The 57367-nt window shown below is 68.8% G+C and carries 49 protein-coding genes (1 of these 49 cut by a window edge); 17 read left to right on the forward strand and 32 right to left on the reverse strand.

Annotated elements, in window-relative coordinates; translation table 11 throughout:
• Positions 1-635 precede the first annotated feature (635 nt).
• The 4 genes from ACPL7H_RS17120 to ACPL7H_RS17135 all read left to right on the forward strand — a co-directional run bounded on the left by ACPL7H_RS17120 (position 636) and on the right by ACPL7H_RS17135 (position 5654).
• A complete protein-coding gene (locus tag ACPL7H_RS17120) occupies positions 636-1388 on the forward strand; it encodes a DUF6270 domain-containing protein (RefSeq protein WP_424797995.1) in 753 nt (250 codons plus the stop codon).
• Between the two features lie 329 nt (positions 1389-1717).
• On the forward strand, positions 1718-3415 hold the full coding sequence (locus tag ACPL7H_RS17125) for a polysaccharide biosynthesis protein (RefSeq protein ID WP_424797996.1): 1698 nt from the start codon (positions 1718-1720) through the stop codon (positions 3413-3415).
• Positions 3385-4425, forward strand: coding sequence for a UDP-phosphate glycosyltransferase (locus ACPL7H_RS17130; protein ID WP_424797997.1), 1041 nt, complete (start codon positions 3385-3387; stop codon positions 4423-4425). The genes ACPL7H_RS17125 and ACPL7H_RS17130 overlap by 31 nt, the downstream gene beginning before the upstream one ends.
• Complete coding sequence (locus ACPL7H_RS17135) at positions 4425-5654, forward strand: glycosyltransferase family 4 protein (protein WP_424797998.1); 1230 nt, start codon at positions 4425-4427, stop codon at positions 5652-5654. Before ACPL7H_RS17130 ends, ACPL7H_RS17135 begins: the two co-directional genes overlap by 1 nt.
• Before the next feature lie 588 nt (positions 5655-6242).
• On the opposite strand, the gene ACPL7H_RS17140 is transcribed toward ACPL7H_RS17135, so the two are convergent.
• Both ACPL7H_RS17140 and ACPL7H_RS17145 read right to left on the reverse strand, forming a co-directional pair.
• Positions 6243-7613: an aspartate aminotransferase family protein gene (locus ACPL7H_RS17140; protein WP_424797999.1), complete on the reverse strand. Its 1371-nt coding sequence runs from the start codon at positions 7611-7613 to the stop codon at positions 6243-6245.
• 14 nt (positions 7614-7627) lie between these two features.
• On the reverse strand, positions 7628-9160 hold the full coding sequence (locus ACPL7H_RS17145; protein ID WP_424798000.1) for a CoA-acylating methylmalonate-semialdehyde dehydrogenase: 1533 nt from the start codon (positions 9158-9160) through the stop codon (positions 7628-7630).
• A gap of 80 nt (positions 9161-9240) precedes the next feature.
• On the opposite strand from ACPL7H_RS17145, the gene ACPL7H_RS17150 reads away from it, so the two are divergent.
• Entirely contained in the window at positions 9241-11070 is a 1830-nt protein-coding gene (locus ACPL7H_RS17150) for a PucR family transcriptional regulator (RefSeq protein ID WP_424798001.1), read from the forward strand.
• A 167-nt stretch (positions 11071-11237) separates the two neighbouring features.
• Entirely contained in the window at positions 11238-12755 is a 1518-nt protein-coding gene (locus tag ACPL7H_RS17155) for an HNH endonuclease signature motif containing protein (protein WP_424798002.1), read from the forward strand.
• Between the two features lie 158 nt (positions 12756-12913).
• Here ACPL7H_RS17155 and ACPL7H_RS17160 read toward each other — a convergent pair whose 3' ends face one another.
• Together ACPL7H_RS17160 and ACPL7H_RS17165 are read right to left on the reverse strand one after the other, a co-directional pair.
• Complete coding sequence (locus ACPL7H_RS17160) at positions 12914-14005, reverse strand: DUF3027 domain-containing protein (protein WP_424798003.1); 1092 nt, start codon at positions 14003-14005, stop codon at positions 12914-12916.
• Entirely contained in the window at positions 13989-14372 is a 384-nt protein-coding gene (locus tag ACPL7H_RS17165) for a cold-shock protein (protein WP_424798004.1), read from the reverse strand. Before ACPL7H_RS17165 ends, ACPL7H_RS17160 begins: the two co-directional genes overlap by 17 nt.
• A 328-nt stretch (positions 14373-14700) precedes the next feature.
• Between ACPL7H_RS17165 and ACPL7H_RS17170 the strand changes: the two genes are divergently transcribed.
• The gene (locus ACPL7H_RS17170; RefSeq protein ID WP_424798005.1) at positions 14701-17154 is read left to right on the forward strand and encodes a helicase-associated domain-containing protein; all 2454 of its coding nucleotides are present in this window, start codon (positions 14701-14703) and stop codon (positions 17152-17154) included.
• 449 nt (positions 17155-17603) lie between these two features.
• Here the strand turns inward: ACPL7H_RS17170 and ACPL7H_RS17175 are convergent, their stop codons facing one another.
• From ACPL7H_RS17175 to ACPL7H_RS17185, 3 genes are read right to left on the reverse strand one after another with little or no spacing between them, the layout of a single operon-like run.
• The gene (locus ACPL7H_RS17175; protein WP_424798006.1) at positions 17604-18362 is read right to left on the reverse strand and encodes a DNA alkylation repair protein; all 759 of its coding nucleotides are present in this window, start codon (positions 18360-18362) and stop codon (positions 17604-17606) included.
• Complete coding sequence (locus ACPL7H_RS17180) at positions 18359-19339, reverse strand: SRPBCC family protein (protein WP_424798007.1); 981 nt, start codon at positions 19337-19339, stop codon at positions 18359-18361. Before ACPL7H_RS17180 ends, ACPL7H_RS17175 begins: the two co-directional genes overlap by 4 nt.
• Positions 19340-19379: 40 nt before the next feature.
• The gene (locus ACPL7H_RS17185; protein WP_424798008.1) at positions 19380-19727 is read right to left on the reverse strand and encodes an ArsR/SmtB family transcription factor; all 348 of its coding nucleotides are present in this window, start codon (positions 19725-19727) and stop codon (positions 19380-19382) included.
• 308 nt (positions 19728-20035) lie between these two features.
• On the opposite strand from ACPL7H_RS17185, the gene ACPL7H_RS17190 reads away from it, so the two are divergent.
• Entirely contained in the window at positions 20036-21028 is a 993-nt protein-coding gene (locus ACPL7H_RS17190) for a hypothetical protein (RefSeq protein WP_424798009.1), read from the forward strand.
• Positions 21029-21079: 51 nt separating this feature from the next.
• Here the strand turns inward: ACPL7H_RS17190 and ACPL7H_RS17195 are convergent, their stop codons facing one another.
• The gene (locus ACPL7H_RS17195) at positions 21080-21316 is read right to left on the reverse strand and encodes a hypothetical protein (RefSeq protein ID WP_424798010.1); all 237 of its coding nucleotides are present in this window, start codon (positions 21314-21316) and stop codon (positions 21080-21082) included.
• Between the two features lie 42 nt (positions 21317-21358).
• Between ACPL7H_RS17195 and wecB the strand changes: the two genes are divergently transcribed.
• A complete protein-coding gene (gene wecB, locus ACPL7H_RS17200; RefSeq protein WP_424798011.1) occupies positions 21359-22441 on the forward strand; it encodes a non-hydrolyzing UDP-N-acetylglucosamine 2-epimerase in 1083 nt (360 codons plus the stop codon).
• Positions 22442-22587: 146 nt separating this feature from the next.
• Here wecB and ACPL7H_RS17205 read toward each other — a convergent pair whose 3' ends face one another.
• The 11 genes from ACPL7H_RS17205 to ACPL7H_RS17255 all read right to left on the reverse strand — a co-directional run bounded on the left by ACPL7H_RS17205 (position 22588) and on the right by ACPL7H_RS17255 (position 37077).
• A complete protein-coding gene (locus ACPL7H_RS17205; RefSeq protein ID WP_424798012.1) occupies positions 22588-23850 on the reverse strand; it encodes a nucleotide sugar dehydrogenase in 1263 nt (420 codons plus the stop codon).
• Between the two features lie 130 nt (positions 23851-23980).
• Positions 23981-25969 carry an ABC transporter substrate-binding protein gene (locus tag ACPL7H_RS17210; RefSeq protein WP_424798013.1) on the reverse strand — a complete coding sequence of 663 codons (1989 nt, stop codon included), beginning with the start codon at positions 25967-25969 and terminating at the stop codon, positions 23981-23983.
• Positions 25970-26131: 162 nt separating this feature from the next.
• A complete protein-coding gene (locus ACPL7H_RS17215) occupies positions 26132-27757 on the reverse strand; it encodes a DUF885 family protein (protein WP_424798014.1) in 1626 nt (541 codons plus the stop codon).
• Positions 27750-29399 carry a DUF885 domain-containing protein gene (locus ACPL7H_RS17220; protein WP_424798015.1) on the reverse strand — a complete coding sequence of 550 codons (1650 nt, stop codon included), beginning with the start codon at positions 29397-29399 and terminating at the stop codon, positions 27750-27752. The genes ACPL7H_RS17215 and ACPL7H_RS17220 overlap by 8 nt, the downstream gene beginning before the upstream one ends.
• A 76-nt stretch (positions 29400-29475) precedes the next feature.
• Positions 29476-30486: an LLM class flavin-dependent oxidoreductase gene (locus tag ACPL7H_RS17225; protein ID WP_424798016.1), complete on the reverse strand. Its 1011-nt coding sequence runs from the start codon at positions 30484-30486 to the stop codon at positions 29476-29478.
• Positions 30483-30887, reverse strand: coding sequence for a TIGR04076 family protein (locus ACPL7H_RS17230; protein WP_424798017.1), 405 nt, complete (start codon positions 30885-30887; stop codon positions 30483-30485). Before ACPL7H_RS17230 ends, ACPL7H_RS17225 begins: the two co-directional genes overlap by 4 nt.
• A complete protein-coding gene (locus tag ACPL7H_RS17235; RefSeq protein WP_424798018.1) occupies positions 30884-32143 on the reverse strand; it encodes an amidohydrolase family protein in 1260 nt (419 codons plus the stop codon). The genes ACPL7H_RS17230 and ACPL7H_RS17235 overlap by 4 nt, the downstream gene beginning before the upstream one ends.
• A 202-nt stretch (positions 32144-32345) precedes the next feature.
• Positions 32346-33137: an inositol monophosphatase family protein gene (locus tag ACPL7H_RS17240; protein ID WP_424798019.1), complete on the reverse strand. Its 792-nt coding sequence runs from the start codon at positions 33135-33137 to the stop codon at positions 32346-32348.
• Positions 33138-33211: 74 nt separating this feature from the next.
• On the reverse strand, positions 33212-34873 hold the full coding sequence (locus ACPL7H_RS17245) for an ABC transporter permease (protein ID WP_424798020.1): 1662 nt from the start codon (positions 34871-34873) through the stop codon (positions 33212-33214).
• Entirely contained in the window at positions 34870-35967 is a 1098-nt protein-coding gene (locus ACPL7H_RS17250; protein WP_424798021.1) for an ABC transporter ATP-binding protein, read from the reverse strand. Before ACPL7H_RS17250 ends, ACPL7H_RS17245 begins: the two co-directional genes overlap by 4 nt.
• 87 nt (positions 35968-36054) lie before the next feature.
• Positions 36055-37077 (reverse strand): extracellular solute-binding protein, encoded by a 1023-nt coding sequence (locus ACPL7H_RS17255; RefSeq protein WP_424798022.1) that lies wholly within the window; start codon positions 37075-37077, stop codon positions 36055-36057.
• Between the two features lie 209 nt (positions 37078-37286).
• On the opposite strand from ACPL7H_RS17255, the gene ACPL7H_RS17260 reads away from it, so the two are divergent.
• The 3 genes from ACPL7H_RS17260 (at position 37287) to ACPL7H_RS17270 (ending at position 41361) form a co-directional block, all read left to right on the forward strand.
• Positions 37287-38027 carry a GntR family transcriptional regulator gene (locus tag ACPL7H_RS17260; protein ID WP_424798023.1) on the forward strand — a complete coding sequence of 247 codons (741 nt, stop codon included), beginning with the start codon at positions 37287-37289 and terminating at the stop codon, positions 38025-38027.
• A gap of 196 nt (positions 38028-38223) precedes the next feature.
• A complete protein-coding gene (locus ACPL7H_RS17265) occupies positions 38224-39867 on the forward strand; it encodes a DNA repair helicase XPB (protein WP_424798024.1) in 1644 nt (547 codons plus the stop codon).
• Positions 39868-39951: 84 nt separating this feature from the next.
• On the forward strand, positions 39952-41361 hold the full coding sequence (locus ACPL7H_RS17270; protein WP_424789068.1) for a sugar porter family MFS transporter: 1410 nt from the start codon (positions 39952-39954) through the stop codon (positions 41359-41361).
• A 9-nt stretch (positions 41362-41370) separates the two neighbouring features.
• Here ACPL7H_RS17270 and ACPL7H_RS17275 read toward each other — a convergent pair whose 3' ends face one another.
• From ACPL7H_RS17275 to ACPL7H_RS17300, 6 genes are all read right to left on the reverse strand, one after another.
• Positions 41371-42444, reverse strand: a complete 1074-nt coding sequence (locus ACPL7H_RS17275) for a LacI family DNA-binding transcriptional regulator (RefSeq protein ID WP_424798025.1) — start codon at positions 42442-42444, stop codon at positions 41371-41373.
• Positions 42445-42491: 47 nt separating this feature from the next.
• Positions 42492-43436 (reverse strand): ribokinase, encoded by a 945-nt coding sequence (locus ACPL7H_RS17280; RefSeq protein WP_424798026.1) that lies wholly within the window; start codon positions 43434-43436, stop codon positions 42492-42494.
• The gene (locus ACPL7H_RS17285) at positions 43433-44290 is read right to left on the reverse strand and encodes a carbohydrate ABC transporter permease (RefSeq protein ID WP_424798027.1); all 858 of its coding nucleotides are present in this window, start codon (positions 44288-44290) and stop codon (positions 43433-43435) included. Before ACPL7H_RS17285 ends, ACPL7H_RS17280 begins: the two co-directional genes overlap by 4 nt.
• A complete protein-coding gene (locus ACPL7H_RS17290) occupies positions 44287-45261 on the reverse strand; it encodes a carbohydrate ABC transporter permease (RefSeq protein ID WP_424789064.1) in 975 nt (324 codons plus the stop codon). Before ACPL7H_RS17290 ends, ACPL7H_RS17285 begins: the two co-directional genes overlap by 4 nt.
• Positions 45262-45281: 20 nt before the next feature.
• On the reverse strand, positions 45282-46598 hold the full coding sequence (locus ACPL7H_RS17295; RefSeq protein ID WP_424798028.1) for an ABC transporter substrate-binding protein: 1317 nt from the start codon (positions 46596-46598) through the stop codon (positions 45282-45284).
• Positions 46599-46684: 86 nt separating this feature from the next.
• Complete coding sequence (locus tag ACPL7H_RS17300) at positions 46685-47635, reverse strand: nucleoside hydrolase (protein ID WP_424798029.1); 951 nt, start codon at positions 47633-47635, stop codon at positions 46685-46687.
• 258 nt (positions 47636-47893) lie between these two features.
• Between ACPL7H_RS17300 and ACPL7H_RS17305 the strand changes: the two genes are divergently transcribed.
• Positions 47894-48763: an amidohydrolase family protein gene (locus tag ACPL7H_RS17305; RefSeq protein WP_424798030.1), complete on the forward strand. Its 870-nt coding sequence runs from the start codon at positions 47894-47896 to the stop codon at positions 48761-48763.
• 67 nt (positions 48764-48830) lie between these two features.
• Positions 48831-49829 (forward strand): aldo/keto reductase, encoded by a 999-nt coding sequence (locus ACPL7H_RS17310; protein ID WP_424798031.1) that lies wholly within the window; start codon positions 48831-48833, stop codon positions 49827-49829.
• A 58-nt stretch (positions 49830-49887) separates the two neighbouring features.
• On the opposite strand, the gene ACPL7H_RS17315 is transcribed toward ACPL7H_RS17310, so the two are convergent.
• The 4 genes from ACPL7H_RS17315 to trxA all read right to left on the reverse strand — a co-directional run bounded on the left by ACPL7H_RS17315 (position 49888) and on the right by trxA (position 52292).
• Positions 49888-50445 carry a hemerythrin domain-containing protein gene (locus ACPL7H_RS17315; RefSeq protein ID WP_424798032.1) on the reverse strand — a complete coding sequence of 186 codons (558 nt, stop codon included), beginning with the start codon at positions 50443-50445 and terminating at the stop codon, positions 49888-49890.
• Positions 50446-50648: 203 nt separating this feature from the next.
• Positions 50649-51299: a hypothetical protein gene (locus ACPL7H_RS17320; protein ID WP_424798033.1), complete on the reverse strand. Its 651-nt coding sequence runs from the start codon at positions 51297-51299 to the stop codon at positions 50649-50651.
• Positions 51300-51484: 185 nt separating this feature from the next.
• Positions 51485-51877 carry a DUF302 domain-containing protein gene (locus ACPL7H_RS17325; protein ID WP_424798034.1) on the reverse strand — a complete coding sequence of 131 codons (393 nt, stop codon included), beginning with the start codon at positions 51875-51877 and terminating at the stop codon, positions 51485-51487.
• A gap of 46 nt (positions 51878-51923) precedes the next feature.
• On the reverse strand, positions 51924-52292 hold the full coding sequence (gene trxA, locus ACPL7H_RS17330) for a thioredoxin (RefSeq protein ID WP_424789056.1): 369 nt from the start codon (positions 52290-52292) through the stop codon (positions 51924-51926).
• A 216-nt stretch (positions 52293-52508) separates the two neighbouring features.
• Here trxA and ACPL7H_RS17335 point away from each other — a divergent pair, with 216 nt between their 5' ends.
• Positions 52509-54218 (forward strand): formate--tetrahydrofolate ligase, encoded by a 1710-nt coding sequence (locus ACPL7H_RS17335; protein WP_424789055.1) that lies wholly within the window; start codon positions 52509-52511, stop codon positions 54216-54218.
• 138 nt (positions 54219-54356) lie between these two features.
• On the opposite strand, the gene arsM is transcribed toward ACPL7H_RS17335, so the two are convergent.
• On the reverse strand, positions 54357-55169 hold the full coding sequence (gene arsM, locus ACPL7H_RS17340) for an arsenite methyltransferase (RefSeq protein WP_424789054.1): 813 nt from the start codon (positions 55167-55169) through the stop codon (positions 54357-54359).
• A gap of 84 nt (positions 55170-55253) precedes the next feature.
• Here arsM and ACPL7H_RS17345 point away from each other — a divergent pair, with 84 nt between their 5' ends.
• Entirely contained in the window at positions 55254-55637 is a 384-nt protein-coding gene (locus ACPL7H_RS17345; RefSeq protein ID WP_424789053.1) for an ArsR/SmtB family transcription factor, read from the forward strand.
• Between the two features lie 163 nt (positions 55638-55800).
• Positions 55801-56079: a metal-sensitive transcriptional regulator gene (locus ACPL7H_RS17350; protein ID WP_424789052.1), complete on the forward strand. Its 279-nt coding sequence runs from the start codon at positions 55801-55803 to the stop codon at positions 56077-56079.
• A 134-nt stretch (positions 56080-56213) separates the two neighbouring features.
• On the opposite strand, the gene ACPL7H_RS17355 is transcribed toward ACPL7H_RS17350, so the two are convergent.
• Complete coding sequence (locus ACPL7H_RS17355) at positions 56214-57014, reverse strand: SDR family NAD(P)-dependent oxidoreductase (RefSeq protein WP_424789051.1); 801 nt, start codon at positions 57012-57014, stop codon at positions 56214-56216.
• 101 nt (positions 57015-57115) lie between these two features.
• Positions 57116-57367, reverse strand: the 3' portion of a protein-coding gene (locus ACPL7H_RS17360) for a type 1 glutamine amidotransferase (protein WP_424798035.1). The gene runs 561 nt beyond the window's last position; the window shows 252 of its 813 coding nt (coding positions 562-813); the start codon falls outside the window, past its right edge — the gene reads right to left on this strand; its stop codon occupies positions 57116-57118.

Here is a 57367-nt window from a genome sequence, read left to right on the forward strand (position 1 = left end):
TCATCACATGACCCACCACCGTCTCGTGGAATAGGCTTCCTCCGGAACGGTGCCTGTTCAACTGCCTTCGCTCCTTTTGGATCATCGTGCCATCCAGCCAGCAACGCTCCGTGCCAGTAACGCAAAACTCTGCGCCTCGCACACTCCAGGTATCGCTTGACCACACCGGGAGCAAACTTCCGTCTGCTCCGAGTTTAACGGCGATAAGTCGATACCTACTCTAGTCATCGGTCCCGCTCGGAGGCCTCGACGCGCTGCCAGAAAGGCTCATGCCAATCCCCGCAAGAACCGCCTCGTGTAAGCCCTGAGCACGGCGTATGTTTCGCACCAGCCCTGAGGCACGTGTCTGCGAACGGAACGCCTGTGAAGGCGAAATGCCGTGCTCGGTGGCTGCTTTCCAAGTTGAGAGTTGCGCGCGACCCTGCACCCGGCCGTGAGACCCCAGCGGCAAGGTGGTCCAAGTCACCGGCTCTGTCCGAAACGGGGAGCGCGGCGTCCAGCGCTTCCTTTGCACCGAACCATCTCCTCGTCGCTTAGCCGTGTTGCAAGACCGGTGGTCCCGACATCATATCTCTGCAAGCATAAACAGGTTAGCGTTCTCTTGCGCTTCACCGGTGTAGAAGGAGGGAGACGACTTGCCTACAACCTCGCATCGCACACTCCTATACGGTAGTTGCGTCTCCCGCGATATGTACGAGTACCTGAGGTCCGATTACATGCTCAAGGAGTATACCGCGCGGCAATCGCTAATCAGCGCTGCGGCGCCCTCGTTGGATCTAACCGAGGTCCCAGGACTCGAGTCCGCCTTCCAGCGCCGAATGGTGGTGAGCGACTTCGCAAGTTCGATGCGGACGACGTTGCCGCAGCAAGCCACGGATATCGACCTTTTGGTGCTGGACTTGGTTGACGAGCGGCTGGGAGTTGTCCGGTTGGGAGGCGGCGTCTATGTCACCCGCTCCCAAGAATTGCTAGACTCCAAGTTGCTCCAGCACTTTCCGGATGCATCGCCCATGATCCCGTTTGGGTCCAACGAGCACTTCGCGCTCTGGCTGCCCGCTGCGTCGGCCTTCATCGGGCTGCTGCGCCAGACCGGGCTAATCGAGCGCACGCTGCTCATCGAAGCCACCTTCGCCAGTCGAACCGACGTGGGCACTCCGGCCAACAAGTGGTGGAACAAGCCGGCGCGGCACTGGAACAAGGCATTCGCTCGCTACTACCAGGTGTTCAAGGATGCCGGTGTGCGCACGCACGTGATCGGCAAGGACGCCATCTCGGACTCCGCGCACAAGTGGGGCCCTGCCGCCTACCATTACGTCGACCAGGCCTACCTGGGCATCACCCGCACGATCGAGCAGATGGTCGCTAGCTCCAACTCCAACTCCAACTAGCGACACTGCTCAGGTAGCGCCGGGGGTGCCAAACAGCGGGGGTTCTACCTGATGGCAAGTTCCCTCGGTACGCTGAGGAGGTTAGTTGCCCGGTTGCAAGGGGGTCTTTGGGGAGTGACTGTGTGAGTAGGCCGCCCGTACCACCATCCCCAGTCGACGCTGGGCGCGCTGACGCTGGCCGAGGGATCACTCCCCGCCACCAGCGCTCCAGCCGCGCCGACTGGGTGCTCCGCGCATCTTTGGATGTGCTGTGCTGGGTGGTGATTCTTACCGCGTTCACGCTCGCGCGGTTCGACCTGGCGGATGTGCCCGTGCGTGCGGGAGGCCTCATGTGGGCCGTCCTCATTGCCGTGGTGATCCAGACATCGCTGGGTGCAGTACTGGTTTACCGCGGCCAGTACCGGTACGGCTCTCGCGACGAGATCGTCACGTTGGCGATGATCGGTGGCTTCATCGCGATCGCGCTGACGATCTACACAGTCCTACTCCCGTCTCGGCCTATCCCGCTCTCGGTGGCGCTGTTCTCCTTCACCGGTGCAGTCGGTCTCATGGCTGCGGTGCGCTTCTTCGCCCTTCGCCAAGGCAGCAACCAGACCCGCAAACCCAACGGCCCGCGCACCTTGATCCTCGGAGCCGGAGAGGGTGGGGCGCTGGCCATCGAGATGATGCAGACCGACCGGAACAACCACTACGTCCCGGTTGCGCTGCTCGATGATGACCCGCACAAGCGGTTCCTGCGGATCGGTGGAGTGCGCGTGATGGGCACACTGGACGACCTGGCCAAGGTCGCCGAGCGCACCAACGCCGATACCGCGCTGCTGGCCATCCCGAGCGCGAGCAGCGAGGTGGTGCTGCGCACCTCGCGGGCCGCCCGTGAGGCCGGTTTGCAGTTCCGTACCATGCCCTCCACCTCGGCCCTGATGACGGTGGCTCCGGAAGAAGCGCGACGGGAACACCACCTCACCACACAGGCGATGTTCCGCAAGGTGAGCCTCGAGGACCTCATCGGTCGCAACCCGGTCGACACCGACCTCCATGCGATCTCGGCGTACCTGGACGGCAAGGTGGTGCTGGTCACCGGCGCAGGGGGTTCGATCGGATCCCAGTTGGCGCGGGAAATCTCCCAGTTCGCCCCCGGGCGGTTGGTGTTGACCGACCGCGATGAGTCCGGCCTGCACACCACGCAACTGTCCATCGAGGGCACGGCGCTCCTGGATTCGGAGGACGTGGTCCTGTGCGACCTGCGCGTACCGGGCATCGTCGATGAGTTGATCGCCACCATCCAGCCCGATGTGGTGTTCCACGCTGCCGCGCTCAAGCACCTGCCTCTCCTTGAGCGGTTCCCCTACGAGGCACTGTCCGCGAATGTGCACGTCACCTACGACCTCGCCCGCGCGTGCCTCCGGCACGACGTCGCCCGGTTCGTGCACATCTCCACCGACAAGGCCGCCGACCCGATCAGCGTGCTCGGCTACTCCAAACGTGCCGCCGAACGCTTGGTGTCCGGGGTAGCCAACGGGTCGGGCAAGCACTACATCTCCGTGCGCTTCGGCAACGTGCTGGGGTCCCGCGGCTCCGCGCTGCGCACCTGGAGCGCCCAGGTCGCCACCAACCGGCCCCTGACCATCACCGATCCACGCATGTACCGGTACTTCATGTCCATCAACGAGGCTTGCCAGTTGGTGCTGCAGGCAGCCACGATCGGCGGCCCAGGCCAGGCCCTGGTGCTGGACATGGGCGATGCTGTGCACGTGGAGACTATCGCGCGCCGGTACGCCGAACTCAACGGTGCAGTCAACGTCGATGTGGTCTACACCGGGGTGCGCCCCGGCGAGAAACTCCGGGAGAGCCGCCTGGGCTCCGTCGAATCCGATGAACGCCCCCACCACGAACTGATCACGCACGTGCAGGTTCCTCCCCTGCAGCCGCGGCAGTTGACCGATCTGGCCGAGTTGCGCAGCCGGACAGGGCTGCTGCCGGCCGAGGACGTGCTCGCGTGGTTGAAGCGGGTGGGGACCGAAACTTGATAGGCGTGCTGGCCGGTGGCGCCGGCGCAGCGCTCGCCGGTGCCGGCCTGACCTGGGTGCTGATCCGGGTTCTGCACCACTTCGGTGTGGTTGATGCTCCCGTCGCCCGATCACTACACCACCAGCCCGTTGCTCGTGGGGGCGGACTCGCCGTGCTGGTGGCCCTCGGGATCGGGATGCTGGTCGGGGCGACCCTGGGGTCGGGCTATCACGCCATGGGGGCGGCCTGGCTGTTGGCGAGCACGGTGTTGTACGGCGCGCTCGGCTTCAACGACGATCTCACCTCCCTCAGCGCCAGGTTCCGGTTCGCGATCCAGGTGGTGCTGGGATTCCTGGTGGCCCTGGTGGGAACGATCCTCACCGGCTGGAGCCCGGTGTGGGCGTTGTTCGCCGCCGGTGCGCTGCTGGTGGCGGTCAACGTCACCAACTTCATGGACGGCGCCAACGGCCTGGTCTCTACCCACACCGTGGTCACCGGACTCTGGTTCGCGATCCTGGCACTGTCTGCCGACAGCCCCACCACCGCACTGTTCAGCGCCTCCTTGGCCGGCGCCGCGTTGGGGTTCTTGCCGTTCAACGCGGTGGCGCCCAAGATCTTCCTCGGGGACGTGGGCAGTTACGCGATCGGCGCCGCGCTCACCGCTGCCGCGCTGGTGCTGGCAGGCAACGGGGTACCTCTCGCCCCGCTACTGGCTCCCTTCCTGGTGTACCTGCTGGACACCGCCTACACCCTGCAGTTGCGGATCCGGGCCGGGGAACGCTGGTACGAACCGCACAAACTGCACATCTACCAGCGCCTGATCACCGCCGGCTGGTCCCACCCGCGGGTCGCCGGCACCGTGAGCACCGTGGCCGCCGCGATGTGCGTGCTGACCCTGCCGATGCTCCTGGGCGCCCCGGTGGCGTTGCAGGTGGTCACCGCGGTACTTATCCTCGCCGTGGCCGGAGCGTACCTGCGGCTGCCGGTGTGGGCCGCGGCGCCAGTGCCGTGGCGGAAGGCGGCACCCTGATGCGCCTGCTGCTGCTGAGCCACTACTACCCGCCGGAGGTCGGCGCCCCGCAGCGGCGCTGGTCCGCGCTGGTGCCGCATCTGCGCAACCGCGGCGTCCGAATGAACGTGATCACCACTCCCCCGCACTACCCGCACGGCTACGTGCGCGCCGAACACGCCGCCCTTCGCCCGGGCACCCGCTCAGCCGGTGCCTGGGGGGAGGTGGTGCACCGCGTGCGGTATCTGCCCTATGACAAGACGGTGCGTACCCGCGGACTGGACCAAGTCATCGCCGCAGTGGACACCGTCCGAGTCGGCCTGACCAGATTCAGCCGGCACCGCCCGGACGTGATCGTGGCGACCGCCCCCAGTCTGCCCACAGTCCTCGCCGGTGCTGTCCTCGGGCGGTTGCTGGGCGTGCCGGTGGTGGTGGAGATGCGCGATGCTTGGCCGGACCTGATCTCCTACCGGCGCCAATGGCAGGACGACGAATCCAGTTCACTCAGCGGTCTGCTCGCCACCGCGGCTCACCATGTGGTGACGTGGGCGCAGCGCCGGGCCACCGCGCTGGTCACCACGTCGGAGGCCTTCGCCCAACGCCTCCGCGATCGCGGCATGCCGCCGGTACACGTGATCCGCACCGGCACCAACCAGCAGCAGGTGCCGGCGCGTATCGACCACGAAGGTCCGTTACGCGTCCTCTACCTGGGCACCGTGGGCCGATCCCAGGACTTGGCAACCGCCGTGCGAGCCGCCGCGCTGCTACGGCAGCAGGGTGTGGGCGTGCAGATGCGCATCGTGGGCGATGGGGCGCTGCGTCCCGAGATCCGGGAGTTGGCTGACCAACTCCAGGCACCGGTGACGTTCCTGGACCCGGTCTCCCCCGCTGAAACCGCCACGCAGTACACCTGGGCCGACACGGTGCTGGTGAGCCTGCGGCCCTGGGAGCCGATGGCCTGGACGGTGCCCTCGAAACTCCTGGAGGTGATCGGCACAGGCCGGCACGTCACCGGGGCGTTGGCCGGTGAACCGGCGCAGATCCTCACTGACGCCGGCGCCGGGCACGTCGTGCCACCCGGGGATGTGGAGGCCCTCGCCGGGCTGTGGCGCACCCTCGAGCAGGACCGCAGCCTGCTCGATATCGGGGGCAGCGGCGCGCAGTGGCTCGCCATGCACGCCCGCGAGGAGGACCTCGCCGAGCACTACCTCTCCCTCTTGCAGCACGTGACGACCACCGCCCGGCGGTGAGTTCTGCAACCACCGCCGGGCGTCGTCGTCGTCCGTTGTTGCCTTACCGCTGGTTGGAACCGGGGTGGTTCTCGGTCATCGAGGCTAGACGAGGGTTGATTACCTGCTCACCGTGGGTGGCGAGGACAGTCGAAGGATGAGGCCCCTTGGTATAAACTCAGTCCTGCACTCGGATCCATCTTGGCGCTCCTCAACTTGACTCGCGTTGCGCTATGGGACACACTGAAGCCTTGCTCCCCGCCGTCTACGGATTGGCGGGGATTTTTTTCATGGAGGAGCAGTGCTGCGAGCATCCGTGGTGATCGACTACCAGAACGTTCACCTGACAGCGCGCGACGCCTTCGATCCGGGTGGGCCCGAACGCGACTCACTCATCCACCCGATGCAGTTCGCGCGAAACGCGATCCGCGAGCGAAATGCACGCCAACGAACGGGGTTTCCTCAAGCCGAGTTGCACCGCGTCACTGTGTTTCGGGGACTCCCCCACGTGGATCACGACTGGGAACCCCTCGACGGGCGCAGAGATGACCACCGCCCAGCGGTGAGTTCTGCGACTACCGCCGGGCGTCGTCGTCGTCCGTTGTTGCCTTACCGCTGGTTGGAACCAGCGGTGGTGTGCGCATCGGCGACGTGCAGCACCTCATCGAGGATGTCCAGGCCCTGCGTCAGTTCCGCCTCGGTCACGGTGCACGGGGGCACCACGTGGATGCGGTGATAGTTGCTGAAAACCAGCAGACCGGACTTCTTCGCCGCGCCGATGAGTTCACCCATCGCCGCGCTGGTGCCGCCGTAGGGGGCCAGCGGCTCCCGGGTGTCGCGGTCGATCACCAGGTCCAGGGCCCAGAACATGCCCAGGCCGCGCACCTCCCCGATCACCGGGTGGTTCTCGGCCATTGTGGCCAGGCGCGGGCCCACCACCTGCTCACCCAGGGTGGCGGCGTTCTCGATCACGCCCTCGTCGGTCATCGCGGTGATCGCACCAACCGCTGCGGCGCACGCCAGCGGGTGGCCGGAGTAGGTCAGGCCGCCGGGGTAGACGCGCTCATCGAAGGTGGCGGCGATCTCGTTGTTGAGCACCACCCCGCCCAGGGGCACGTAACCGGAGTTGACACCCTTGGCGAAGGTGATCAGGTCCGGCACCACGTCATAGTGCTCGAAAGCGAACCACTTGCCGGTGCGGCCGAACCCGCTCATCACCTCATCGGCGATGTAGACGATGCCGTGCCGGTCGCACAGTTCGCGCACCCCGGCCAGGTAGCCCGGGGGCGGGGGCATAATGCCGGCGGTTCCCGGCACCGTCTCCAGGACGATCGCGGCGATGGTGCCCGGGCCCTCGAACGCGATGGTCTGCTCCAGGTGGGCCAGGGCGCGCTCGGTCTCCTGCTCCTGGGTCTCGGAGTGGAACGGGGAGCGGTACAGGAACGGGCCGAAGAAGTGCACGTACCCGGCGTTGCCGAACTCGTTCGCCCAGCGGCGCGGGTCACCGGTGAGGTTGATCGCCGCCGAGGTGGCGCCGTGGTAACTGCGGTAGGTGGACAGCACCTTGTTCCGGCCGGTGTGCAGGCGGGCCATCCGCACCGCGTTCTCCACCGCCTCGGCCCCGCCGGAAGTGAAGAACACCTTCTCCAGGCCTTCCGGGGCGCGCTCGGCGATGAGGCGGGCGGCCTCGGAGCGGGCGTCGTTGGCGTGGGCGGGGGCGATGGTGCAGATCCTGTCGGCCTGGTCCTTGATGGCCTGGACCACCGCGGGGTGCTGGTGGCCGATGTTGACGTTGACCATCTGGGAGGAGAAGTCCAGGTACTTCTTCCCCTGGTCATCCCAGACGTAGGAGCCCTGCGCCCGGGTGATGACCATCGGGTCCAGGGCGCCCTGGGCGGACCAGGAGTGGAACACGTGCGACCGGTCCAGGTCGTAGGTGCGCTGGGTGTCCGCTGTGCGTGCCGTCTCAGTGGTGGTCATGAGGTGCCTTCGTCTCAGTCGTTCTGGGGGAAGCCGAGGTTGATGCCGCCGTGGCTGGGGTCCAGCCAGCGTTCGGTGACCACCTTGGTGCGGGTGTAGAAACTGACCCCATGATGCCCGTAGGCGTGGGCGTCCCCGAACAGGGAGGACTTCCAGCCGCCGAAGGAGTAGTAGGCCACCGGCACCGGGATCGGCACGTTCACCCCGACCATGCCGACCTGCACCTCGTCGCGGAACCGCCGGGCGGCGCCGCCGTCGTTGGTGAAGATGGCGGTGCCGTTGCCGTAGGGGTTGGAGTTGATGAGTTCCAGGCCCTCTTCGTAGGTGTCGGCGCGCAGCACCGAGAGCACCGGACCGAAGATCTCATCGGTGTACACGCTCATGCCCGGGGTGACCTGGTCCAGCAGGGTGGGGCCGAGCCAGAAGCCGGCCTCGTCGCCGTTGGGGGTGACGGTGCGTCCGTCGGCCACCACCACGGCGCCGTCACGTTCCCCGGCGTCGATGTAGGAGGCCACCTTGTCCCGGTGGTCCTTGGTGACCAGGGGGCCCATGTCGCAGTTGCGGCGGCCATCGCCCACGGTGAGGTTGTTCATCCGTTCGGTGATCTTGGCGACCAGCTCATCGCCCACCGGGCCCACGGCCACCAGGGCCGAGATGGCCATGCACCGCTCCCCTGCGGAACCGAACCCGGCGTTGACCGCAGCGTCCGCGGCCAGGTCCAGGTCGGCGTCGGGCAGCACCAGCATGTGGTTCTTCGCCCCGCCCAGAGCCTGCACCCGCTTGCCCGCTGCGGTGGCGGTCTCGTAGACGTACCGGGCGATCGGGGTGGAGCCGACGAAGGAGACGGCCTTGATGTCGGAGTGGGTGAGCAGGGAGTCCACGGCGACCTTGTCGCCCTGGACCACGTTGAAGACCCCGTCGGGCAGACCCGCTTCGCCGAGCAGTTCGGCCAGCCACAACGAGGCGCTCGGGTCCTTCTCACTGGGCTTGAGCACCACGGTGTTGCCGGTGGCCAGGGCCAGGGGGAAGAACCACATCGGCACCATGGCGGGGAAGTTGAACGGGGAGATGATCGCCACCGGGCCCAGCGGGTGGTTCACCGAGTACACGTCCACGTTGGTGGAGGCGTTCTCCGTCATCCCGCCCTTGACCAGGTCGGCGATGCCGCAGGCGAACTCGACCACTTCCTGGCCACGGGTGATCTCACCCAGGGCGTCGGAGAGCACCTTGCCGTGCTCGGCGGTGATGATCTCGGCCAGTTCGTGCTTGCGGGCGTTCAGCAGTTCCCGGAACGTGAACAGGATGGCCGTGCGCTTGGCCAGGGACGTGTCCCGCCAGGCGGGGAAGGCGGCCGTGGCGGCGGCCACGGCGTGCTCGACGTCCTCGGCGCCGGCCAGGGCCACGCGGGAGGAGACCTGGCCGGTGGCGGGGTTGAACACCTCGGCGCTGCGCTCGGCGTTGCCGGCGTAGGGCTGCCCGTTCACCCAGTGGGACACGGGCGTGCTGGCGGTCGTGGAGGCGGCAGTGGTGGTGTCGGTGGTGGTCATAGTGCCAGTCTCCGCCAGAACCGGCCCCGGCGGTAGGTACATACTGTTCGTTTGGCCGGGAAGTTCCATACACTGTGTCAATGTCGATCACGGTGCGCCAGGTGCTGGACTCCCCCGCCGTGCAGACCGGGATCCCCCGGCTGCTCACCGGTGCGGACCAGTTGGACCGGCCGGTGCGGTGGGTGCACGTGTTCGAAGGCGATGACCCGGCGGCCTTGCTCTCCGGTGGGGAGTTGCTGCTCACCACCCTGGTGGCCCTGCCCGATGACCCGGCGCGCCAGCGCGAGTACATCCGCGGGTTGGCCACGGCCGGGGCGGCGGCGCTGGTGGTGGAACTGGGGCGGCGCTTCGCCTCGGTGCCCCAGGTGATGGTCGATGAGGCCAGTGCGGCGGCGCTGCCGATGGTGGCGCTGCACCGCACGGTCAAGTTCGTCACCATCACCGAAGCGGTGCATGCCCGGATCGTGGACGATCAGCACGAACTGCTCACCTTCACCCGGCAGGTGCATGAGGTCTTCACCCAGGTGGCCGTCGCCGGCGCCGACGCCCAGGAGATCATCGAGCGCACCGCGCAGATGGCCGGCAGCGCGGTGGTGCTGGAGAACCTGGCCCACGAGGTGATCGCCTACACCCGGGCCGATGCGCAGGTGCTGACCGACTGGTCGGCCCGCTCCCGGCTGGTGGACCGGGTGGGCGGCACCCACGAGGTGCCCGAACACGGGTGGCTGGTGACCGGCGTGGGCGGCACCCAGGGCGACTGGGGGCGGTTGGTGCTGGTGGGCAAGCCGGTGGTGCCCCCGTCGGCGGCGCGGATGCTGGTGGAACGGGCCGCGCAGGCGTTGGCGGTGGCGCGGTTGATGGAACGCGATGCGGCCTCGCTGCGCTCCCGGGCCCTGCAGCGTTTCCTCGCCGGGTTCGCCGACACCGGTGCCCGCGCGCCCGATGAGGACGTGCGCGCGGCCGCCGAGGCGTTCGGCCTGGTGCGGGCGCAGCGTTACCTGGCGCTGTGCGTGGCGCGGGGGCGGACCGACGACGGGGGTGCTGGGGCGGGGGCGGGGGCGGCTGGGGCTGGGGTGTCCGGGAGTGGGGTGTCCGGGGCGGGGGTGGCCGGGGCGGGGGCGGCCGGGGCTGGGGTGGGAGCGTCCGGGGTGGGGGCGTCCTCAGGCAGACGCGCCGGGGCGGACTCACCGGGTGCGGACGCGCTCAGCGACCACGGTGCCGACCCGCTCGGCAACCACCGCGCCGACCCGCTCGCCGGCCCGCGGTCGGAGCAGGCCCTGGCCGAGGCGGTCTCGCGCGCTATCGCCCAGGCGCAGCTATCCGCGTTGGTCAGCCCGCTGGATGAGGACCTGGTCGGGGTATTGGTAGCGCTGCCAGGAAGGACGAGCCCGGAGACGGCGCTGGAGACGTTCGCGGCAGCGCTGGGGCGCACCTCGGTCACCCCTGGCGGCGTCCGGCAGGGCGCGGTGGTGGGCGTCACGCCGGAGCGGCACAGCATCTCCCAGGCCGGGGCAGACCTGCCCGAAGCCGCCTACATCGCCCGCGCCGCCGCGCTGATCCCGGCCGAGCACCGCAAGGCGTACCACCGCATCGCCGACATCGGGATCCGCGGGCTGCTGATGCTGCTGGGTGGCGACGAACGCCTCACCGCCTTCGCCGAGCGCCAACTCGCCCCACTACTCATCCACGACGACCAGCACGACACCGGCCTGGTCACCGTGCTGCGCCGCTACCTCGAGGCCGGCGGGGCCATCGCCCCCCTGGCCCGGGCCCTGCACCTGAGCCGACAGGCCCTGTACGCCCGGCTGCGCAGGATGGAACGCATCCTCGGCGTGGACCTGGCCGATGCCGAGACCCGCACCGCCCTGCACGTGGCGCTGCTGGCCAAGGAGGTCGGGTCGGCGACCTGAACGGCCGGGCGCCGCCGTCGTCGTCGGGCCTGGCTTCGACCGGTCCGGAACACAACGAACGGGCAGGGCTCCATCGAATCTGGCCATGATCGAATCGAATCTGTGCAATGTGAAAGAGTTTGGTTCGAACCATTGACTCGAACGCCCGTTCTAGGTAGTGTGGGTTTATGGCAGTCCACCCGCTCCCGCGCATCTCCCCCACCCAGGAGGTCTATGCCGCGCTGGACGGGTTGGTGGGGTTGGACCCGCGTGGGTTGAACGCTGCAGGGCAGGGACAGTTGCTGGTGGATCTGAAGCGGATCGAGTCGCGGGTGCGGGCCTACAAACTCAAAGTCCTCGCCGCCGCCGATCAGGCCAGGACCGCCCAGAGATCCGGTCATGCCGATACCGCCTCGTGGGCGGCCAAGCACACCAACGACGACGGGCGAGAGACCAGCCGAGAGACCAAGCTCGCCACCCGGCTCACCGATCGTGTCCCCACCCAGCGGGCCCTGGATGGAGGCGACATCTCTGCAGAGCACGCCGAGATCATCGTGGGCGCCGGAGAGAAACTGCCCGAAGGCCTCACCGCCGCGGAGCGGAACCGGGTCGAAGCGGACCTGGTGGACAAGGCCAAGCAGATACCCCCCTCAGCGCTTCGCCAACGCGCCCGGCGGCAACTGGAGGCGCTGAAGAAGGACCGCGAAACCGTCGACGCGCACGAAGAGGGCCAAATCGCCGATGAAGAAGCCCGCGCCCGGGCACAGACGCGTCTGACCCTGCGGGACAACCACGACGGCACCGTCACCGGACACTTCACCCTCCCGGTCTTCCACGGCCACCTGCTGCGCAAGATCATCCACACCATGACCGCACCCCGCCGCACCAACGGACCCGCAGACAACAGCACCGGCAACGCAGGCAGCGGTGGCGGGGCGTTCGGTAACGCCGGCGCGGGCCGTCAGGCCTTCGACAACACCGGTGCGGATGAGGACGCGCTCTTCGGTGCCGATGACGCCACCAGCAAAGCCCCCGGTGCCACCGCAGCAGGCACCCGCGCGGCTCCGGGCCCGCAGCCGGTCCCCGGACCGGGCACGGGACTGGGTGCAGAGGCACGCCGCGGCACGGGCGCGACCGACAGTTCGATGGAGGACCTGTCCGGGCTGCCCAACCCCGCCCGGGCAGCCCACGGGCGGCGCACCGACTGGGCCAACACGCACGGCCTGGCCCTGGCAGAACTCATCGAACACCTTCCCACCGACCACCTCAGCCCCAAAACCGCGGCCACGATCGTGGTCACCCTCGATGAAGACGTACTCCGCGGACGACTCGCAGCAGCCGGGCTGGACACCGGAGAAAAGATCTCCGCCGCCCAGGCCCGCCAACTCGCCTGCAACTCCGGCCTCATCCCAACCGTCCTGAACGGAAAGTCGATCCCACTCGACCTGGGGCGCAGCAAACGACTCTTCACCGAACCCCAACGCACCGCCCTGACCGTGCGCCACACCACCTGCGCCGCCGACGGCTGCCAACGCCCCTACGCCTGGTGCGAACTCCACCACGCCATCCCCTGGTCCCACCACGGACCCACCGATCTCGATAACGCGGTGCCACTATGTCATCGCCATCATCGGATGGCCCACGACCACAGATATCACCAGGGCCGAGCATCCGCCGGCGGCTACACCTTCACCATGCGGCAGTAGCGGCAGCGACGCGGTTGCAGCAGTAGCGGCATGAGCGGCGGGAGCGGCAGGAGCCACCCGGGCACATCCACGCTCCGGTAACCACATCATGCCTGCTCAGCCAGCGCCGTCCGCTCTACGGTGGCGTTCGCACGACGGTGGCGTTCCACCCGCCGAGGTTAAACGTCGTCCTTGCGACTCTCCGTGCCATCTGCATCGGTGTCAACACTGCTGTCCGCAGTAGAACTACCTGCATCCGTGTCAACACTGCTGTCGGCAGTCGCAACGTCGTCGGTCCGGGTGGCCTCGGCGCTCTGCGTGCTGCCAGCACCCTCGCCGTCGTCGGTCTGGCTGGCCTGGGTGGCCTGCGGGCTGCCAGCATCCTCGGCGGTCTCGCGCCCGTCACCACTCTCGGCGGTCTCACGCCCGTCGAGCCCGTCGCCGCCGTCGTCGTCCTCTTCTTCGGCGCGGCTGCGCTCGACCGAGACGACCACTTCCAGTTCCAGGTCGTTCAGGTGTGGGTCGGACTGGGTCCACTCCCCACCCTGGCGGCGCACGTCGGTCTCCGAGTGCGCCCCGCAGCCGTGGTCTAGGGAGACCACCTTGCCGTCGTCGGGGGACCACTCGTTCGCGCACACCCCGAACAGGGTGCCCAGCGACCCGGCCAGCGGCACGATGAACCCGCAGGAGGCACAGTCCGCTCCGGCCTGGCGGGCCCCGGAGGTGTCCGGGCCGGCGGGGCCGTTGTACCAGCGGGTGGCGGCGGCATCGAGGGCCTTGCGGTTCATCACCCGGTCCCGGCCCAGGCCCAACTCGCGGATCGCGACCCGGTCGGCCTCGGGATCCCCGGTGGCCACATACCCCCGCTCCAGACGCTCGTCGTCGGGGTCGTAGGGCAACCGGTCGGTGGCGCTCAGGTCCCCCGGGGCCAGCCGGTCGGCCCACGGCACCCACTCCGGGGCCAGCAACGCGCCGTCACCGGGCAGCAGCCCGACCTCAGCCACCGCGGGCGTACGGGAACGCGGGGCGCGGGTCAGCGTGACGAACCAGCGCCAGCCCACGTACCCGGGCGCAGTGGTGGTGAAGTAGTGGGTGCCCAGCCGTTCGCCCTCGAGTTCGAACCCGAGGTACTCACCCAGGTCGGTCCCGGCCTCGCTGGCCACGGCCACCCTCGCCAGGTCCACGGCGCCGGACAGGACGGCGTCCTTGTTCGGCTTGCGCACCGACCCGGTGCGGGCCGGGGGGGCGAAGGTCTCACGCGTCGAACTCATCGGCCACCACCCTCAGGAGTCGGCCCAGGTTCGCCGCTTCGGCCTTCTCCGGGTAGCGCCCACCGCGCAGGCGCCCGCCGGCCCGGTCCAGGGAGCGGATCAGGTCCTCCACGATCACGGCCATGTCCTCCGCGGGGCGGCGCTTGGCGCGCACCACCGAGGGCCCGGAGTCCAGTACCTGCACCGACAGGGCCTGCAGGCCGCGCCGCCCGTCGGCCACCCCGAACTCCACCCGGGTGCCCGGGCGTGGCGTCTCGGCGTCGGCCGGTAGGGCCGAGGCGTGCAGGAAGACCTCTTGGCCGTCGTCGGAGGCGATGAAGCCGAACCCGCGATCAGCATCGAAAAACTTGACCTTGCCGGTGGGCACCTGGATCCCTGACTTTCTGTGCTGTGGTAACTGGGCAGGACCGAACCCGCCGGTATTCAATGGTCCCAGAGTAGCGCCGCGCGTAGGCAGTGACGAACTCAATGGGGCGCGGGTGCAGGTGCGGTGGGGCCCGGTGGCGGCGCGGTCGGCGCGACCCTGACGCTGCCCGGCCCTGCCGCTGCCCGACCCTGACGCCGCCCGACCGCTGCCCCTACCGCTGCCCGGCCGCTGCCCGACCCTGAGGCTGCCCGACCGCTGCCCGACCACTGCCCGACCCTGACGCTGCCTGGCCGCGAGCCGGAGCCACACACTTACTAAGATGGTGCGGATGACCTCCCGCCCTGCCACGCCCGAGACGGTGCCCTCCGGCGCCGACCTTGCCGGCACCCTGCGAGGCTGGGACGACGACGCCCTGGCGCACCTGCTGCGCACCCGCCCGGATCTGGCCACCCCACCGCCGTCGTCGATCACCGCGATGGCCACCCGCGCCGGCTCGCGCGCCTCCGTCACCCACGCGTTGGGGCAACTGGACCGCCCCACCCTGACCGTGGCCGAAACGCTGGCGGTGATGAGCACGCCCTCCTCCCCCACCTCGGTGCGCGCACTCACCGAGGCGCTGGGGTTCGAGGCCGACGACGGCGCCGCGCGCCTGCTCGACCGCGCCCTGGCGCTGGGGTCCCCAGAGGCGATCTCGCTGGTGGAGGGGGCCCGCGAGGCGCTGGCGTCGGCTCCGCTGGGTCTGGGCCCGCCGCTGCGCGCGCTCGGGCTGCGGGCCGCCGATGGATGGCCGACGACGAAGCCCGCCGTGACGGCAGCCCTCACCGGGGCGCCGGAACCAGCAAAGCGGATGCTGACGGCGCTGATGTGGGGGCCGGCGGTGGGATCCTTCGAGCACGTGCCCGAACCGGTGCACTGGTTGCTGGGCGCCAAACTCCTGCACCGGCTCTCCGAGACCCAGGTGGTGCTGCCCCGGGAGGTGGCGCTGGCCCTGCGCGGGGGCCGGCTGGTCCGCGAGGTGCCCACGGCCGCCCCGCTGACGGAGGCGCCGGCGCGCGGTGCCTCGACGGTGGCGGCCGAGGCGGCCCGGGCCGGGGAATCGGTGCTGCGACATCTGGACCAGTTGACCCGGGCCTGGGCGCAGGACCCACCGCCGGTCCTGCGCACCGGTGGCGTGGGAGTGCGGGACATGCGGGCCCTGGCTGGGATGCTCGGCGCGGAGGTGGAACACGCGGCGCTGATCGCCGAGCTGGCCGGGATGCTCGGCCTGGTGGGTCACCACCATGGTGGGGACGGCTCGTTCTGGGCGCCGACCGCGGTGGGGTTGGAGCCCGAGCCCGACCCGGTGCAGGGCCGGTGGGCCCAGATGGTGTGGACGTGGCTGGAGTCGGCGCGCACCCCGTGGCTGGTGGGCACCCGGACCGACAAGGGCGTGCTGCGCGCTGCCCTGGCCCCGGACCTGCAGCGCTCCTGGGCGCCGCAACTGCGTCGCCGGGTACTGGAGGCGTTGGACCGGTGGCCGGCCGGGTCCGCCCCGGACGCCGCGGCCGTGCAGGAGCACCTGGCTTGGCACACCCCGCGTTCGGCCCCGCCGGAGGCCACGGTGGCCGCGGTGCTGGCCGAGGCGGCAGCCCTGGGACTGACCGGAGCCGGGGCGTTGAGTGAGCCCGGCCGGGTGTTGCTGGCGGCGGAGGCGACACCCGCGGCGATAGCCGAAGCCTTCGCCGTCGGCCTGCCCCCGCTGGTGGAGGAGATGTTCATCCAGGGCGACCTCACCGGGATCGTGCCCGGCCGGCCGGACCCGGCGCTGGCGCGGCTGTTGGAGGCGACCGCGCAGGTCGAGTCGCGCGGCTCGGCGATGACGGTGCGGTTCACCCCGGACTCGGTGCGTGCGGCCCTGGACGGTGGGTGGCTGCCGGAGCAGATACTGACCGACCTGGGTCGGTTCTCCCGCACCGGCGTGCCCCAGCCGCTGGAGTACCTGGTGCATGACACCGCCCGCACCCACGGGCAGTTGCGGGTGGGCCGGGCCGCCTCGTTCCTGCGCGCCGGGCAGGACGGGGTACTCACTGCGCTGGTGGGCGAGAAGGGCCTGGCTGACCTGGGGTTGCGGCTGCTGGCGCCCACGGTGGCGGTGGCCGAGGTGGGGCCGCAGGAGTTGATCGAGGCGCTGCGCGCGGCCGGGCACTCGGCGCTGGCCGAGGGCCCCGACGGGCAGGTGGTGGCCCTGGGCAGCCGTCAGGTGCGGGCCAGCCGGGGGCTGCGGGCGGGCACTGGGCTTTCTGCGGGCAGCGGAGCGCGGGGCGGCAGCGGGTTGCGGGCCGGCAGCGGGCTTCCTGCGAGGAGCGGAGCGCGGGGCGGCAGCGGGATTTCTGCGGGCAGCGGAGCGCGGGGCGGCAGCGGGATTACTGCGGAGGGCTCAGCCGGTGGCGGGACGCACGCTGGAGTCCCTGCGGGCACGGTGACGCACAGCGCTGCCGATGATCCCGGTGCACTGGCCGAACTGATCGCCCAGATGCGCACCGGGGAGGAACGGGCGCATCGCAGTGCCGGCAACGGGCACAGCCAGGATCCCGTGTACGCCTTGGAACTCCTGCGCCAGGCCGCCGCCGGGGGCACGCAGGTGGAACTGGTGATCGCCGGATCGGCCGGAGCGCCCGAGCACCGCCGGGTGCGCCCCTTGAGCGTGGCCGGCGGGCGGGTGCGGGTGCTCGATGTGGTGAAGCAGGCCGAGTTGACGGTGGCGGCCCACCGCATCGTCAGCGTCGCGACCCAGCCCGGCTGACGCCGTCTGGCCTCCCCTACCGACCACCACCCGCTCGCGCCGCCCTTCCACCTGCCGTTGAGATCGCGGCACCTGCCTCGAGATCGCACCACCTGGTCAGTGCACTCAGTCCAACTGCCGCGACCTCAGCAGCGGCGCTACGCAGCCCGGCAGTCGCCGTCAGCCCTCCGCTGCCGGCCCTCCCCTGCCGACCACGACCACTCGCGCCGCCCCTCCATCTGCCGGCGCCAACCCTCCATCTGCCTGACGTCGCGGCATATGCCTCGAACTCGCACCACCTCCCCGGTGCACTCAGTCCAACTGCCGCGACCTCAGCGTGATGGACCGCGGCCAGCGGGCCAGGTCCGCGACCTCAGCAGCGGCGGCGGCCAAGGTGCCGGGACCTCAGCGGCGGCGGGTCAGGTGCCGCGACCTCGGGCAGGTAGCGATCGGCAGGCGCCGGCGGGGGGTCAGCGGCGGGGGCGGATGAACTGGGCGCGGGTGGCGTCGTCGAGGTTACTCGTGGCCAGCCGCAGGCTCGGGCGGGTCATCTCCTGGTGGTGCCGGTTCAGGAAGTCCACCAGAGCCTGCTCATCGACTGTGCCCACCTGGCGCAGCGCGGTGCCGACCGGCTTGGTCACCCACGGCGAGGGGTCGGCGACCAGCATCCGGGCCAGCGCCAGCGGGTCCTCCAGGTCACCCGAGCCGATCAGCCAGAACGCCGCGGTGATCGCGGTGCGGCGCTCCAGCGCCACCTCCGAGCGGGCGAGGTCGAACAGCGGCTGCCTGGACCTGTCCACCAAGTAGGCCCCCACCACCCGCGGTGCGGCCCGGTCGATGAAGTCCCAGGCGGTGAGCAGATGGTGGTTGTCCAAGTACACCTCGTACAGGGCGCGCCGGTCCTGCTCGCTCAGGCCCCGCCGTCGGGCCTTGAAATCCAGGATGGACACGCCCACCATCCGCACCTCGTACCACCGGGACGCCAGTAGATCCGGCACGGACGAAACCGGGAGGTCGGTGGCGGACTTGGCCAGGTCGAACACGTCCCGCATCCGGACCCCGACGGCCGCCAGCCCGCTGTCGGGCGGCAGTCGCCGGGCGACCTTGTCCCGCTCGGTCGGTGAACTCACCTCACGCAGGGCGGTGAAGATCTGCTCGACGCCGGTGGTGTCGGTGCGGATCGCCTCGGCGCGGGCAGTGCCGGTGCCGGTGCTCCCGGTGGCGTTCATGCCGCGGCCAGCACCGCGCGCTCCAGCCGGGCGTAACTGGTCTCCATGCCGTCGGTCATGCCGGTGGCCAGGATGGCGTCGCGCATCTCGGCGTTGTCGTAGGTGATGAGCAAGGTGATCAGGGTGCCACCGGTGACGGGGATGAGGGTCTGCTCGTTCAACGTGGGCGGGCCCTCCATCCCCTCCATCGCCTCGGTCTGCACCGCCCGGTGCGGCTCCTCGGCCTCCAGGAGCTCACCGGTGAGGGCGAAGCCGGGACTGCTGCCGTCATCGGGGGCCCAGGCGTACCGGTAGGTCTGCCCGACCTCGGTGGCGACCTCACACGAGGTCATCGACCATCCGTCCGGTCCGAGCATCCAGCGCTTGAGCAACTCCGGGTCCTGATGGGCGTCCCAGACCTGCTGGGGTGTGCCGCGGATGATCCGGGAGAAGCGCACCTGGGTGTCGGAGAGGATCTGGGCCTGAACCGGTAGGTCCGCGGAGAAGGAGGCCAGATCGGCCACCACGTCGTCGATCTGGCTCATCGCCGAGCGCATGCCCTCCTCCATGCCCATGGTGAGCATCCGCTTAAGGTTGTCGGCGGAGTTGAAGTAGGTGGTGGTGGTGCATCGGGACCCGGTGTCGGTCTCGGTGAACTCGTACACCATGCGCATGGCCGGCATATCCCGATCGGGGTTACCGTCCGGGCCGGTGAAGCCGTCCAGGACCTCGAAGGAGCGTCCCGGATCGACGGCCAGGAACTCCCAGTAACCGCCGGACCGCTCCCCTTCCGGTCCGGTCATGTAGTAGTGGGAGAACCCGCCCGGGGCCATATCGTGGCGGGTGAAGGTGGCCGGCCAGGTGACCGGTCCCCAGAACTTCTCGATCTGACGGGCATCGGCGTACGCGTCCCAGAGCCGCTGCACCGGCACCGTGAAGTCCGCGACGATCGTGATCTGCAGGGTTTCGGTGTCCTTGTGGACGGTGGTGATAGGCATCGTTGGTGACCTTCCTCGGTCTGTCCTCGATAGGTGTTTCTCAGTCCTGCTCCAGCAGCGCGTCGAGGCGGTCGATGCGGCTGCGCCAGATCTGCGCGTAGTGGTCCAGGAGGGCCTGGGCCCGGCGGATGGTGGCGGGATTGCCGCGGACGAGTCGCTCGCGGCCCCTGGAGTGTTTGGTGACCAGTCCTGCCCGTTGCAGGACGGTGACGTGTTTCTGCACCGCTGCGAACGACATGTCGTACTCAGCGGCCAGACGGGAGACGGAGAACTCCTCGACCAAGGTGCGCCGGACGATGTCACGCCGGGTGGTATCGGCGAGAGCCTGGAAGATCCGGTCCACCTCGTCGTCGCTGAGTTCCAGTCGCTGCTGGTGATGTGCAACCATTTGGTTGTACGTTAGACCCACGGAACGGTCTCGTCAAGGCCCAAATTCGGAACGAGGATGCCTGGAATCGGCGCCTGTCACAATGGGCCGGTGCTGGCTTCAGATGCCGCGAAGCACGGCCTCAGGCACGGCCCGTGAGCACCGCACGGACCTGGCCCGGCGGCTAGCACAAAGCCGGCCGCTGCGCCCGTGGAGATGCGTTTGCGCACGTCAGGGCATTGCTTCACGGCAGGTTGGAGACGTACAGTGGATAGTCCCTGACATCGTTGGGCTCTCCCACGCGTCGGTGAGCCTGCCAAGGAGACACCGTGCGTAAGTCATCTCGCCCCGCCGCCGTGCTCGCAGCGCTGGCGCTGGCGGCTACCGGTGCCGTGGCAACCGCCGCTACCGCCTCGGCCGATCTGGTCACCCGTTGCGTGGGCACCGCCGGCGAGGTCACCGTGCCAGGTGACCTCGTGGTCCCCTCGGGGCGCACCTGCATCCTGGAGGGCACCACCGTGACCGGGCAGGTGCGGGTGCAGTCCGGCGCGAACCTGGTGGTCACCGACGGCACCCTCGCCGACCGGGTGGTGGTGGCCTCCGACGCCTACTTCGACGCGACGAGCACCGCCATCGGGGCGAACCTGGCCAGCAACGGTGCCTACGGAGTGTTCCTGGAGGGCTCCCAGGTGGGCGGGCATGTGGTTGGCCGAGCCGGCGACGATGATCCGGGCTTCCTGTACTCGATGGACACCTACGTGGAGGGCCGGATCGACGTCGTCGACGGAGCCGTCTACCTCGACTCCACCAGGGTGGGCCGATTCGTCAGCACCGAGGGCACCGTCTCCACCGACATCATCGACTCCACGATCGCCCGGGAGCTGACCGTGGCCGACAACGCGGCGGGGGCACTGATCTGCGCCAGCGAGGTGGACGGCAACGCGAGCTATCTCGGCAACACCGCCGTGCAGGTGGGCGCCGGGGACGCGCTGGCCGAGTGCGACGAGGTGAACTACTTCGGCGCGGACCTGACCGTCTCGCGCAACACCGGCGGGGTGAGCGTGGCGGGCAACATCATCCGCGGGGACCTGACCGGTGCGGACAACAACCCGGCCCCGGTGGGAGCCGACAACCGGGTGCGCGGAGAACTGAGCGGGCAGTTCACCGACCTGCGTGCTGCCGGACCGAGCATCTCCGCCCAGGAGGACGCCCGCGCTGACGTGGAGGGCTACCGCACCGGTGAGGAGATCGTGACCGAGCGCTCGGACAGGCGCGAGGCGGCGATCAGCGAGGGCGAGCGCGTGGGACCGGCCGGGTTCTGACGCCGCCTGCCCGCCGGCCTGGCGGGTACTTCGGCCCGAGGGGTCGCCGGGTTACGACAGCGCCCCCGGGTTACGACAGCGCCCCGGTCGGGACAGCGCCCCTGATTGGGACAGCACCTCCGGTTGGGACAGCGCCCCTGATTGGGGCAGCACCTCCGGTTGGGACAGCGCCTCTGATTGGGGCAGCACCTCCGGTTGGGACAGCGCCTCCGGTTGGGACAGCGCCTCCGGTTGGGGCAGCGCCTGGGGTTCGGACGGGCCGCGGATTCGGCGTCGTAGCCGCGCCATTAGGCTGGCCGGGACCTGACTCCGGCGATTGCTGAGGCCTTGATGAATCCGTTGGTCATCCATGTGACCGGTGCCCGCCCGAACTTCCCCAAAGCCGCACCTGTGCTGGCAGCCCTGGAATCCCGGGGCGTGGAGCAACTTCTGGTGCACACCGGCCAGCACTACGACGAGCGGATGTCGGAGGTGTTCTTCCGGCAGCTGGGCATCCCCACCCCGGATGTGAACCTGGGCGTTGGCTCGGGCACGCACGCCAAGCAGACCGCGGCGATCATGGTGGCGATGGAGGACCTGCTCACCGAGCGCAAGCCCGCGATGGTGGTGGTCTACGGGGATGTGAACTCCACCGTGGGGGCGGCCCTGGTCGCGGCCAAACTCGGCATCCCCATCGCGCACGTGGAGGCCGGGCTGCGCAGTTTCGACCTGACCATGCCCGAGGAGATCAACCGGATCGTGACCGACCGGTTGGCGGACCTGCTGCTGACCACCAGCCCCGACGCGATCGCGCACCTGGGCAACGAGGGGGTGCACCCGGACAAGATCCACCTGGTGGGCAACCCGATGATCGACACGTTGCTGGCCAACCTGGACCGCTTCGACGCCGACGCCGCCCGGGCCTCCTTCGGCCTGGAGGGGCCCTATCTGGTGGGCACGCTGCACCGGCCGGGAAACGTGGACAACGACGACGACGTACGCCGGTTGGTCACGGCGGTGCACCAGGCCGCCGGGCTCGCCCCGATCGTGGTGCCGCTGCACCCGCGCGGACGCCCGCGCCTGGAGGCGGCCGGCATCCTGGACCACCCGGGCATCCGGCTGGAGGAGCCGCTGGGGTACCTGGAGTTCATGGGCCTGGTGCGCGGCGCCGCCGCGGTGGTCACCGACTCCGGGGGCGTGCAGGAGGAGACCACCATCCTGGGCGTGCCGTGCCTGACGCTGCGCCCGAACACCGAACGCCCGGTCACCATCACCCACGGCACCAACGAACTGGTCACCACCGACACCCTCGCGGGCAAGGTGGAGCAGATCCTGGCCACCGGACCGCTGACCGAATGGCCCACCCCGCCCCTGTGGGACGGCAAGGCCGGTCAGCGCATCGCCGACGTCATCGCCGGGGCGCTGCCCGGCTGAGCACAGCCCGGCCGGGCGCCGCCCGGTTGAACACCCCTGGGCCGGAGCGCGCCCTCTGCACGGCACCGCCGAGCCGGGTGCGCTCGCGCAGAGCACCGCATCGCCGGGCGCGGTCACCGACCGGGCCCGGCTACGCCGTCGTCGGCTCAGAGGCGGTATGCGCCGGGAGCGGTGACCTTGCCCTTGGTGTCGAAGAACCGCTTGGAGGCCTTGGCCAGGGCTTCGACGTCATACTCGCTGTGGTCCTGCACCAGGATCACCAGGTCCGCCTGCGCCACCGCCGCGTCCAGGTCCCCGACCCGCTGCAAGGCCTGGCTGTTGGCGTTCCAGGTGACCACGTTCGGGTCGTGGAAGGACACCACCGCACCCTGGGCCTGCAGCGCCTTCGCCAGCGGTACCGCCGGGGATTCGCGTTGGTCGGCGATGTCGGGCTTGTAGGTCACCCCGAGCAGCAGCACGCTGGCCCCGCGCATGGCCAGGGCGTCCTCGTTCAAGATGTCCTGGGCCCGCCGGGCCACATAACCGGGCATCGTGGCGTTGATCTCCTGGGCCAACTCCACGAACCGGAACGGATACCCCAGCCGGGTCCGCACGTTATAGGACAGGTAGTTCGGGTCGATCGGGATGCAATGCCCACCCACCCCGGTGCCGGGATAGAAGGCCTGGAACCCGAACGGCTTGGTCTTGGCCATATCGATCACATTCCACAGATCGATATCGAGCTCGTGGGCGAACCGGGCCATCTCATTGACCAACGCGATATTGATATGGCGGTAGGTGTTCTCCAACAACTTGGCCATCTCCGCCTCCCGCGGACCCTTGGCCGGCACCACGGTGTCCACGAACCGCTCATAAAACGCCACCGCCGCCGCGGTGCTCTCCGGGGTCAGGCCCCCCACCACCTTGGGAGTGTTCCGCATCCCGAACTTGGCGTTGCCCGGGTCGATGCGCTCGGGGGAGAACGCCACATGGAAGTCCACCCCGGCCGTCAAACCCGACCCCTCCTCCAACAACGGCACCAACACCTCATCGGTGGTGCCCGGGTAGGTGGTGGACTGCAAGATCACCGTCATCCCCGCCCGGAGCTGGCGCCCCACCGCCTGACCCGCCGAGACCACCGGCCCCAGGTCGGGGCCACCCTCCGCCGACAACGGCGTCGGCACGCAGATCACCGCGGTCCGGGCCCGCCCGATCACCGACTCATCGGTATCGGCCCGAAAACCTGCCTCCACCATCTGCGCCACATCAGCATCAGTGAGGTCATCCACGTGCGAACGCCCCGCGTTCAGGCCCTCGACCACCTTGGCGCTGACATCGAAGCCCAGCACGCTCAACCCCGAACGCACCGCCTCCTGGGCCAACGGCAAACCCACATAACCCAGGCCAAGTACCACCGCGTCTGCGCTCACCGCGCCTCCTCATCCGCTCTGTCCCAGGCGGGTGCCCCACCTCGATTCCGCCCCACGGTAACGCGCCAATGCTGCTCTTGGCACGCTCCGCGGCAGAGTGTGGCGGACCCGACGCCGGCGGGCCCGGGGATCAGTCCTGGAACTCCCACTCCCAGTAGTTCCAGAAGATGGTCGGCGCCAGCGGGATCGGGTCGATGTTCTGCAGGCGGGAGTCATAGCCGGCGATCAACTCGTGCTGGAAGAGCACCGTGCCGAAGGCCTCCTCGACCAGGATCTGCTCGACCTCGGCGAGGATGTTAGCCTGCTCGGCCGCGTCGGTCTCCGAACTGAGTTCGTCGAAGAGTTCGTCGACGCGCTCGCTGGAGAACTCGCCGATATTGTTGAACCCACCGGTGATGTAGTTCGCCGAGGAGGCCCCCACCGCGGTGGAGGTGGACTGCCAGCCGAACAGGGAGGCGTCGAACAGGCTGCTGTCGGTGAGCAGGGAACCCCAGTTGACGTCGCCGACGTCGACCAGCTCGAACAGGCCCTCGCGCTCCACCGACTCGCGCATCAGTTCGTAGATGTTGGAGCGGCGGGCGTTGTTCGGGTCGTACATCACCCGGACCGGCACCGGGGTCTCCACCCCGGCGTTCTCCAGCAACTCGGTCGCCGCGTCCAGGTCGGTCTCCACCGGCCAGGTCTGCGGCATCTGGTTGGTCTCGACCATCTGGTCGTAGTCCGGTGAGCCCGGCACCTGGGTGTAGGAGTGACGCACCTCGGCCTCGGGGTACAGCGGCTGCACCTGGGTCTCCACGATCTCCTGGCGCGGGATCAGGTTCAGGAACGCGTTGCGCACATCCCGGGCGGTGTCGGCGTCGCCCCCGTAGGTCTCCGGGTCGAACGGGCCGCCGTTGTCCACGGCCAGGGTGACGTGCTCATACGTGGGTCCGTCACCGGTGTAGACCCCGACCAACTCGCCCAGGTTCTCCAGAGCGGCCAGCGTGTCCGGGGTGGCCTGCGGCTGGACCAGGTGCACCTCCTGGTTCTGCAGGGCCTGGATGTGGCTCATCGGGTCACCGGAGATGGTGACGGTGATCTCCTGGATCGCGGCCGGCCGATCGCCGGTGTAGTCCTCGTTCGCGGTCAGCGTCAGGTACTGGTCCCGCTGGAACTCGGTCATCAGGTACGCCCCGGAGGACAGGTACACCAGTTCGTCATCGGGCAGGGTGTCACCGAACTGGAAGCCGGTGTTCCAGAACGCGGCGATGGAGGACAGCGCCTCCACGTCGTTGTCCTGGATGGCGGCGATCACCGCGTCCTTGGCTTCCTGGGGGTCCTCGATGTCCAGGGCGCGCATGCCGACCACGTGCGCCGGCACGCCGACGTCGAAGTCGTACTCCCAGTCCACGTACGGCACCGAGTAGTCGAAGGTCACGCCCTTGCCGTCGGCGATGATCTCGGGCATCTCCTGGATCAGGCCGATGGTGCTGGCGCGGGTGCCGTTGAAGAACACCTCGTTCTCGGCGTCGAGCCGTTGGGCGGCCTCGTCCTGGACGGCCTGGTCGTAGTCGTCCTGGATCTCCTCGGGGATCTCCGGTTCGCCGTCGTCGCCCTCCTGCGCGTACTCCTCGAACAGCTCGGACTCGACCTGGGCGATCACCTCGTCGTCGTCCGCCAGGGTGTTGCGGTGGCCGGAGTGCGCCGCCCAGTACAGCATCAGGTCGGCCGCGTCGACCTCCACCGGCTCCGGGCCGCCGTACCAGTACGCCTCATCGGAGAGGATGAACTCCATCGTCATCCCCTCGTCCGTCTCGCTGACCATGTCGAAGGTGCCGAAGCCCTCGTTGCGCTGCAGTTCCAGCTCCTGGTCGAAGTACCGGAACGACTCGTTCATCAGGTACAGGATGTTGGCGTTCGCGGTGGCGTTCCCGGTGCGGGAGTCGTTGTTGTACTCATAGAAGGACTGGTTCCAGCCGATGGTCAGCGAACTGTCCTGGGCCTCGCCGGTGGAGTCGGTGTCGTCGGTGTCCACCGGGTCGGCATCGGGGTCGTCCCCGGTTCCGCCGTTGCACGCCGCCAGCACAAGGGCGGTCGCAGCGGTTACGGCAACTCCGGCCATCAGGCGTCTGGTCTTCAACATTCCTCCTACGTGGTGCCGCGGGCCCGCGACGACGGGACTGGCTCGCCGGGATGCCCACCGGACCGGGAAACTCGAGTGTGCCTCGAGGTCCACCATGGACACCGGGATCGTACACAGATTGGTGAGTCTCGCCGTCGTCCGTCCTACCAGGTAAGACGGCTACGGCGCCGCGCCGAACTCGCGGCGCAGCACCGGTTCCAGCAGCGACACCGGCGGGGAGCCGTACCGCAGCAGCGCGTCGTGCAACCGGCCCTGCCCCCCGGGCACGACGGCGGCGAAGGTGGCGCGGAGTTCGTGGAACATGTCCCGGCCCAGCACGTACGTGGAGGGGTAGGTGGGGTTGTCGTGGCGGGTGTAGCGGTCCACTTCCCCGGCGGCCATGTGGTGGTCCATCCCGGTGCGCTCGACGAGGAGTTGCACGGCGTCCTCGTGGGTGAGGCGGCCGGTGTGCAATCCGGTGTCGATCACCAGGCGCAGCGAGCGCCACAACGTGTTCCGACGGGCGAACAGGGCCTGGGTGCTCTGCCCGAACACCCGCTCCTCCAGGATGTCCTCCACATACAGTCCCCATCCCTCCACGAACAGGGGCGTGCGGAAGAACCGCAGGAAGGAATCCTCGGCCGTGCCGAGCACGTGGTGCACCGACTGCAGGTGGTGGCCCGGGTAGGTCTCATGGCCCACGATGGAGCGGATGAAGGTCGGGCAGTTGTCCCGCTCGTGCCCGGCCTGGCGTTCCGGGGTGGCATCCGGGTCGGCCGGGGTGATGAGGAACTGGCTCACCATCGACGAGGCGTACGGAGGAACGGTGCGCATCTCCCCCAGCGGCAGGCCCGCCCGGCGGAACTGCGGGAGCGGGGCCACCACGCACTCCTGGTCCGCCGGCACGCTGAGCAGGTCGTGCTCGAGGGTCTGCCCGATGCTGGTCTGCACCTCGGCGCGGTAGGCGTTGACGAACTCGGGCCCGGGGGTGCGTTCGGCCTTGAGAGCCTCGATCTGCTCCGGCCAGGTGCGGGCCGGGTCGAGGACTGCGGCGAGTTCGGTCAGGCCCTGTTCGACCTCGGTGACCTTGGCCCAGCCGTGCTCCCAAATCTCATCCGGGCTCAGGTTCAGCAGGTGGTAGTCGCGCAGCAGCCCGGTGAAGGTCTCCTCCCCCACCGCCCAGGTGCCGGCGCCGGCGGTGGTCAGCGCGTCACAGTGCTGCCCGAAGGCGTCCATGGCGCCAAGGAGGGCCGTGCGCCGTCGATCCGCATCCCCGGCCAGGTCGGTCGGCAGCGCCGCGTCCAGGTCCGGGAGTTCGTCCGCGATCAGGGTGCGCAGACCGGCGACGGCGGGGATCGCCATGGTGGCCCAGCGGGACGGGACCAGTTCGGGCGTCAGCGATGCACGTCCGGCGTCCAGGAAGGTCGCGGCCTCATCGAGCAGGTCGAGGTAGGCGGTGGCGTAGGCGTGATCGCCCAGGTGGTCCGGGTCCAGGGCCGTCAGCGCGTCACCGAGGACCTCGGCGTACCAGTAGGGCGCGCGCTGCCACGGGCGGGCCACCCGCAACTCGTGCAGGCGGTAGGCGACCTCGGCCTGCAGGCACCGCTCCTCGAGCCACTCCCGGGACCCTTCGGGGCTGAGCACCGGCCCCGCCCACCCTGCGATGGTCTCCTCCAGCCGCGCGTAGAAGGCGGGGTCGGTGGCCGGCAGCGCCAGCGTGGGCCTGCCCGTCTGCGGGTCGAGCACGCCGACCTGGCGTGCGGTGGCCGGATCGGCCCGGACCAGGACGGCGGCGAACTCATGCACGGGCCAACTCCTCCAATGTCTGCTGCAGCGGTCCCAACCCCATCGGTCCCAGGGACAGTGCCTGCTGGTGGAAACTGCGTTCGTCGAACCGGCCGGTGGCCAGGGCGATACTGCGCGCGTCCTCCCACAACTTCGCACCCATGGAGAACGCGAGCGCCTGACCGGGCCAGCCGAGGTAGCGGACCACCTCGAACCGGGCGGTCTCGGTGTCACACCCGGCGGCCTGGGTCAGGACCTGCACGCCCACGTCGGTGGTCCAAGTGGTGGCCTGGGTGAAGCCGTTCCCGGCGGGGATCTCATAGCCCAGGTGCAGGCCCATGTCGATCACGATCCGGGCCGCCCGCCACCGCTGAGCCAGCACCACGCCCAGTTGCTCCCCTGGATCGGCGATCAGGCCCCAGTCGCCGGCGCGGCCCTCGGTGTAGTGCGCCCACCCCTCGGCGTAGCCGTGGATGTGGCACAGGTAGCGCTGCCAGGGGTGCAGGGCCTGAGTGGACATGGTCATCACGTACTGCAGGTGGTGCCCCGGGACGCCCTCGTGGTGCACGGTGCTGACCTCTCGCCACACCGGCAGTTCGGTGGCGCCGGTGGGGGTGGACCAGACCACCCGCCCGGGCCGGGTGCCGGCCGGGTCCGGTGGGGAGTAGTAGATCGAGCCGGATCCGGGCGCGGCCAGCACCGCACCGCAGCGGGAGTCGGCGGGGATGTCGAAGATGGTGCCATCGAGGGTGCCGTGGGCGCGGGCGATGCGGTCCTCGACCCACTGCACCAGCGGCGGCCCCACCCGCACGTGCCCGGAGGCGTCGGCGTCCAGCATCGCGGCCGCCTCGTCCATGCTGGAACAACCGAGCCGGGCGGCCAACTGCTCGCCCTGGCGGGTGAGTTCGGTCAGCCGGTCCCAACCGAAGGCGTAGGCCTCCGCGAGATCGATCTCCTTGCCGAGGAACGCCGTGGAGGTGGCGCGGTACAGGTCGGGGCCGACGGCGTCGACCTCGCTGCCCCGGGCGGCGTGGACGTCCTCCAGCCAGGTGGCCAGTTCCACGCACGCCGCTCGCGCGGCGGCCAGTTCGGTCTCGGCGCGCGGCGCTGTCTCCGGGGTGAGCAACCGGCCCAACCGGTCATCCCGGGCCGGGTCGGCCCACCGGCGGAGCTGGGCGGCCAGGGTCCGGGACTGCCGGGCCGCGACGACGTACCCACCGGCCGCGGCGTGGTCCAGCCGCGCGGCGTAGGAACGCAGTGCGTCCGGTACCTGGGCGAGGCCACCGATGAGCAGGTCGGCGTCGCCCGCAGCGGACTCCAGCCCCATCACCACCTCGTGCGCGGGTGAGGCGAGCGGGGCGACCAGGCCCGGGATGAAGCCACTGTCGTGCAAGGCCATCTCGCTGTGCAGCCGTTCACCCAGCGCGCGCCGCAGCACCCGGGCCGGTGCGGACTCCTCGGACTCCCCAGCCGGGCGCTGGTCCAACTGGCGCAGGCCATCGCGGGCCAGGGCCGCCCGTTGCTCGACCTCCTCCGGGCCGGGCGCCGCCCAGAGCCGGTCGGTCTGCTGCCCCATGGCCTGCGCGGCCCGTGGGTTGAGCACGGTAAGACCGTCCACGTAAGAGTCCGCGACCTGGCCGGGGTGGCCCAGATCCGCCGTCACCGCATCCTGATGCACTGCTCACCATTCTCTTCGTCGATCATCATGAATTCGTCGCTCACCATGCAACCCGGGTAGTTCACACGCGGGCGAGTTCGCGGCGGACCATCGGCACCACCTCGCGCCCGAGCAGGTCGATCCCGCCCGGGCCGGTGAGACCGTGCGGGGTGCCGAACTCCACCCGGGAGGCCCCGGCGTCGATCAACTCCACGGTGCGGGCCGCCACCTGCTGCGGGGTGCCGCACAGGGCGAACTTCTCCAGCAGGTCAGCCGGCAGCAGGGCGCCGGCCTCGTCGTGCTTGCCCGCCTGCAGCAGGTCGTGCAGTCGCTGCAGCAACGCCGGGTCCACCTGCACCGTCCGGTCCAGGCCGGCCACCACGTCCACGTACATGGCCACCTCGCGACGGGCCAGCGCCCGGGCGGCCTCGCCGTCGTCGTCGACCACCGTGACGGCGCCGGCGACGATGCCCACCGCACCGGGGCCGCGACCGGCAGCGGTGGCGGAGTCATCGAGCCAGGTGCGCATCAGGGCGACCATGTCCGGGTTGACCGAGCCACCGATCTTGACCTCCTGGGCCACTTCGCCGGCAAGGGCGGCGCCGCGCGGGCCCCAGACTCCCAGCAGGACGTCCACGTCGGTGGCGGCCGGTTCGTACTGCAGTCGCTGGCCGGCCGGCAGGGAGTACACGGCGCCGGTGTAGCCGCTGTCATCACCGGAGAGCAGCCGGCGCACGATGGTGATGGTGTCCCGCAGCGCCGCCAGCGGGCGCGGCGTGGGCACGCCGGCCTCGCTCAGCCAGGCGCCCCGGACCAGACCCAGGTAGGCGTTGCCGGCGGCCGCATCGAGCAGCGTCGCCGTCTGTCCGGCGATCTCCAGGGGGTGGGTCAGGTAGGGGTTCATGCAGGCCGCGCCCAGCCGCAGGCCGGGGGCCTGGGCCGCCGCGGTGAGCAGCGCGGGCAGCGGTGGCTGGAACCCCAGGTCGGCATAGACGGATAGTCCATCGAAGCCGAGGTCGCGCACCTGGGTGGCCAGGGCCCGGTAGGCGGCGATGGTCTTGTCCGTCTGCAGGGCCACGGTCAGGGCGCTCACGTAAGTTCCTCCGTGGGGATGCTGGAGTGGCCGATGCGCTCGATGCGCATGATGAGACGTTCGTCGGGGTCGGGGCAGGCGACCAGGGAGTCCGAGGCGAGCCAGTCGCCGTCCCGCAGGGCCCGTTGCTTGGCCGGCAGCAGGGGCAGCACGGAGGCCAGGGCGTACATGCAGAAGTGCCGACCCTCGGGGATGCGCAACTGGGAGGAGCGGGTGATCTCCACGTAGTCACCGGGGGCGAGCCCGCACACCGAGCGTCCCTCGATGCGGTCGACGACGACGCGCAGGTCGGCGGTTTCGGTGCGGGGGGCGTCCGGGTCGGGTGGGGGGTGGGCGGACGGGTCCTGGTCGGCCGGGTTCTGGTCGGCTGCGTTGGGCTCGTACGCGTTCTGGTCGGTCATGGTGCCGTCCTGGTGGGTGCTGCGGGCCTGCTGAGCGGGCGGAGGAGGCCGCGGTCATCGCGGACGGGCCGGCCGGCCTGGATGACGGCGTGCATCCCCCGCAGCGCCGAGACGTCCCGGGCGGGGTCCTCATCCAGGAGGATCAGGTCGGCCGCGGCGCCGGGGGCGACCTGTCCGATGGCCCCTTCGACGTCGAGCCACTCCGCGGCCCAGGACGTCGCCGAGCGCAGCACGTCCACATCCGCCATACCGGCCTCGGCCATGAACTCCATCTCCCGCACGGTGGCGCTGGTGCCGTCGTAGTCGGCCTGGGGTGGCATGTCGGTGCCCATCGCGATGCGGACGCCGGCGGCCAGGGCGTGCTGCAGGCTCTCCCAGTGCCGCGGCCCGGCGGCCAGGGCGCGTGCGCGCATCCACTCCGGCACGCCGTTGTCGATGAAGAACTGCTCGCAGCGGCTCACGGTGATGGTGGGCACGTACCAGCAGCCGTGCCGGGCCATCAACTCGCACACCTCGGGCGTGAGTTCGTACCCGTGCTCCACACAGTCCAGGCCGAGTTCGACCGCGCGCGCGATCACCGCGGCGGTGCCGGCGTGGGCGGTCACCTTGCGGCCCCAGTCGTGGGCGGTGGTGATGACGGCGGTCATCTCCTCATCGGTCAGTTGCGGGGTGTCGATGGCTTCGTGCTCGCCGGCGATGCCGCCGGTGAGGCAGACCTTGATCAGGTCCGCACCGGCCCGCAACTGCTCGCGGGTGGTGCGGCGGAACCCGTCGGCGCCATCGGCCTCGAGCCCGTCGGCGTCGTGGCCGTGCCCGCCGGTGCAGCACAGCGCGTGCCCGGCCGTGTAGATGCGCGGGCCCGGCACGGTGCCGGTGGCGATGGCCTCGCGCAGGGAGAAGTCGAGGTAGTCCTTCTCACCGACCAGGCGCACCGTGGTGACACCTGCCTGCAAGGTGGCGGCGGCGTTGCCGGCCATGAGCAGTGCGCGGGCGGCGTCGTCGGAGGATTTCGCCAGTTCCTGCATCGGACCCGGCAGCGCCAGGCCGAGGTGCACGTGCATGTTGATCAGCCCGGGCAGGACCACTGCGCCGTCGGCGTCCACCACGGCCGCGCCGTCGGGACGGTCGATGCTGCCGGCTGGTCCCACGGCATCGATGCGCCCGTGGGCTCCGAGATGGATCTCCTGGCCGGTGCGACTGGTCGCGTCGATACCGTCCCAGAGCGTCAGGTTGGTCAGCACCGCGGGAGCGTTCATCGTGCGCACCCGCCTCCCACGCCGGCACGAGGCCGGCGACGCCGGTCGCCCCGGGGGCATTCGCTCGGCACGTCGTCTCCTCTTCCCGGCCCCGGGTTGCGCTGGACAGCGGCGGGCAGGGCCTGCCGGACATTCGACCACAACCCCACCCCGCTGTACATTTCCCGGCCGGTCCCTTCCAAGCGGCCAGCCGGCGCGGGGGTCACGAGGAGGAGTAACTGCGCACCGGATCCGCGAGACTGTGGCGGATCGACGATCGGCTCACATCGAAGTCAGGCCCGTGGGCGATGTAACGCGGGGCATACCACGATGGATCTCCCGCGGACGCCGGTGAGCGAGTGATCCGCCCCTGCGCCGAGGTCACCAGGAGGAAGCCTGCCGCCACGTCCCACGGCTTCGCGATGAGTTCACTGGTGACGTCAGCGCGGCCCGCGGCGACGTAGGCCAGTCCCAGTGCTGCCGAGCCGAGCCGGCGCACGGTGCGAAAGGAAGCGAGCGCCAACTCGTAGTCAGCCAATTCACTTCGATCGACAACGCCGCCTTCATACGGCCAAGAACTGATCAGCAGGGCGTCACGATCCCGAGTGGTCAAGGTGGCCCGCACCGGGTTCCCGTTCAGCAGGCTCGAGGTACCGGTCGCGGAAAAGGTCTCTTCCCGTTCTGGGTCATGCACCACCCCGGCCACGACCCGGTCCGAGATGGTCAGGGCCAGGCTCACGCAATAGAACGGGACTCCGGAAGCGAAGTTGCTGGTGCCATCGATCGGGTCGATGTAGCACACAACCTCACCGACTCCGCCGCTGACCCCGTCCTCCTCCCCAACGATTCGCACGCCTGGCAGGGCGGCCTCCATGCGCCGCCGGATCTTCTTCTCCACGATTCGATCGTGCACTGTGACCAGGTCACTAGGGCCGTTCTTGACCTCCACATCCACGGGAGTACCGAACACACTTCGCAGATAGTCACCGGCCTCGCTTGCGATCTCGGTGAGCACCTCAACGAGGCGGAACGGGTCCGAAGTGCTGAGAGGTGGTTCGGATGGATCTGTTAGGTCCCGTGCCGAGTTCCTCACACCAGGAACTCCTCGTCTTTACCCATGAATTTGAAGAGCAACACGATCGGCACCAAGCTGACCACGATGAGCACCGTGCCCACCACTGAGGCGCTGGCGAAGTTGCCCTGCAGGACCTGCGCGAACACCTCCACCGGCATCGTGCGGGTAGCCCCGGAATACAGGATCACCGTGGAGTTGAATTCCCGCACCACCGTGGCGAAGGTGAGCAGAGCTCCGGACATCACCGCCGGCGCGACCATCGGTACGGTGACCTTCCAGAACGTCTTCGCCGGAGCCACGCCCAGGTTGACCGAGGCCTCCTCGGTCTGGGTACCGATCTGGCTCAGCATGCCCGAGATCGATCTGATCGAGTACGGCAACCGCCGAATGAAGTAGGCCAGGATCAAGATCGTCGCGGTGCCGGCCAGGAAGAAGGGGGAACCCCCAAAGGTTACGCTCAGTGCGATACCGAGGACCACCCCGGCGACGGCGTAGGGAACCATGGAGAAGAAGTCCAAGGCGCCGACCAACTTGTTCCGGCGCCTGGCGACGACGTAAGCGATCAGGCCTCCGGCGACCACGCAGAGCACCGTGGCGATGCTGGAGAAGACCAGAGTGTTGACCAGTGATCGTGGCAGCCGAACCGCGCTGGCGTAGTTCTCGAAGGTGAGGGACGCAGTGAGCAAGGGGCCCCTGGTCTGGAGGAACGAGGAGACCACGATGGTCAGCAGTGGCAAGCACGCGGCGAGGACGACCGTGTACACGTAGGCCGTGGCCAGGGCGCGACGCCATCCGGTGAGCCTGCGCGGCTGCAGAGGGCGAACGGTCTCCTGGCCAAAGGAGCGTCGACGGGCGTACCAGCGCTGCAGCACCAGAGCCCCGATCGTCACCACCAGCATGATCAGCGACAGAGCGCTGGCCACGGCGGGATTCCCGCCGTGCTCGTTGATGAACTCGGTGTAGATGAGGGAGGCCAAGACCCGATAGTTCTCTCCGACGATCATCGGTGTGCCGAAGTCAGAGAAGGAGGTCACGAAGACCAGGAGAGCACCTGTGGAGATCGCCGGGACGATGAGCGGCAGTATTGCGCTGAACACCACGCGCAATGGCCGGTAGCCGAGGTTGGTGGCGGCATCTTCAATACTCTGATCGACGGTCTTCAAGCCCGCACTGACCATGAGGAAGATGAACGGCATCGCTTGCAGGGTGAAGACCAGGATGATGCCGCGCATCCCGTAGATGGTGGGCATGTTGATCCCAAGGGACGCGAGCCCCCCGGTGATCACGCCGTTGCGCCCCAAGAGCAGGATCCAGGCATACGCGCCGATGAAGGGCGGAGAGACGAAGGTGAGCACGATCGCGGCACGCACGAGGAGTTTGCCTGGAATATTGAAACGGGTGACCAAATAGGCCAGCGGTGTCCCGACGATGGTGGCCAGGACCGTCGCAACGGTACTGACGACGAGGCTGTTGATCAGGGTCTCGTAGTAGTAGCCGTACCGGAAGAAGTCCAGGTAGGTCTGCAGAACCGTGTCACCAGGAACGTCGGTCATCGAGGACAGGATCATTCGACCCAGGGGGATGATCAGCAAGCCGATGAACAGGATCAACCCACCGATGGTGACGCTTGACCAGAACGTCAGCCGACCGCGAAGCGGGGACGCTACTGCGCTCATAGTTCGGCCTTCTCGTCGCTCCCGGGAAAGGTCAGCACACGGCTGGGGTCGATGTGAAACATGACATCGTCGCCGACGTTGACCTTGCCCAGTCCGTGGGCGTAGCGCTGAATCATGACAGGTCGTTCGACGCCGCAATCAACCATGAACTGCACCGAGGCACCGAGGTAGGAGCGTGAGACGATCGTGCCGCGCAAGCCGTTGGCTCCGTGCTGTGCCTGGACGATCTGCATGTCGTGCGGGCGCATTCCGACCCAGACCGGGCCCGTCAACGCCTCATCGGCGACGGCGAGGGACGAGCCGTTCGTTAGTTTCACCACGGACTGACCGTCTACATGTTCGGCCACCCCCCGGAGGAAAGTGCCCTCCCCGATGAACTCGGCAACCCCGCGCGAGGCAGGGGCGTCGTAGATTTCATCCGGGGTGCCAACCTGCATCACTTTGCCGGCACTCATCACCGCGATCCGGTCGGACAGGGTGAGAGCTTCCTCCTGGTCGTGAGTGACGTAGATCGTGGTGATGCCCAGGTCCTCCTGCAGGCGACGCAGATCGTTGCGTAGGCGCACGCGCAGTTTCGCATCCAGGTTCGCCAGCGGCTCGTCCATGAGCAAGACACTCGGGCGGATGGCTATCGCGCGGGCGATGACCACCCGCTGCTGCTGACCACCGGAGAGTTGCTTGGGTTGGCGTTCCTCATAGCCGGTGAGGTCCACCATCGACAACGCCTCGCGGATCCGCTCATCGGCCTCAGTTCCCACGATTTTGCGGGGCTTGAGGCCGTAGGCCACGTTGTCCCAGACATTCAGGTGTGGGAACACGGCGTAGTTCTGGAAGACCATACCGGTGTCGCGTCGATGCGCCGGAATGGCGTCGACGACCTTTCCGGCCAGTTCGATGCTTCCCCGGGTTTGGCGGTTGAAACCTGCAATGGCGCGCAGCAGGGTTGTTTTCCCACAACCTGATGGACCCAGCAGCGTGAAGAACTCTCCGCTACGGATCTTCAGGTCAACTTGGGACACAGCGACGACATCGCCGAATTTGATGGTGACATCACTAAGTTCGACGCCAGCGGCGTCGGTGGTGCGTGCGGACACGATGGGCTCCTGGTGGACGGGGGCGGCCCTACGCACTGCCACAAGCACGCGCGCAGGGCCGATCCCACTAAGTGGGTCGTGGGAAGGTCAGCCGGCCTCGATCATGATGCGACGCCATTGCTCGAGGTTGTCGTCCTGGTTCTCCTCGGCATCGGCGCTGGCGTAGTCGAGAACATTGAGTTCGTCGGCAGCCGGCATCTCCTCGGGTAGGTCTACCTCGGTGTGGGTGGGCCGACGCCCCGGGAAGTCGTCCACCAAGGCCTGCTGCTGCTCGGCCGAGAGGACGAAGTCGGCAAATGCTCTCGCGTTGTCCGGGTTCGGTCCGTCAGCGATCTGGAACAGACCGCCAGGCAGGAGCACCACACCGTCCTCCGGGTAGACGATCTCGACGTTCCCACTCTCCAACCATCGGTACGCGCCCTCTTCGTAGGCGACGGCAATCTCCGACTCACCCTGCCCCACGGCTGTGAACGGGGCACTGGAACTGTCATCGATGACGAAGTTGCCCGCGAGATCCTCGACGAAGTCCCAGTCATAGGCGATCAACCAGTTGACCAGCGCCGCGTAGGAGGAGCTGGACGAGGCCGGGTTCGCGAACCGGACCTTCCCTTGCCACTGCGGGTCGGTCAGGTCTGCCCAACTCGTCGGAGCATCAGCAGGATCCACAAGGTCGGTGTTATAGACGATCACCATCGCAAACGCATCCGAGGGGGCGTTGAAACCAGCCGGATCGATGTAGGCCTCATCGATGGCGTCGAGGACCTCGGAGTCGTAAGGCGTGAACAACTCGGGTGAGGAACCCCCTGTCGTAGAACTGCCGCCCCACATGATGTCTCCCTGGGGCCGCTCGGCCTCCGCCTGGATCCGCCCGAGCAGATCACCGGTACCACCAGTGATCAGGTCGACCTCGATGCCGGGGTTCTCATCTTGGAATGCGGCCACGAAGTGGTCGACCATCTCCGTGGGGTGGGACGCGTAGATGACTAGTTGGTCCGTGCCTCCGGCGCCCTCCTGTTCATCGGCACCATTGCTGCCGGCGGAGTCTCCATTGCAAGCAGCCAGGACGAGCGCGACGGCTGCCAGCGCCGGCACCAGTGTGATCCTCTTCATTTCTCAACTCTTCCGCGTCGAAGTGTCTCGTGGAGACAACATGTAAGTTGGCAGTTGTCAGTCAACTGATGCCTGCACATTACGGTGGCATTTGTGGCAATGTCAACGCGATGACAGGGACCGAGTAAAGGCGCATCAGACTCGCGACCCGGACCCAACGAGGCGCTACATACTGTGCTCAGGCGCACAACCACCGTCAGGATGGAGCCATGGCAGATACATCGCGATCACTCACGAATGACGAGCCGCTCCACGTGCGCATGATGCGCAGTTTGAAGGAGCGGCTGGAAAGCGGGGAGTGGGCCACGGCGGACCAGTTGCCCACCGAGGGGGACCTGGGCGCCACCTACGGCGTATCCCGATCCACCGTTCGAATGGCGCTGAAACTTCTGGAGTCCCAGGGCTTGGTCCACACCCGGCGCGGCTCGGGGACCTTCGTAACGGCGCTGGGCTCCCGCGTCAGTGCCGGCTTGCAGGAACTGCGTTCGACTACGGAGACGATCCGCCAGCAAGGGTTCGAGTCAGGAGCCACGTGCCGTACGGCGGAGAAGCGGGGCGTCACGCCCGAAGCAGCCGACAGCCTCGGGATCGACCCAGACAGCGAAGTTCTGTACCTTGAGCGCTCATTCCAGGCCGATCACCGCACTGTCGCCTATTGCTACGAGGAGATTATCGACGGGATCTTCCCTGGCCCCTACCAGCCGACTCAGTTCGACGGGTCTCTCTTCGAGTTGCTGCGCTCCCGTGGCATCAACACCCCGGCCTATGCCTCCACGGCCATCCATGCCGTCCACGACGAGGGCATCGCGTGGGGTGAGGACCCTCCTGCACAGCCCTTGTATCTGCTGCTGCGGCAGGCGCACTTCGACCGCGAGGGCGCTCCGGTGATCTATTCGCGCAACTACTTCGTCGAGGGGGCCTTCCACTTCTCGGTGCTGCGGGTGTCGTGACCGTCCGATTCCGCAGTCGCGATCTGCGCGCCCGAGGCGCGTTCCAGGAGTGGGGCGGAGTCGAACTCGAGGTACCGCGATCGCGCCCGGCGGCGCCCCGAGAAGCCCATCCCCCGGTGAGAGATCACGCACACGTCCCCCGCCGTCGTCGGACCCTGATTGCGAACTGAACCCATCGGTGGGTGACAATGGTCCGATGACCGGCGGACCCCTCATCGTGCAATCGGACAAGTCTCTTCTGCTCGAGGTCGACCACGAACAGTCCGCCGAGTGCCGGCGGGAGATCGCCCCGTTCGCTGAACTGGAGCGCGCCCCGGAGCACATCCACACCTACCGGCTCACCCCGCTGGGACTGTGGAACGCCCGCGCCGCCGGGCACGACGCCGAGCAGGTGGTCGACACCCTGCTGCGCTTCTCCCGCTACCCGGTGCCCCATCACCTGCTGGTGGACGTGGCCGAGACGATGTCGCGCTACGGGCGGCTGCAACTGATGCAGCACCCCGAACACGGTCTGGTGCTGCACGCCCTGGACAAACCGGTGCTGGAGGAGGTGACGCGGGCCAAGCGGACCCAGGGTCTGCTCGGCACCCGCATCGACGACGAGACCGTCGTGGTCCACCCCTCCGAGCGCGGGCACCTGAAGCAGGTGCTGGTGAAACTGGGCTGGCCGGCCGAGGACCTGGCCGGGTACGTCGACGGCGAGAAGCACGCCATCGAACTGGGCACCGGCGACTGGCAGTTGCGCCCCTACCAGGCCGAAGCGGTGGATACCTTCTGGCACGGCGGCAGCGGCGTCGTCGTGCTCCCGTGCGGAGCGGGCAAGACGATCGTGGGTGCGGCCTCAATGGCCCGCTCGGGCACCACGACGCTGATCCTGGTGACCAACACGGTGGCGGCACGGCAGTGGCGCGACGAACTGGTGGCGCGCACCTCCCTGACCGAGGAGGAGATCGGGGAGTACTCCGGGGCCCGCAAGGAGATCCGCCCGGTCACCATCGCCACCTACCAGGTGCTGACCACCAAGCGGAAGGGTGCCTACCCGCACCTGGAACTGCTGGACGCGCGCGACTGGGGCCTGATCGTCTATGACGAGGTGCACCTGTTGCCCGCCCCGATCTTCCGGATGACGGCGGACCTGCAGGCCCGGCGCCGGCTCGGGCTGACCGCCACCCTGGTGCGCGAGGACGGCCGGGAGGACGAGGTGTTCTCCCTGATCGGGCCCAAGCGTTACGACGCGCCGTGGAAGGACATCGAGGCCCAGGGCTACATCGCCCCGGCCGAGTGCATCGAGATCCGGCTGGACCTGTCCCAGCGCGACCGGATGGCCTACGCCATCGCCGAACCGGAGGACCGATACCGGCTGGCCGCCTCCGCGCCCGCCAAGACCGCGGTGGTGCGGGAGCTGCTGAAGAAGCACGACGGCGAGCAGACCTTGATCATCGGGCAGTACCTGGACCAGCTGGAAGAGTTGGCCGGGACGTTGGACGCGCCCCTGATCACCGGGGCCACCACGGTGCCGCAACGGCAGAAACTGTTCGAGGCCTTCCGGACCGGTGAGGTACCCACCCTGGTGGTGAGCAAGGTGGCCAACTTCTCCATCGACCTGCCCGAGGCGTCGGTGGCGATCCAGATCTCCGGGTCCTTCGGGTCCCGGCAGGAGGAGGCCCAGCGGCTGGGCCGGGTGATGCGCCCCAAGGCCGACGGCAAGACCGCTCACTTCTACGCCGTGGTCACCCGCGACACCGTGGACCAGGAGTTCGCCGCGCACCGCCAGCGGTTCCTGGCCGAGCAGGGCTATGCCTACCGGATCATCGACGCCGAGGACCTCACCGCGGCGTAGCGCAGCAGGCGTGCTCAGAACCTCGGCGAGCGCAGTCGTCCCTCCGCGGCTACTGTGACCGGACGAACCGGACGGGGAGGGCAGATGTCGACTGCGGAATCGACCGACTACCACACCGGCAAGGCGGTCCAACTCGCCACCGTGGCGGCGCTGGGCGGCTTCTTGTTCGGGTTCGACACCGCCGTGATCAACGGCGCGGTCAGCGCCATCGAGGCGCAGTTCGAGATGAGCCCGGGGCTGCTCGGCTTCACCGTGTCCTCGGCGTTGCTCGGGTGCATGGTGGGCGCCTACCTGGCCGGCCGGTTGGCGGACCGGATCGGGCGGGTGCGGGTGATGGTGATCGCCGCGGCCCTGTTCTTCCTGTCCGCGCTGGGCTCGGGCCTGGCGTTCGGCCCCGCGGACCTGATCGGCTGGCGGCTGCTGGGGGGCATGGGGATCGGCGCGGCGTCGGTGATCGCCCCGGCCTACATCGCCGAGATCGCCCCCGCCCCGATCCGCGGCCGCCTCGGCTCGCTGCAGCAGCTGGCCATCGTCACCGGCATCTTCGTGGCGCTGCTGTCCGACGCCTGGTTGGCTGCCACGGCCGGCGGCGCCGCCGAGGAACTGTGGTTCGGGCTGGAGGCCTGGCGGTGGATGTTCATCGTGGAGGTGGTGCCCGCGTTCGCCTACGGCGTGCTCGCCCTGACGATCCCGGAGTCGCCCCGGTTCCTGGTGGCGCGCGGGGATGAGAAGGACGCCCGCGGCGTGCTGCGCCAGGTGATGCGGGTCGGAGTCGATGAACGGATCAAGGAGATCACCCGCACGGTGGTGCGCGAGGAGCGAGCCACGTGGCGTGACCTGCTCAACCCCGGCGGGAGGAACCTGCTGCCGATCGTGTGGATCGGGATCGGCCTGTCGGTGTTCCAGCAGTTCGTCGGCATCAACGTGATCTTCTACTACTCCTCGGCGCTGTGGCAGTCGGTCGGCTTCACCGAGGCCGACGCCCTGACCCAGACCGTCATCACCTCCGTGACCAACATCGCCGTGACCATCGTGGCGATCGCGCTGATCGACAAGATCGGCCGGCGCCGGTTGCTGCTCATCGGATCCTTCGGGATGTCGGTGTCCCTGGGCGCGCTGGCGTTCCTGTTCGCGACCGCGCGGGTGGTGGAAGGCGCCGACGGCGAACTCGAGCCGGTGCTGGACGGTGGGGCCGGCGTAGCCGCCCTCATCGCGGCGAACCTGTTCGTGGTGTTCTTCGGGGCCACCTGGGGTCCCGCGGTGTGGGTGCTGCTGGGCGAGATGTTCAACAATGTGATCCGCGGGACCGCGCTCGGTCTGGCCGCCGCAGCCCAGTGGCTGGCGAACTTCGCGATCTCCACCTCATTCCCCGCGATGGCCGACCTGGGCCTCGGGTTCGCCTACGGCTTCTACACCACCTGTGCAGTGCTGTCGCTGCTGTTCGTGTGGAAGTTCGTCCCGGAGACCAAGGGCAAGGAACTGGAGGAGATGTAGGCCGGCCACCTACCGATGCTCTGCCGGCAGACCATCGGGCGCAGGCTCGGCCCGGTCGTCACAGCCGCAGCTGCGTCCGATCACCAGGGTGCCTTTGAACGTCTGGTGTGCCGGCTCCAGCGCCGGGTCAGCGATCCGGGCGAGCAGCACCTCGGTGGCCACGCGCGCGATCTCCTCGATCGGCTGGCGCACGCTGGTCAGTGGCGGGTTGGCGAATCGCGCCAGTTCGGTGCCGTCGAAACTGACGATCGCGACGTCCTGCGGCACCCGCAGGCCCAGTTCCTGACACGCCAGCAGCACACCGAAGGCCTGGACGTCCGAGGTCACGAACAGTGCCGTGGGCGCGGGCCTGCCGGAAGCACGACGACGGGACCCCGGACCGAGCAGGGCGTGCGCGGCGCCGTGACCACCGGCGGCGGAGAAGTCCCCGTGCTCCACCAGGGAGTCGAAGTCGTCGTCCCGGCCGTCCTGCTGTTGCCGCCAGCCCTGGATCCGTTCGGCCACCAACTTCTCCGTCGGCGGGCCCGCGATGCATCCGATGATCTCGTGACCGTGCTGCTGGAGATGTTCGGTCGCGAGCCGGGCACCATGGGTGTTCTCCACATGCAACCGGGAGAAGGCCGGGACCTCCATGGTCCCGACCCGATCGACCACCAGCACCGGAACCGAGTGCGGTCCCAGTTCCTCCATCGCGACGACCGATCCGGCGGAGGTCAGGATGACGCCGTCGACCTGCCGGTCGAGGAAGGAGCGCAGGTGGAGCAACTCGAGGTCGGAATCCTCATCGGTGACGGCCACGGACAGGGACTTTCCGCGAGCGGAGAACTCCCGCATGAGCGTGGCGGACAACTCCGCGAAGAACGGGTTGGTGGGGCTGGGCGTGAGCAGTCCGATGGAGTGGGTCGTCGCCGCGCGCAGTGCCGCCGCGATCCGGTTCGGCCGGTAGTCGAGTTCGGCGATGGCCGCCTCCACCCGCAACCTGGTCCTGGCCGACACCGGTCGGGGCCCTCCGTTCACCACGTAGGAGACCACGGCGGGGGACACCCCAGCGTGAGCGGCCACTTGGGCGCGCGTTACCGCCACCTGCACCTCCCCTTCCGCTCGTGCCCGACGCTACCAACACCGAGCCCTCAACGGACTCGCAGCGGGCTCAGGATCGGGGCCAGATCGGCCGCCGTCGGGTGGGAGGACTGGGCGCCCGGGCGGGTCACCGAGAAGGTTCCGGCCGCCACGCCCACCCGGACCGCGTCCGCCAGGTCGGCGCCACCGGCGAGGTGCACGGCGAGGGCACCGACGAACGCGTCGCCCGCACCGGTGGTGTCGACGACCTGCTCAACCCGTTCGGCTTCGACCGCGCCCGCGTCGTGAGCATCGGCCCAGACCGCGCCCTGCTCCCCCAGGGTGATGACCACCGACCGGCTCCGGTGGCGTAGCTCCTGGGCCGCCCGCAACGCCACCGGTACCGACCGCACCGGCTCACCGAGCAGTTCACTGGCTTCGGACTCGTTGAGCACCAGCGGATCGCACGTCGCCAGCAACTGCGCCGGCAGGTGGATGAACGGGGCCAGGTTCAGCACCGCCCTGAGTCCCTGTACGGCAGCGGCGTCGATCGCGGCGGCGATCACCTCCGGGTCGATCTCCGCCTGGAGGGTCAGCACGGCTCCGGGGGCCGATGCTCGGATCACCCGTCGCACCCGATCGGCCTTGATCGCGAAATTCGCTCCGGGCACCACGAGGATCGAGTTCTGCCCGAATCGGTCGACCGCGACGACCGCGAGCCCGGTGGCCTGGTCCCCGACAGTTTCCACATCGGAGATGTCGATGCCTTCACTTCGCAGCACGCGCAGCAGCATCGCGCCGTCGTCATCGTCGCCGACGCATCCGATGAACGAGACCCGGCCGCCCAGGCGGGCCGCGGCAACTGCCTGATTCGCCCCCTTCCCGCCGGGGGACTTGCGGAACTCCTCGGCGAGGACGGTCTGGCCCGGCACCGGCGAACGGTCCACCCGCATGAGGTAATCCACGTTCGCCGAGCCGACGACGACCACCTGCCGGGAGTGCGTCGATTGAGTCACTTCTCACCTGTGGTGAGCGAGAGGCCGCCGAAGAAGCGCTGCAACATGAACATCATCACCGCCGGGATCAGGGACAGCACCACCGCTCCTGCGAAGTTCTGCCCGTAGTCGAATGAATGTTCTCCGAAGGTTCGTGCGAGGGCGACCGGTGCCACCTGCAGCCGCGCCTCGGAGACCACCAGCAAGGGCCACAGGTAGGCGGTCCACTGTCCGAGGAAGATCAGTAAAGCCGAGTTCGCCAGGGCCACGCCACCGATCGGGACGTACACATTGGTCAGGATCCGGGCCTCCGAGGCACCATCCAGGGTGGCGGCCTCACGGTAGGAGTTCGGGATGCCCAGGAAGTACTGCCGCAGGTTGAAGATGGCCAGCCCGTTGCCGATGCCCGGCAGCACCAGACCCATGATGGTGTTGGTCAACCCCCATCCGGTGAACAACTGCGACAGGGGGATGGCGATCGCCTCGAACGGCACCATGAAACTGACGACGACGAACGCGAACGCCGCGCCCCGCCCGGGGAAGTTCAGCACCGCCAGGGCGTAGGCGGCGGTGGCGCTGAGCACCAGGCCGATGCCCACGGTCAGCAGGCACACCACCAGGGAGACGATCAGGGCCCGGCCGAACGGCCCGCTGAGCAGGTTCACGTAGTTGTCCAGGCTCACCGAACTGGGCACCAGGATGCGCCAACTCAGCGGTGAGACGGAACTGAAGATCTCCGAGCCGGGCCGCACCGACCCGACCACCAGCCACAGGCCGGGCAGGATGAAGATGGCCGACGCCGCCATGGCCGCCAGGGTCAGGATCGCGGACTTGCGCTCCAGGCGGCCGCGACGGCGACTGGCTACTGCGCTCATCGTTTGCTCCTCGCGGGTCGGTCCTCACGCAACAGCCGGAACTGCAGCGCGACGAAGACCAGCATCAACACGGTCAGGATCATCACCTCGGCGGCACCGAGGTTCTTGCTCGAGTAGGTGAACGTGGTCCGGTACGCGTTGAACATCAGCATCGTGGTGCTGTTCTCCGGACCACCGTTGGTGAGCATCTGGATCGGCACGAACAGGACGAAGTTGGCAACCGTGCACGCCACCAGGACGAACAGCAGCGGACGCTTCAGCAGCGGCAGCGTGATGGAGAAGAAGGTGCGGATCGGACCGGCCCGGTCCAGTTTCGCCGCCTCCATGTACTCCTCGGGGATCGCTTGCAGACCAGAGATGAGGAACAACATCCAGTAGCCGATGCCGATCCAGGAGATCACCACCATGATCGAGGCCATCGCCTGGGCGGGTGAGGTGAGGAACGGCTGGCGGTTCCCACCGAGGGCATCGATGATCGCGTTGATCGGTCCGTTCGGCCGCAGCCCGATGCCCCACACGATCGAGGACCCCACGACCGGGACCGTCGCGGGGATGAAGATGAGGGTGCGCCATAGCGCCGGCGCCGCGATCCGCCGGGTCACCAGCACCGCGACGGCCAGTGCCAAGGCCACCTGCAGCGGGTTGATGATGACGTTGAACACCAGCGTGCGGACCACGGTGTCGCGGAACATGTCATTGGAGAAGAGCGTGGCGTAGTTGGTCAGGCCGCTGAAGTCCGCCGGCTGCACGCCACCGGGGAAGCCCCGGTAGAGGCTGTCCACCGCTGCGCTGACGGTGGGTGCGATCCTCAGGGTGATGATCGTGAGGAGGGCCGGGGCCAGGAAGACCGCGACCCAGGCCAGTTCCTTGGCCCGGCGGCGTGAACGCTTGTGCTGGCCGGACCCGCCCGCACCCCGGCGCTGTGCCGGGGTGCGGGTGGGGCCGGTGGTGGACCGAGTAAGGGCAGTCATGAGCTTGGTCTGATCGCGCCCTACTCGTACTGTGCCCACGCGTTGGTCAACTCATCCTGAGCCGATTGCAGCGCAGTCTCCGGGTCCGTACCGGAGGCGATGTCGGAGAAGGCCCGGCCGAGGATCTCCTCGAACTCCACGAAGCCGACGGTCTGCAGACGCGGCACCGCGGTCTCGGCCGTCTCGTGGTCGATGATCGTCACGGCGTCCTGACCGGCGTCGGAGTCGAACACATCGCGTTGGAAGTAGTCCTCCTTGCCTTCCGGTGTGGAGGGAAGTTCCGGTGCCCCGAAGTTCACGGCGTACCCACCACCGTTGTCAGCCGACATCCACCGCATGAAGACGGCGGCGGCTTCCTTGTCATCACTGAACGGGCTCATCCCCAGGGACCACGAGCCGGTGGGGGTGACCGGCTCCCCGCCCTCGAAGTAGGGGTGCGGGGCCACGCCCCAGGTGAACTCGGCCTCGTCGAGTTGGGGAAGGAGCCACGGGCCCTGCACGAAGAAGGCGGTGTTGCCGGTGATGAACTCGGCGCTGGACTGCTCCGGGGTCACGCCCAGTGGGGACAGGTCCTCGGTGAACAACGACTGGTAGAACTCCATCGACTCCACCCAGGGCTCGGAGGTGATGTCCGGCTCGAGGCCGAGGTCGTCGGAGGCGCCGGCGGAGCCGCCCTTGGACTGCGGCAACGGCTGGATCTGGTAGTACCGGTGCACCTGGCCGAAGAGGAAGCCGTGCTCGGCCCCGCCGTCGACTGCCTGCTGGGCTCGATCGCGGATCTCTTCCCACGTGATCCGCTCGGAGATCTCACCCGAGGGCGCCTCGACACCGGCCTCGTCCAGCAGGTCGGCGTTGTAGTACAGCAACTGCGTGGAGTTCGCGATCGGCAACGACCACAGACTGCCGTCGAAGGAACTGGACTCCACCGGCGCGCTGTCGAATGTTCCGGTCAGGTCCGCGAACTGCTCGGTCAGGTCTTCCAGATAACCCCGGGAAGCCAGCGCCGCCACCCGCGGCTGGTCCGCCCAGTACACATCCGGATTTCCGTCCTGGTTCGCGATCCGCGCATCCAGCACCGAGTTCAACTGGTCGAACGGCACCGCTTCGTACTCCACGGTGATGTCTGGGTGGTCCTCGTGGAAGACTTCGATGACCGGTTCCATGAGTTCGGCGTCCTGGTGGCCCAGGACCTGGATCGTGGCAGTCGGATCCTCCTCCGGGATCGACCAGCCGTCACCGTCGCCGTCGCCGGTGGCGGTGGAGGAGTCGGAACATGCTGCGGTGAGAATCAGGGCCGCAGCCCCCGCGACGGCGGCAGCCGTGTGGATGCGTCGCATTTCGTGTGTCCTTTCGTGACAACGGTGTCGAGGCGAATCAAAAGTGCGCGTGGCGCGGTGGACCTGGTCGGGTGCGGCCGGGTCGGTCAGTAGGTGGCGATGCGGTCCAGGAAGTAGGTCATGAACTCCTCGACCCGCACCCCTACAGCCACCTGGGCGTTGGGGATCGGCGCGTCGGCGCGCTCCTGGAAGTCAGCGATGGCCACGCCGCGCCCGGCTTCTTCTGCGGTCAGGACGTTCACGTGGGCCGGCTGCCAATCCAACAGTTCGGGCCGGGACAGGGCCGCGACGGCGAGCGGATCGTGCATGGCGCAGGACTGGCCCGCACCTTCCTCACCAGGGTTGGCCTTCGCCAACCGGTCGAGCCATGCGACCGTGCACTCTCCGGCGAACGCGCCGAACTCACGGCCACTGTCAGCCATGGTCGCTGCGTCGTCCCGGGTGAGGCGCACCTGGGTCGTCACATCCAGCCCGATCAGGCGGATGGCCGCGCCGCTGTGCATCACCGCTCGGGCCGCGTGCGGATCGACCCACCAGTTGAACTCCCCCGGCATCCGCGCCGCCTGGGTGTGACCGCGGAACACCCCGCCCATCACCACGATCTCCTTGGCCGCGGTAGCGACCTCAGGTTCCATCGCGATCGCCAGGGCGATATTGGTCAGCGGTCCGATGGCTACCAGGGTGATCTCACCCGGTGACTCCAGCACCCGGCGCGCGATCTCGGCCGCGGCGAATCCGGGCGCGGCCTGGTGGTGGCCGAAGTTCTCCTTCACGCTCTCCGGCGCACCGCGAGCCTTCTCCGGCTCCATCATCGGCGCAGCGGCACCGCGCACCACCGGAATGTCCGGGCGCTTCAACCGCTGCAGCAGTTCGACGCTCAGCAGCGTGCCGGACTCGACGTCGATGTTCCCGTTGACGCTGGTGACCAGTTCGACGTCGAACACCTCATCGGCCATCAGCAGCGCCAGCGCGAAACCGTCGTCGATCTCTGATCCCGGGGCGCCCATCGCCATATCGGTATCAAGAATGATCCGCATTTAAGACCCCATTCAACTCGTGTTGCGTGGACTCTACACGTGTTGAATGGTGATCTCAACCACAACTTCGAAAAGTTGCGAGGCGAGGTTCGCCCCGGCCAGACCCGAGGCCAGGGCGCGCGGCTGAACCCGGGGCCGGACCGAGGCCAGTCGCGCGGCCAGGAACTCCAGCAGGGCCGCGGCCTGCTTGGTCTGAAAATCCTGGCGTCATCCACAACACTGAACGTGAACGGGAGACGACACCGGCGGAGGTCGAGCATGTTGCGGATTGATACTCACCACCACGTCTGGGATGAGGCCGTCCGTCCCCAGGAGTGGATGGACGACGCGACCAGAGACGTCATCGGTGGGCCCTATGACTTCGGCGACTGGCACGAGGCGGCGCGCGAGAGCGCGATCGACTTCGGGATCTTCGTCCAGACCGTGGCCCAGCCCGAGGAGACACCGGAGATCCTTGCCCTCGCGCCGAGCCAGGACGGGCTGGCCGGTGTGGTCGGGTGGATCGACGTCGACGGTGCACAGCCGCCCGGTGATCTTCTCGATGATCTGAGGCAGGGCCCCGGCGGCGATCACCTGATCGGGATCCGCGTGGCGGGCGAGTACGTGGCCGACCCGGACTGGCTCGCTCGCGATCCGGTACGTGCGGCCGCGAGCGCCCTGGCCGCACGGGACCTGAGCCTGGATCTGCTCACCGATGCCCGAATTCTGCCTGCGGCGACCCGCCTGGCCGCGGCGAGCCCGGAGGCCCGGATCGTGTTGGATCACCTGTCCAAACCCACGATGGCCCGTGCGGACTTCGATTCCTGGGCAGCCGACATCCGCGATCTTGCTCGTCATCCCAACGTCGCGTGCAAACTGTCCGGCTATCTCGTCTTCGACGATGAGCCGATGACGGCGCAGCGGCTGCGTCCCTACGCCGAGACCGTCCTGGAATCCTTCGGACCCGACCGGGTGATGTTCGGCAGCGACTGGCCCGTGTGCATCCTGGGTGGCGGATATCGCCGCGCGGTCGAGATCGCCGAGGACCTGCTCGCGCCACTGAGTGAGGGCGAGCGCGAACAGGTCTGGTCGGGTACCGCCCGGCGCTGGTATCCGGCGATCACCACTGTGGTGGATCGCTCCCGATGACCTCCGCTGCCCGCGCATCCCACCCCGGCCGGGCCCACTGACCCATTCACCAGCAAGGAAGACAGCCATGCGAACGGACAACCCTCAGATCGGCCGCCGCACCACCCGGAGCGGCCTGTCCCTGACCGAACTAGGAGTGGGCGGGGCACAGTTCGGCAACCTCTACCGCGAGATGCCCGAGGGCGAGGTGGAGCGGATCGTCGACGCCGCCTGGGAGTCCGGCGTCCGGCTCTTCGACACTGCTCCCCATTACGGCATGGGCCTGTCCGAGCGCCGGCTCGGCAGAGCGCTGGCGCAGTACCCGCGCGATGAGTACGTGCTGTCGACGAAGGTCGGGCGGCTCATCCGGCCGAACCCCGGCGGCACCGGGACGAACGAGCAGTTCCACGGGGTGCCCAACACCACCAAACGGGTGTGGAACTTCTCCGCGGCGGGGGTGCGACGCTCGATCGAGGAGAGCCTGGAGCGGCTCGGCCTGGACCGGATCGACATCGCCTACATCCACGACCCCGACGACCACTGGGACGAGGCGATCAACGGCGCCGTGCCCGCCCTCCAGGAACTGCGCACCCAGGGCGTGATCAGCAGTTTCGGGGCAGGGATGAACCAGTCGGCGATGGTCGCCCGGTTCATCCGCGAAGGCGACGCCGACCTGGTGATGCTCGCGGGCCGCTACACCCTGCTCGAGCAGGGCGCCCTGGCCGACGTCCTCCCGGCTGCCGAGGAAACCGGGGCGAGCGTGGTGATCGCCGGCGTCTACAACTCCGGACTGCTCGCCCGGCAGCGCCCGGCGGCGGACGCGCCCTACAACTACGAAGCGGCACCTGCCGAACTGATCACGCGGACCAACCGGATCGCCGATGTCTGTGAACGGCACGGACTCACCCTCCCCGAGGTTGCCGTGGCATTCGTGCTGCTGAAGCCCCAGGTGGCATCGGTGGTCGTCGGCAGCTCCAACGCGGAGCAGTTCCAGCAGGCCCTGCAGCGCTATCAGACCCGAGTCCCGGCAGCGCTCTGGGAGGACCTGGTGGCCGAGGGACTGCTGGCACGGGAGGCCTTGCCGTAAGTCCGCTCAGAGGGCCGGAGGGCGGAGCCGCTTCCTGGAGTTAGGGTGCCACCCGGGATCAGGCCGACACCTTGGTCGGGGACGTCCCCTCCGGTGCGCTCGGGATCGAGGGCATCGCCGGGTCCTGGTTGACCCGCCGTCCCCGCGCTCCGGTTGGCTCGAGTCGGGCAGCCACACTCTTGCGTAGCGCGGCCAGCTCCGCAGCCGGAACACCGGCTCGCCACATGGGAAAGTCCTCATCCTCCTGATCGTGCGCGTGATCGCGGAAGAGTTGCTGCAGGTGGCCGACCCACTCGAAGAACTCCGGATCGCCGACGTCGAGAGTCGCCATCCGATCCATCGCAACGACGATGCTGCGCTCCCGCTCGTCCCGATCGACCCATGCGCCATCCGGTCGTTCCCGCGCACCCTCGGGCAGCTGCCTCTCGATCACCGCGTACACGTCTGCCTCGATCGCCGAGTGCCGCTTCACCTCGGCGATCACGGCCGCAGCGAGGTCTCGGCGCCTGGCGGTGCCCACGGGCCCTTCGACCTGCCTCAACAGATAACGTATCCGGCCGTGGTCAGCGACCAGAACGTCCACCACATCCCGGCTGTCACCACTGACTTCGCTCATCAAACTCCCCCGTCCGCTCGCATGGGTATACAGCGTAAACTTGACCCGCCGAGTCGGCACCTCAGACGTGGGCACCCCGCAACGTCCGGACCGCAACACCGACCTGCGCACCCTTGCCACCGTGCGCAACGTGCGGTCGGCCGGGTGAGGCCTGCGTCCGATTGCCGAGGACGCCGGGTCGCTACGCTTTCGCCCGCGTCGTCTCACGCGAAGACGAAGTAGAACGCCATGTGCAAGGCCAGCAGCAGGTGCAACGTGCCCAGGCGGGCGCGCAGCAACGCGAAGAGCGCGCCCATCGCCAGCATCGCCAGGGCGGCCAGCGGGTTGGCCGGGCCGAACGTATCGGGCAGCAACAGCGCGTGACCGAGCCAGAACATCACGGCCACCATCGTGATGGTCCCCCAGGTGGGCACGCGCTCAGCGAGGTAACTCTGCAGCAGGCCGAAGGTGAGGTAGTCCTGCCAGAACACCGACACACTCATCCACACCATGTACACCCCCACGGGCGCGGGCATGCCGTAGTGCAACGGCAGCGCCATCGCCAGCACTGCCGGAAGCGCGTACAGCCACATCAGCCGTGAGCGCGCGAACAGCACCCGGTTGTAGCGCCGGTGCAGAAGGGCGAGCACGGCCACGATCACTAGCGCGAGCGCGCTCTCCACGAGCACCGCCACATCCGGATCGTCCGAAACCCAACTGCCCACGCCGTTGCTGAGCAGCCCGGGGGTGAGGGACCACAGCGCGAACCACACCACACAGGCCGCGACCGGCACCCACCAGGGCGGCCGGTCACCGGAGGCGGTTCCGGGCGTCTGCGCGACGGTGCTGCTCTGCGCTCGCGCCGCGGGGTCCACCCGCCCACTGTAGGGCTCGGCGGGGACTCGGGTCCGCCGTCGCTCCAACCGCGGCAGCCGGCGTCGGGTGTCGGCGGTGGTTACGCTCCGGGTGAGGCGGTGCGCGCACCACGATCCGGCCGCGCCCAGCAAGCACGGGGGAAGGACCGACGACGACGGGGGAATCGTCGTCGTCGGTCCATCTCCTACTGCGCCTGCAGGGACTGCAGCGCCGCGCGCAGGCGGGTGGAGGCCTCATCGGCGACGCCGGTGAGTTCCTCGTTGCCGGTCACGCCGACCATCACCTGGGGATCGAGGGCCTCGACGATGGTGCCGCCATCGCCGGAGCGCACCACCACGTTGCAGGGCAGCAACAGCCCGATGGACTCCTCGGCCTGCACCGCACGGTAGGCCAGCGGCGGGTTACAGGCGCCCAGGATCACGTGCGGGGCGATCTGCACGTCGAGCTTCTTCTTCAGGGTTGCGGCCATGTCGATCTCGGTGAGAACGCCGAAGCCCTGCTCGGCCAGCGCCTCGATCACCTTGGGCATCGCGGCGTCGAAGTCGTCGGGGAGGGTGATGCTGATTCCGTAGTCCATGTGAGGACCTCTCTGGTCGGGTACCGCGATGTGGTTGCGTGGGTGTTCAGGCGCTCGCCTGCTGGTCGGCCATCTGGGCGCGGACCTCATCCATGTCCAGGTCCTTGACGGCGGTGATGACCTGCTCCAGCGCCTTGGCCGGCAGCGCACCGGGCTGGGAGAACACGCCGATCCCGTCGCGAAAGGCCATCAGCGTCGGGATCGAGGTGATGTTGGCCGCGGCGGCCAGCGCCTGCTCGGCCTCGGTGTCGACCTTTCCGAAGACCACGTCGGGGTGCTGGGTAGCAGCCTTGTCATAGATCGGCGCGAAACTGCGGCACGGGCCGCACCAGGCGGCCCAGAAGTCCACGAGCACGATGTCGTTGTCGGCGATGGTGGATCCGAAGGTGGACGCGGTCAGGTCGATGGTGGCCATTGGGCTCTCCTCAGGGGGCTGCGTGGTTGATGCCTGCGTCGAGTATACCCCCCAGGGTATCTTGTGGCAATCGCCTGCCGGAATCCGCCGCAATCAGCCTCGGTGCGGGTGAGGATTGGGGTGCCGGGCCCGCCACCTCCGGGCGCCGGCCACCGGACCGATCGGCTCCGGCCCGGGACTCACGCGTACCGCCGCGATCGATTCGAGGGAGAACGGATGACCCTGACCACCCCGCCCAGCAGCCTGCAGATCGCCCAGGGCGCGTCCCTACGGCCCATCCCCGAGATCGCCGACCGGATGGGCCTCGATCCCGACCTGCTCGAGCCCTACGGCCGTGACGTGGCCAAGATCGACCTGGATGCGATCACCGCGCTGGCCGACCGGCCCAAGGCCAAGTACGTCGTGGTCAGCGCCATCACACCCACTCCCCTGGGTGAGGGCAAGACGACGACGGCGGTGGGCCTGGGGCAGGGGCTGAACCTGACCGGGCGGCGGGCCACGATCGCGGTGCGCCAGCCCTCGATGGGCCCGACTCTGGGCATCAAGGGCGGCGGTGCCGGCGGCGGGTACAGCCAGGTGGTGCCGATGGAGCGGTTGAACCTGCACCTGACCGGGGACATGCACGCCGTCACCGCGGCGCACAACCAGCTCGCCGCGATGGTGGACAACCACCTGTTCCACGGCAATGAACTGGACATCGACCCCGATGCGATCACCTGGCCACGGGTGATGGACATCAACGACCGGTCGCTACGCAACATCGTGGTCGGCCTGGGCCCGCGACTCGACGGCGTGCTGCGCCAGAGCGGGTTCGACATCACCGCCGCCTCGGAGGTGATGGCCACCCTGGCGATGGCCACGTCACTGCGCGACCTGCGCGAGCGGCTGGGCCGCATCGTGATCGGCTACACCCGCCAGACGAAGGAACCGGTCACCGCCGAGCAGCTCCGCGGCGCCGGCGCGATGACCGTGCTGCTCCGGGAGGCGCTGAAACCGAATCTGTTGCAGACCCTGGAAGGCACCCCCGCGCTGGTGCACACCGGCCCGTTCGGCAACATCGCCACCGGCAACTCCTCGGTGGTGGCGGACCTGATCGGCATCCGCACCGGGGACTTCCTCATCACCGAGGCGGGGTTCGGTGCGGACATGGGCGCCGAACGGTTCTTCAACATCAAGAGCCGCGTCTCCGGGCTGGTGCCCGACGTGGGTGTGGTGGTCACGACGGTACGGGCGATGAAACTGCACTCCGGGCGGCACAAGGTGGTGGCCGGGCGGGCACTGCCGGAGCAGATGCTCGCGGAGAGTCCCGACGACGTCTACGCCGGTGCGGACAACCTGCGCCGCCAGATCGAGAACATCCGCCTGCACGGGACCACCCCGGTGGTGGCAATCAACGCCTTCGGCTCCGACTACCCCTCCGAGCACGAGGCGATCGGGCAGATCGCGGCCGAACTGGGCGTGCGATGCGCCGTCTCGGAGCACTTCACCCACGGCGGCTCCGGCGCGGCCGAACTCGCCGAGGCAGTGGCCGAGGCGGCGCAGGAGCCCAGCGACTTCTCCTTCCTGTACCCCGAGGAGATGCGGCTTCGGGACAAGATCGCTGCGATCGCCACCAAGGTCTACGGTGCCGACGGCGTCGAGTATGCCCCGGCCGCGGCGCGCGCCCTGGAGGCCTACGAGGGGTACGGGTGGTCCAACCTGCCGATCTGCATCGCCAAGACCCACCTGTCGCTGTCCTCCGACCCCACGCTGCGCGGGGCACCGACCGGGTGGACGCTGCCGGTGCGGGAGGTGCGCGCCTCGGTGGGTGCGGGGTTCATCTACGCCATCGCCGGGCAGATGCGCACCATGCCGGGCCTGGGTTCGGACCCGGCGGCGGCGCACATCGACATCGACGAGGACGGGAACACCGTCGGGCTGTTCTGAGCGCGAGCTGTTCTGAGCAGGAGTCTCAGGCGGTTCAGGACCGCCACCAACGCGCCGAGCGCCGTGGCGGGTAACGCGACGCCGGGCTGGGTCAGACCCGCACTTGCTCCGGGCGGGTGGCACCCGGGCAGGGCTCGCTCAGGCCCGCACTTGCTCCTGGCGCACCTGGCCCTGGTTCGGTTTGCTCGCCCTGATGATCGCGGCGTGCATGCCGGGGGCTACCTCGTGGGTGAACTCCACCTGGGCGTCGACGAAGCCCGCTTGCTCCAGACCATCGAGGTACTCGGCCCTGGACAGCGCCCCGGCGATGCAGCCGGTGTGGGACCCGCGCTCCGCCCGCTGCTGCGGCGAGAGGTGATCCTCGGCGACGACGTCGGAGATCCCGACCCGCCCTCCGGCGGCGAGCACACGGAACATCTCGGCAATCACGGCCTGCTTGTCGGTGGAGAGGTTGACGACGCAGTTGGAGATCACCACATCGACGGCGCCCGCCGGCAACGGCACCTCCTCGATCGTGCCGTGCAGGAACCCCACGTTCGCGGCTCCGGCCTCGGCGGCGTTCGCCCGCGCCAGGTCGAGCATCTCCTCGGTCATATCCACCCCGTAGGCGAACCCGCTGGGACCGACACGCCGGGCCGAGAGCAACACGTCGATGCCACCCCCCGAGCCCAGATCCAGCACTCGTTCCCCCTCGCGCAGGTCCGCGACCGCGGTGGGGTCGCCGCAACCCAGGCTCGCCTCGAGCGCCTGAACGGGCAGGTCCGCCGATGCGGCGGTGTCATAGAGACCGGCACCGAAGATCGGTCGTTGCGTCGGTTCGCCGCAACAGGATCCGGAGTCCGTCCGGCCGTCGTCGAGCAGGTCGCTGTTCGGTATGCCGGCGCCGACCTGGCCGGCGGCGCGTGCGTAACGGCGCCGGACCTGCTCACGCAGTTCGGTGTTCTCACTCATGGTCCCGTCCCGGGTCGCAGGTACAGACGCATCGATACTTATCGATTGATCGACAACTGTCAATACGTCTGGGAGAATTGTTCCATGACGATCTCTGCGCCCACGACCCCCGAGGACCTGGCCGCCTGCTGCACGCCCGTGACCGGTGGCGTCCTGGCGGAGGAGCCCGCCCGCCGCCTGGCGCGGATGTTCAAGGCGCTGAGCGACCCGACCCGGGTTCGGCTGCTGTCGATCATCGCCGCCCAGCCGGGCAGGGAGGCGTGCGTGTGCGACCTCACCGAGCCGGTCGGACTGTCCCAGCCGACGGTCTCGCACCACATGCGGCAACTGGTCGAAGCCGGCCTGGTGAGTCGTGAGCAGCGCGGCCGGTGGGCTTTTTACGCCGTCGAAGCCGACACGCTCGCGGTGCTGAGCCGGGCGCTCGAGCCCGGACCCGCGGAACCGTCGGCGCCGCCCGCCGGTTGCTGATCGCCACCCACACGCGCCCCACCGCTCTGGGCCTCAGCCCTGAACTGAGCACTCAACTTCACTATATACCCTACGGGGTATCGCGGTATGCTGTCCGGAGAGCGTGTGCACTCCCCCACCCGCACACACCGGAACCGTACCGTCGATAGAGAGCGGAATCCCGATGAGAAGTGCAGACCCCGAAACCCAACGCCGGATCCTCAACCGCCTCAAGCGCGCCCGCGGACAACTCGACGCAGTGATCAACGCCGTCGAGGACGGCGGGTCCTGCCGGAACGTCGTGACCCAACTGTCCGCGGTCTCCACCGCACTGGACCGGGCCGGATTCGCCATCGTCTCCAGCGCGATGCAGTTCTGCCTCACCGAACCCGGGGAGGCCGCCGAGGTGGAGGACGGGCTGACGATCGAGGAACTGGAGAAACTCTTCCTCACCCTCAGCTGAGTCCGTTCGTGCCGGACCGGCGGCCGTTCACCCGGTCCGGTGATCCCCGGGGTCGATCCCGGTGATGCCCGGGCACCGGGCCTGTCCGATGATCCCGGGGCCGGCCCGGTCTCCGGGGTTCCCCGGGCGCCGAGTCAGCCGACCAGGTCCTTCATCCGGCTCGCCACCATCTCGGTGGCCCGCTTGGGCGCGATCCGTGAGAGCGCATCGAGCATCTTGGTGTCGCGCCCGATGAGCACCCGGTAGGAGCCCTTCTCGATACCGTCCACGATCAGCCGGGCAGCCTCCGCCGGTGAGGTCATGTTCGCCGCCGCCTTGGAACTCTCCGCATCCCGGCCGGGGATGGCGGCGTCGGAGTGCTGGGCGATGTCGGTGTTGGTGGCACCGGGATAGGCCATCGTGACGGCCACGTTCGTGCCCTGCATCTCGGCGTACAGGCCCTCGGTGAACAACTGCACGGCGGCCTTGGACGCCCCGTACGCGCTCTGCCCGGGCACCGGCACCAACCCGCCCATGCTGCCCACGTTCACCACCGCGGCATGTGGGCGCGCCATCAGGTGCGGCAGGAACGCCTTGGTCATCCGCACGGTGCCCCAGAAGTTCACCTCCAGCACCTTGGCCATCTCGGCGACGTCGAGGTCGGCGATCGGCACGAACCGCTGGATGATGCCCGCCACGTTCACCACGCCGTCGACCGTCCCGTGGAGGGCGAGCACCTGCTCGGGCAACGCCTCGACGGCACTTGCATCGGTGATGTCCAGCGCGTGGGTGGACAGCCGGTCGGTGCCGGCGCTCTCGGCAGCCGCGGCCAGGGCCTGCTCGCTCAGGTCGACGGCGGCCACGTTCGCCCCGCGCTCCAACAGCGCCTGGACCACCGCACGGCCGATCCCGTTGGCCCCTCCGGTGACGACGAACGTCTTGCCCGGGATCTCCATGACTACCCCTCCTGCTGCTCGAGTGCCGGGGGTTCGCACCGCCCGGCCGGCCCGTGGCCGCAGGATGAGACTAGGGCCGGTCCCGGCCCGTGGCGAAGGTCTTAGGTCCCGAGCGGCTCGAGCGTGCCGACCTGCTTGCCCACCTGCGGGCCCGTCTGCGCGCCCACCTGCGCGGCCGTCTGCTCGCGCACCTGCGCGGCGACCTGCGCGGCGAAGGCGCGCGAGAGCAGGTCGGCGACCTCGGTGATCTCCTGGGCCGAGGCATCCCATTGCGCCCGGACCTCATCGGCGATGCGCTCGGCGTCCTCCAGGCCGTGCCGGCGGATCCAGGAGGCCAGCATGGTCCCGGACAC

Origin of the sequence: Pseudactinotalea sp. Z1732, assembly GCF_049724975.1 — a bacterium.
Taxonomy (GTDB): domain Bacteria; phylum Actinomycetota; class Actinomycetes; order Actinomycetales; family Beutenbergiaceae; genus CALKWS01.

What these genes read in the sequence shown, in the direction of transcription:
- ACPL7H_RS17125 (WP_424797996.1), top strand. Translation starts at nt 1,718, where the DNA reads ATGTGGGCCGTCCTCATTGCCGTGGTGATCCAGACATCGCTGGGTGCA.
- ACPL7H_RS17135 (WP_424797998.1), top strand. Translation starts at nt 4,425, where the DNA reads ATGCGCCTGCTGCTGCTGAGCCACTACTACCCGCCGGAGGTCGGCGCC.
- ACPL7H_RS17140 (WP_424797999.1), bottom strand. Translation starts at nt 7,613, where the DNA reads ATGACCACCACTGAGACGGCACGCACAGCGGACACCCAGCGCACCTAC.
- ACPL7H_RS17145 (WP_424798000.1), bottom strand. Translation starts at nt 9,160, where the DNA reads ATGACCACCACCGACACCACCACTGCCGCCTCCACGACCGCCAGCACG.
- ACPL7H_RS17150 (WP_424798001.1), top strand. Translation starts at nt 9,241, where the DNA reads ATGTCGATCACGGTGCGCCAGGTGCTGGACTCCCCCGCCGTGCAGACC.
- ACPL7H_RS17155 (WP_424798002.1), top strand. Translation starts at nt 11,238, where the DNA reads ATGGCAGTCCACCCGCTCCCGCGCATCTCCCCCACCCAGGAGGTCTAT.
- ACPL7H_RS17160 (WP_424798003.1), bottom strand. Translation starts at nt 14,005, where the DNA reads ATGAGTTCGACGCGTGAGACCTTCGCCCCCCCGGCCCGCACCGGGTCG.
- ACPL7H_RS17170 (WP_424798005.1), top strand. Translation starts at nt 14,701, where the DNA reads ATGACCTCCCGCCCTGCCACGCCCGAGACGGTGCCCTCCGGCGCCGAC.
- ACPL7H_RS17175 (WP_424798006.1), bottom strand. Translation starts at nt 18,362, where the DNA reads ATGAACGCCACCGGGAGCACCGGCACCGGCACTGCCCGCGCCGAGGCG.
- ACPL7H_RS17180 (WP_424798007.1), bottom strand. Translation starts at nt 19,339, where the DNA reads ATGCCTATCACCACCGTCCACAAGGACACCGAAACCCTGCAGATCACG.
- ACPL7H_RS17185 (WP_424798008.1), bottom strand. Translation starts at nt 19,727, where the DNA reads ATGGTTGCACATCACCAGCAGCGACTGGAACTCAGCGACGACGAGGTG.
- ACPL7H_RS17195 (WP_424798010.1), bottom strand. Translation starts at nt 21,316, where the DNA reads ATGGCGCGGCTACGACGCCGAATCCGCGGCCCGTCCGAACCCCAGGCG.
- wecB (WP_424798011.1), top strand. Translation starts at nt 21,359, where the DNA reads ATGAATCCGTTGGTCATCCATGTGACCGGTGCCCGCCCGAACTTCCCC.
- ACPL7H_RS17230 (WP_424798017.1), bottom strand. Translation starts at nt 30,887, where the DNA reads ATGACCGACCAGAACGCGTACGAGCCCAACGCAGCCGACCAGAACCCG.
- ACPL7H_RS17235 (WP_424798018.1), bottom strand. Translation starts at nt 32,143, where the DNA reads ATGAACGCTCCCGCGGTGCTGACCAACCTGACGCTCTGGGACGGTATC.
- ACPL7H_RS17245 (WP_424798020.1), bottom strand. Translation starts at nt 34,873, where the DNA reads ATGAGCGCAGTAGCGTCCCCGCTTCGCGGTCGGCTGACGTTCTGGTCA.
- ACPL7H_RS17255 (WP_424798022.1), bottom strand. Translation starts at nt 37,077, where the DNA reads ATGAAGAGGATCACACTGGTGCCGGCGCTGGCAGCCGTCGCGCTCGTC.
- ACPL7H_RS17260 (WP_424798023.1), top strand. Translation starts at nt 37,287, where the DNA reads ATGGCAGATACATCGCGATCACTCACGAATGACGAGCCGCTCCACGTG.
- ACPL7H_RS17265 (WP_424798024.1), top strand. Translation starts at nt 38,224, where the DNA reads ATGACCGGCGGACCCCTCATCGTGCAATCGGACAAGTCTCTTCTGCTC.
- ACPL7H_RS17270 (WP_424789068.1), top strand. Translation starts at nt 39,952, where the DNA reads ATGTCGACTGCGGAATCGACCGACTACCACACCGGCAAGGCGGTCCAA.
- ACPL7H_RS17285 (WP_424798027.1), bottom strand. Translation starts at nt 44,290, where the DNA reads ATGAGCGCAGTAGCCAGTCGCCGTCGCGGCCGCCTGGAGCGCAAGTCC.
- ACPL7H_RS17290 (WP_424789064.1), bottom strand. Translation starts at nt 45,261, where the DNA reads ATGACTGCCCTTACTCGGTCCACCACCGGCCCCACCCGCACCCCGGCA.
- ACPL7H_RS17295 (WP_424798028.1), bottom strand. Translation starts at nt 46,598, where the DNA reads ATGCGACGCATCCACACGGCTGCCGCCGTCGCGGGGGCTGCGGCCCTG.
- ACPL7H_RS17300 (WP_424798029.1), bottom strand. Translation starts at nt 47,635, where the DNA reads ATGCGGATCATTCTTGATACCGATATGGCGATGGGCGCCCCGGGATCA.
- ACPL7H_RS17305 (WP_424798030.1), top strand. Translation starts at nt 47,894, where the DNA reads ATGTTGCGGATTGATACTCACCACCACGTCTGGGATGAGGCCGTCCGT.
- ACPL7H_RS17310 (WP_424798031.1), top strand. Translation starts at nt 48,831, where the DNA reads ATGCGAACGGACAACCCTCAGATCGGCCGCCGCACCACCCGGAGCGGC.
- ACPL7H_RS17315 (WP_424798032.1), bottom strand. Translation starts at nt 50,445, where the DNA reads ATGAGCGAAGTCAGTGGTGACAGCCGGGATGTGGTGGACGTTCTGGTC.
- ACPL7H_RS17325 (WP_424798034.1), bottom strand. Translation starts at nt 51,877, where the DNA reads ATGGACTACGGAATCAGCATCACCCTCCCCGACGACTTCGACGCCGCG.
- trxA (WP_424789056.1), bottom strand. Translation starts at nt 52,292, where the DNA reads ATGGCCACCATCGACCTGACCGCGTCCACCTTCGGATCCACCATCGCC.
- ACPL7H_RS17335 (WP_424789055.1), top strand. Translation starts at nt 52,509, where the DNA reads ATGACCCTGACCACCCCGCCCAGCAGCCTGCAGATCGCCCAGGGCGCG.
- arsM (WP_424789054.1), bottom strand. Translation starts at nt 55,169, where the DNA reads ATGAGTGAGAACACCGAACTGCGTGAGCAGGTCCGGCGCCGTTACGCA.
- ACPL7H_RS17345 (WP_424789053.1), top strand. Translation starts at nt 55,254, where the DNA reads ATGACGATCTCTGCGCCCACGACCCCCGAGGACCTGGCCGCCTGCTGC.
- ACPL7H_RS17350 (WP_424789052.1), top strand. Translation starts at nt 55,801, where the DNA reads ATGAGAAGTGCAGACCCCGAAACCCAACGCCGGATCCTCAACCGCCTC.
- ACPL7H_RS17355 (WP_424789051.1), bottom strand. Translation starts at nt 57,014, where the DNA reads ATGGAGATCCCGGGCAAGACGTTCGTCGTCACCGGAGGGGCCAACGGG.